We start from the raw sequence: 57,671 nt of genomic DNA on the forward strand, positions 1-57,671 counted from the left end.
ATCCTAAAGTTACTATTACTAAATTCAATCCTAGAACAGCCCAACCACCTATTTTAAAAATAAGTATTAATAAGGGAATCCCAATCAATCCACTTAATATCCGCTCAGTTAACATTTTATCACCTACTCTTCTTGAAGTCCACCGAAACGTCGCTCACGTCTTTGGTATTCTTGAATAGCTTTAACTAACTCTTCTTGATTAAACTCTGGCCAGTATACATCAGTAAAATATAATTCAGTATAAGCTAATTGCCAGATTAAAAAGTTACTAATTCGTTGCTCTCCTCCTGGTCGAATCAATAAATCAGGATCAGGTTGATTGGCTGTCTGTAGCCTACTTGCCAGTTGTTCTTCAGTTATTGCTTCTACTTCTAGGTTATCACGCTCGATATCATTTATTAGACTTGTAGTTGCAGCTACTATCTCCGCTCTACCACCATAATCTAGAGCTACATTGAGAATTAATCCATCATTATCAGCAGTCATCTCAACTAATTTTTCGGCAGTAGCAAGTACAGAATCAGGTAACCGATCCTTACGTCCAATAATATTCACTTTAATATTCTCTTCCTGAAAAGTAGCCAATTCTTGAGCAAATGTCTCTTCAAATAACTCCATTAGAAAATCAACCTCTTCTTGGGGCCGTTTCCAATTCTCAGTGGAGAAAGCATAAGTAGTAATATAGTTGATTCCTAAATCATAGGCTACCTCTACAATTTCCTTTAAATTATCAACCCCAGCTTTATGCCCCATACTACGAGGATAACCTTTATCTTGGGCCCAGCGGCCATTACCATCCATAATAATTGCTATATGCTCCGGGATTAAACCATCAGTCACTACAGAAGTATCCACTGTAGTCTGCTCTCTACTGCTCAATAAGTCCAGCAACCAGTTTATTAATTGCCCCATCATCTGCCCCCTTACAATAAATCATTTACAACTTATCCAGTAAATAAAACATAACCCCCTCACACAGAGGGGGGGACTATTAAACCAATCAGTTAGCAGCAACTAAATTATAATTAAACATTCCTAATTGATGATTTCTTATTATCTAATAAATCATCAATTTCAGCTATATACTCATCAGTTATTTCTTGGATAGTCTCCAAGCCCCGATGATAATTATCTTCCGAGATATCTCCTGCTTCTTCTAATTCCTCTAACTGATCATTAGCTTCTCTTCTAACCTCTCTAATAAGAATCCGACCCTCTTCTGCTTTTTCATCAGCTAACTTAGCCAATTCTTCTCTTCTTTCTTCTGTTAGCTGAGGAATATTAATTCTAATTATATCTCCATCAGTATTAGGAGTTAGACCTAAATCAGACTTTAAGATTGCCTTTTCAATTGCTTCTAAGACATTGCTATCATAAGGATTAATAACTAATTGGCGAGCTTCAGGAGCAGAAATCTGAGCCATCTGATTAAGTGGCGTCCACTGTCCATAATATTCTGCTTTGATATCCTCTACTAAAGATGGTCTTGCTCTACCAGTTCTTACTTTAACAAACTCCTGTTTAGTATCATCTAGTGCTTCTTCCATTTTAGTCCGCGCTTTATTAATCACACTCTTCATAATTTTATTAGCCCCCTTATTTTAATCTATTTAACAAAAGTCCCTACTTCTTGACCTAACACAGCCTTCTTAATATTATCAGATTTTGATAATCCAAAGACAACTAAAGGAATATTATTATCCATACATAAGGAAACTGCTGTAGAGTCCATAACTCCTAAACCACGATTTAAGACATCAATATAGTCTAGAGTATTGTACTTGACTGCATCTGGATTCTGTTCTGGGTCAGAATCATAAATACCATCTACATCCTTAGCCATTAAAATAGCATCAGCATCAATCTCAGCTGCTCGTAGGGAAGCAGTAGTATCTGTCGAGAAGAATGGATTCCCTGTGCCAGCAGCAAAAATAACGACTCGCCCCTTTTCTAAGTGACGAATAGCTCTACGTCTGATATAAGGCTCTGCAACCTCCCGCATAGCAATAGCTGTCTGGACTCTAGTAGCTAAATCCAATTTTTCTAAAGAGTCCTGTAAAGCTAAAGAATTCATTACTGTAGCTAACATCCCCATATAATCGGCTGTAGCCCGATCCATACCTTGAGCACTACCAGCTACACCCCTGAAAATATTGCCCCCACCAACTACAATAGCTATATCTACTCCTGTAGTTAATGCTTCTTTAATCTCTTGGGCAATAGATTCAATAAATTGAGGGTCAATACCATATTCTTGATCACCACTTAATGCAGATCCGCTGATCTTGATAATCACTCTTGAATATTCTGTTTCTGCCATCAACTCAACCCCCAGTTCTCTGTAGTAATTTAAAAAAAGAGAACACAGCTGTGTTCTCTTTTAGGCCCTATTTCTACTTGTTAACCTCACTCATTACTTCTTCAGCAAAGTCCTCTTCTTCTGCTTCAATTCCTTCTCCTACTTCATATCTAACAAATTCTTTAACTGTAGCACCAGCTTCTGCTAATAAGTCACCAACTGTCTGATCAGTATCTCTAATATACTCTTGTTCTACCAAACAGTTTTGCTCATAGAATTTGTCTAATCTTCCTTTAACTATTTGTTCTACAATATGTTCTGGTTTTCCTTCATTTTCTGCTTCTTCTTGTAGTAACTTCTTTTCCTTTTCTACATCAGCTGTAGGAACATCATCTCGAGATAAATAATCTGGATTAGCAGCAGCAATATGCATAGCTATATTATGGGCCAATTCTTCGTCTCCACCTTCAAGTAAAGCTAATACTCCAATATTGCCCCCCATATGAATATATGTGCTAAAGATAGCAGCATCATCTTTCTCTATAATCTCAAACCGACGTAAGGAAATATTCTCTCCAATCTGAGTAATAGCTTCAGTTAAATATTTCTCAACAGTCTTATCCGCACCTGCTAGCGTCTGCTCTAATGCTTGATCAACATCAGCAGGCTCCTCACTCAATAGATGATTAACAATCTCCTCTACAACTTCTTGAAACTTATCATTTTTAGCAGCAAAATCTGTTTCTGAATTAACTTCAGCAATTACTGCTTTATTTCCTTGTGCTTTAACAGAAGCTAACCCTTCAGTAGCAGCTCGGCCAGCTTTCTTTTCCGCAGAAGCAATTCCTTCTGTTCTTAAATAATCAACTGCTTCTTCTAAATCTCCATCCTTTTCCTGTAATGCTTCCTTACAATCCAACATTCCAGCACCTGTTCTTTCTCTTAGTTCTTTAATATCTGCTGTAGAAATTGCCATAATCAAACCTCCTTATGTAGTTAAAAGGACGCTTCATAAGGACGGGGCTCCCCTCCTTATTCCGCGCCCTTTAATTATTATTCTTCAGTTTCAGCTTCTTCCTCGGATTCTACTTGTTCTCTAGCACCTTGTTTTCCTTCTAGTACAGCGTCAGCCATCAAACCAGTTAATAACTTTACTGCTCGAATAGCATCATCATTACCAGGAATTACATAATCAATAATATCTGGATCACAATTAGTATCCACAATAGAGATGATTGGAATACCTAATTTATTAGCTTCTGAAACAGCAATCTCCTCACGACGAGGGTCAGCTATGAAAACAGCATCAGGTAAACCATCCATATGCCGGATTCCACCTAAGAATCGCTCTAATTTATCCTTTTCTCTTTCTAACTCAATTACTTCTTTGTTAGGTAATACGCCAAACAATCCATCTTCTTCCATCTGTTCAATCTCTTCTAAACGTTCAATTCGTTGACTAATAGTTTGATAATTAGTCAACATACCTCCTAACCAACGTTCACTAACATACGGCATACCGCATCTTGTAGCTTCTTCTTCAATAGTCTGCTTAGCTTGCTTTTTAGTTCCTATAAAGAGGATTTCTTGTCCTTCACTTGCTAAATCTCTAACATAATCATAAGCTTTACCAGTTAGTTCAACTGTCTGTTCTAGATCTACTATGTAGATCCCATTTCGCTCAGTAAAGATATAATCCTCCATCTTAGGATTCCAACGTCTAGTCCGATGTCCAAAATGAACTCCCGTCTCCAATAATTCCTTCATAGTAACTACTGACATATTAGTGCACCTCCTGATGGTTTTAAACCTCCATCCTCTTCAACCTTTGGTAAGACCCGTTGTAGGGCACCTTTACCACAGTCCAAGGATGTGCGTGCTAATTCGATTTTTACACACCGTTATGTAGTATACCACAGCGTAATAATAATATCAACAGTAATTACTATTTTTTTGGACAACCCTAGAGAACCTAATTAGCTGTCAAAGTTAATAGCACTTCAAACGGTGAAACTGAAGGGGAAAAATGATATTCTCCAGCCATTATCCTATCTTCTATATCAAATTTAGCAAGTAATTTAATAAATACTCTCTCCTCGGCTACTAATCCTTGCTCCACTAATAAACGAGCTACTTGATTGCCTCGCATCCCCTCAGCTATAGTAATGCTAATCTGTTCTTGACTAGTCTGGTCATTAACAGCTGGAGCCCTAAGATAATCTAAATCTACCTTCTGCTCTAGAGAAACCTCCGAACTATAATCTGTCCCAGGGAATGTCATCCCTAACTTTTTAGCTTCCTTAATTATAGTTTGGCTCTTATACTGTTGATTATTAGTAACTTGGTTACTAGAACTATTATCTACAACATCAACTCTTAACATAACTAGCGAAATAACCAATAAACTAATTCCAATTCCTAATAGTAGGTGCCGTAGCATCACTCTTCCCTCCGTGAATTAAGCTTCCAGATCAACTTCACTTCTCTATTGCCCATATCCAATTCATGAGCTGCTTCAGCTAAACTAAATCCTTGATCCACTACTTCTTTGATTTTTTGATACTCTTCGGATTCAGTTTCTCGCTCTTTTTTCAATTCACTGGATTGATTAGATGATAAGTTACTAAAACGACTTTCTAATCTATCCAATTTACTATCTAATTTAGTTACTTCTTGCTCTAAATCAGATAGTAAATCAACTATTTCAGTCAATTCCTGTGTTTTGGTTTCAGTTTGTAAAACTTGTTGGAAGTTTTGGTCCTCTACCTCTAGATTAGTTTCCAATTCTGTTTTTACTTCTCTGATTTCTGATAACAATTCTGATTCAATATAATATTGATCATCATCTTGGTCAACTCTATAAGTTAAATATAAGGAAATAAATATTAGTATAATTCCTGTCCCCATTAAAACATATTCCATAATACCAACTCCATTCTCTATAATAGAGATTACATTAGCCAGTGAAGATGATCTGCTAAAACTCTATTAAACTAAACTTTAACATCTATATATGCCCCCTGCGATTGATTAGTAGCAGACTGATCACTACTTGTCTCTATTTTAGATTGCTGCTGGTCGCTCTCTTCTTTTTCTTCATCAGTAATCTTATTTGCTTCTGTTTTAGAGGTCTGATTAACCTTTTGTTGTCTTTTAGCTCTCTTCTTTTTTAGTTCTTGGGCTGTCTGTTCAGCTTGTAGATCTGGTTGATCCTTGGCTAACTGCTGTTGTTTACTAACCTCTAGAGAACGCGGGACAAAAGTTTTAGGATTGATAGAATTGGTCATCACAAGTCCCCCTTTAGGCTTAAGAATAAGATGTAGACTTAATTTGTTCCTCTTCTACATAGTACTGCACGTGGGTATTGTCTTGATCCAACTTATGACTCACTTGACCAATAGTAATTCTGACCCCAGGGTTAATCGTCCCTTGGACTTTAATTCTAGCCTGGTCACTCTTTTCTAACCGAGTAGCTGCCTGCTCCTTATCAGCTTTCAAATCTTCTATCTCCTGCGAAAGAGAAAACCGCTGTCTAATCAATTGATCCAATAATTGTTCTTTTTTATCAGACAATCCATCATTTTTTTCTTTTTTCTTCTTTAATAAACTAATATTTTTTAATACTTTATCTAATTTGTCCTGCTTAGCTGTAAACTTTTCTTCTAATTGATTATATTCATCTCTTAATCGAGGCGTAACACCAACTGCTACTTCTGTAGGAGTAGCTAGATTAGAACCTATTCTTTTAGCACTGATTTCAATCCCCGCTCTTACTTCTCCTCCTACAATCAATCCTTTACCTGTCTCCACAATCACTTTTTCTCCTGCATCAATCTTACTATGCATAATTGCTTCTTTAACTTCTAAATCACTATCAGTGCTAACTTGACCATTTTCCACAAATTTAACTTTAATATCTCCTGTTGCCTGTAACGAACCTTCATTTCTAGCAATGAAGCCCTTCTTAACTATAATTTGGCCTCCTGCTTCTACTTGGGCATTATAGACACAACCATTAACTTGCACATTACCTTCAGCTTGTACTGACATGCCATCCTCAATATCACCATTAACTACTACACTACCATTAAAGTCAATATTACCTGTTGAGAGATCAACATTGCCATTTATTTCATGAATCTTAGCTACACTGATGGTCTGTTTATCATACACTACCTGGCCTTCCATATCTGCTCTTAAAAGAGAACCATCTTGACTAACTGTTACATTCTCCCCTACTGGCAGTTCAGCTTCCTCAACTGGTTCCGGCTGAATCTCTTCCCCAGTCACTGCAGTTCCGGGAGTGCCCTCTTTAGGTGGGATCTTCTCAGCTAAAGGATCACCAAATTCAACATTTATAATCCGGTTTAAATTATAAAAATCAGCTGTGCCATCCTCTTTCAAATTAACTTTTCTATCCTGGCGATTGGTATTAAATTCCAGATCAATCTTACCTTGCTCACCAGAGGTAGGTTCTTCTCCTTGAGCAATTAAAAAGGATTCTAACTCTTGGTCTACCACAAATTCTTCTTGTAATTTTTCCTCCTGTAAACCATAAACTACTCCTGCTTCTTTAACTTGCTCTATAATCTCAGAGACACTATATTTTTTACCACCTAACGGAGGAATATAGTCTAAATAAGCCTGTAATTGGTCATCACTAATCTCTATATTCACTTCTGCATCACGATCTAATTCAGGCTTTCTATCAGCAATCTTTACTTCTTCTCCATCAACACTAGTTAAAGCTTCAGTCAATTTCTCGTAATCTACATCTACTATCTCTTTAGCAGTTATTACCTCTTCTACCTCGCTTAACTTAACCTCTCGGCCGGCACCTTGGGGGTGAAAGACTTTAATATAAACCCCATCTGGTCTAAAAGAAAGATTAAAATCACCATCGACATCACTTGCTTCTCGTAATTTGATTGTAGCTTGATAAACTCTAATAACACCTAATAAGCCCCATAATTTCTTTTCCTCTGTTAATAATTCCAGAGAAATATCATCTGTTGCAAATTCTAAATCAGTACTTTCTTGTAGTTGCTGATAAGCCTTAGTTAAAGCCTCTTCTCTATTCTCCGCCTCTAATTCGATTTGTTGAGTAAACAATCTACCCCTCCTTACCCCACTAGTACTTCCTTTTGATGACTTAAATAACCTCTTAATCTAAAAATAGCCTTAGTGTGTAATTGGGAAATTCTAGCTGCAGTCAAATCCATTACTTCTCCAATCTCCTGGAGAGTCAAATCATCATGATAATAAAGACTAACTACTAATTTTTCTTTATCAGGTAATTTCTCAATTGCTTGCCCTAAAATTTTTTTCATCTGTCTATAGTCATATACATAATCCGGTTCCTGCTCACTAGATGATCTAATTAAATCCTTAATCTTAAGTTGATCCCCATCTTGTTGAGCAATGGTTTTCTCTAACGAAACATTTTCGGGGATATTGATCTGGGATAATAAATCATTATACTCTACTTGACTTAAATTCAATTCTTCTCTTAATTCTTGATCTGTAGGAGAGTAACCTAACTTATTCTCTAACTCCATTAATTTCCGAGAAAATTCTTTTGCCTTGCGCCGAATACTAGTAGGTACCCAATCTGATTCTCGTAATTGATCATAAATACTACCTTTGACTCGTGGTACAGCATAAGTAGAGAACTTGATACCTCGACCTGGATCAAAGCGTTGCATAGCATCAATCAATCCTAGCACTCCATAATTAACTAGATCCTCAAAACTAAATTTATCAGGAATAGCAATCATTATCCTGCTAACTATATGTTTAACTAAAGGGATATATCTCATAATCAACTCTTCTTTAGCAGCTTGAGAATTCTGTTCTTGATATTGGTTCCACAATTCTTCTTCCGCCAAATTCTCAACCATTATCTAAACTGCCCCCTTACTATTCTTGATCCTCTAAATTACTAACCAAATCTGCCATCTCTTCTGGATTATCTTCAGCAAAATTAACTATATTTTCTTCCTCTTGATCCACTTCAGCAAAATCAAGTTCTTCTATTTCTTCTGCTGTATCCTCTTGCGAAAGCTCCTTAGCTTCAGATTCATCTGCGCTTTCAATAGTAGGTTCTTGCTTAGCAGATTCACTTTTAATTTTGTCCAGCTGATAAGAAATCAGCTGACCAATTATGCCCCCTAAGAGACTAAATATAACTCCACTTAATAATGTACGCTTTAAAATAACAACTGCTCCTAATTTATTAGCTATACCAGTTAAAGAAATTATAACTATAGCAATCAAGAAAAATAAAAGGGCCAACCTCTTAGTTAACCATCTCACCAACAACACTCCTTTAATTTAGTTTACAGTTTATAATTGATAGTTGATAATTAAAATTATAAACTGTAAATTGAAACATTAAGTACTACAACACAATATTCTCTTCTTTAACTGTCTTAATAATTGCTTCTCCATTACTAGTATAAAACTCCATCGTTCTACCATAAGCCTGGCCTACATCAGAACCTAATAGAGAAATATTATATTTACTTAACTCCTGTTTAACTGCTTCTATATTTCTAGCTCCTCCAGCCATTTTAACTCTAAACTTGTCCAAAATCAACTTATCTACCAGTCAATAATGTCTCTGGACCATCAACAATATCTGGCACTTCAGCTACAGGTAAAACATCCACTTGGGGAAAATCATCTCTATTTTACTATCCAGCATAAAGGAAAGAGAAGTAGCTACATTACCTGCTCCAATGCTAGCCACTTCTTTAAGAGCATCTAATTGTAATGGCTTAAATTAGATAATCTATCATCAAATTCCATATCTAACACCTCTTATCTTCTAATTCTAGAAACTCTCCCCTAACTCCTTTGTCTTTAAATTAATCCTTTCTGTCTTAGTTCTCGTTGTTTAGCAAATAACCATTTAGTTAATTCATCCCGCTTTCTCCGCCGGCAATTAATGAATTTAACTCCTAGCTCATACCTACGTTCTACATCTTTATCACGTTCACTCTGGCGGACTACCTGGGCCAAAATCCGATCAAAAGAAGTATCAATAAATTCCATTTCTAGTTCGATAATTGATTCCTTAGCTACTTGTTCATCAGTTAATAACTTAGCCCCTCCTGCACTAATATCCTGTAGGAAAGCTTCATTACTAAAGTTAATTTCTTCCTGCTGACCAGTGGTCTCCCTAGTTGTAAGATCAGTCAGAAATTCTTCTATCTCTGGTTGATTGCTTACTATTATTCTGTAGTTAGTGGATTCATAAACCTCTAATCTAAAGAATTCTCTCTGTTGGACTTTAGTCACCTGATCGCGTAATTTAACTCTTAGCAGTTGAGTAGCATCAATCTCACGACCAATAACTCGCACAGGGATTATATAGATCCCTCCTGTTTCTCTTAACTTAATATTAACTCGATTATTAATAGCTACAGGAATCGGATCTCCTTGACTAAAAGGTGTATTAATCACAAAGGTCTGATTATCAATTATATCAGTTACTTGAGTCGGATACTCCCCATCGTAGCTCCCAGATAACATCTCAAATCCTACCTGTTGATTGATATCTAATCTAGCAGTCAACTTAAAATTACTTACTACTCTTCCTTCCCGCATAATTTCCCTCCTTCTCACTACTTAAAACCAAACATACTAGAAAAGAAATCTTTGATTCCAGTTGTTTTTTCTGGCTCTTTATGCAGCAACTTCCTAGCTATCTGCTTTATCCTGCGAGTAACTTGTGAATTAGGAAACTCCACTACAAAAGGAGATTTCTGCTTCACTGCCTTAACTACTGCTTTATCTGCTGGTAAATCACCTACAAACTCAATATCTAACTCCAAAAAATCCTGAGCAGTAGTTACCAATCTATTACCAATTCTGTCTCCTTCAGAGGTATTTTCCACCTGGTTAACTACCAATTTAATATTAGCTTCTGCATCGTGGCTATTAATCACCTTAATTACACCATAAGCATCAGTTACAGAAGTTGGTTCCGGAGTAGTAACCATAATCACTTGGTCAGCAGCTAAAACAAAATTAAGTACATTATTAGCCAACCCAGCTCCTGTATCAATTAATATAATATCATATCTGCCAGCTACCTCCTGCCAATAGTTAATTAAGTTATCAATTTGATACTTAGATAAGTTAGCTAAATCCTCAACTCCTGAACCACCAGGAATCAAAGGCAAACCTTGAGGACCGGAAACAATAATTTCTTCTAGACTCTTAGTACCAGAAATCACATGATTCAAATTATAGTGAGGAGTGACTCCTAAAATAACATCTAAATTAGCCAACCCTAAATCAGCATCAAAGACTAGTACCCGTTGATCTTCTGCCTGTAAAGCTAATGCTAAATTAGCTACAAAATTGGACTTACCTACACCACCTTTACCACTAGTAATAGCGTAGATCAAAGCTGAATCATCACCTGGTTCGCTAGTCTGCTCTTGACTTTCTTGATCTTTAACTAAATTTCTTAGTTTTTCTGCTTGGTCCATCATAGACTTAACTCCTCTAAAATATCAGCTGTTAATTTTTCAGTAGTAGGTAGAGTGATATCCTCTGGCACATCCTGACCTATAGTAATATAGGAAATAGGCTGTTGGAGACGTAAGGCAGCTTCATAGACAGTTCCTAAAGAATTAGTTTCATCAATTTTAGTCATGATTAACTTATTGACTCGTAATCTACTATAGACATCAATAATTTCTTCTAGATCATTATTTTTAGTAGTAACACTTAATACTAAACATACTTCATCAACTTGCTCTTGATTAATAAATCCCTTTAGTTCTGAGATATGAAGTTCATTATTCTGGCTTCGACCAGCAGTATCAACCAAAACTAGGTCATAACCTTGAAACTTTTCAATAGCAGTAGTTAATTCTTGGGGAGTAAATACTACTTCTAATGGTAGGTCAATAATCTCACTATATGTCTTTAGCTGGTCTACAGCAGCAATTCGATAAGTATCAGCAGTGATTAAACCTACTTGTTTATTCTCCAATAAAGAAAACTTGGCAGCTAATTTAGCTAACGTAGTAGTCTTACCTACTCCTGTAGGCCCTACTAAAGCTACTACTTTAGTTTCATCCGTAGTTAATTCAAGTGGTTCAATCTGACCAATAGTTTCTTCTAACTCCTGAGCCAAGATTTCTTTTATCTGCTCGGTATCATCAATATCCCCTTGCGAATCACGGACTACTTTAGTAGCCAACTTTTGGGCTTGACTGTAACCAAATCCTAGCTCCAATAAAGCTTCAACTACCTGTTGCACAACTTGATTACCTGCTATAGCAGAGATAGATTGTTGCTTATTCTTTTTTAATTCTCCAGCTAAATTATCCATCATATCTTTCATCTGGGCTATCTCGCCTTTTAATTCCTGGTCAGTTTCTTGGTTAGGTTCTACAGTAGCTACTACTTCGACCATTTTTTGCGCAAAAAAACCAAAAAAACCGCCTTTTTTAAACTTTCTACTATGGAGTATAATTGCATTATCTCCTAAATCAGTTTTAACCTTCATCATAACTGATTGCATATCTTCAGCCCGATACTTCTTTACTTTCATTATATTCTCACCGTCCCTATATTTTGCACATTAACATCTGGCTCTAACTCATTAAAGGATAATACAGTTAAATCAGGAGTAACTTCTACAGTCAATTCCTTAAAATGGAACCTGACAATAGGAGATGTTAAAACTACTGGATCATAGCCCTGACTAGAGACATGCTCTATTACTTCAGATAGATTATTATAGATCTCTTGAGCTGTATTAGGATCTAAAGCAATATAAGATCCTTGTTCAGTCTGCTCAATAGAATTAGAAATGGTCTCTTCTACCTGCGCATCCAGGGTTATAACCGCTAGATTACCTTCATCATCTTGATACTTTTCCGAAATCTGGCGGGATAAAGCATCCTGGCGCACATACTCAGTTAAAATGTCAGTATCCTGTGTATTAGATGCTTGATCAGCTAACACCTCTAAAATAGAGACTAAATCACGAATGGAAACTCGTTCCTGTAATAAATTTTGGAGTACCTTTTGAATCTGACCAATAGATAATAAATCAGGCACCAATTCATCAACTACTGCCGGGTGATCCTGTTCTACATTATCTAACAATTCTTTAACTTCTTGTCTACCTAATAATTCATAAGCATGGTCTTTAACTAATTCAGTCAGGTGAGTAGCCATCACTGATGGAGGATCAACTACTGTATAACCAGCCATTTCTGCTCTTTCTTTTTCCTCTTCGTTAATCCATAAAGCTGGTAGATCAAAAGCAGGTTCTCTTGCTTCTAGACCATCAATCTCCTGCGTGGCCATCCCAGAATCCATAGCCAAATATTTATCAGGATGGACTTCATAACTAGCAATCTCAATCCCGCGTAAGTTAACTTGATAATAATTAGGTTCTAGTTGCATATTATCCCTAATTCTAATTGGAGGAATAATCATTCCTAACTCTAAAGCACACTGGCGTCTAATCATTGATACCCGATCTAATAGATCGCCTCCCTGTTCAGGGACAACTAACGGAATTAAATTATAACCGACTTCTACTTCCATAGGATCAACCTGTAGTAATTCACTAAGATTTTCTTCTTCTTTGTACTCTTCTGCTTCTGCTTCCTCTTCTACTATTTCTTCTTCTGTCATCTCCGCTTCCTGTTGCGTATCATAAAGTGCATATCCTAGCCCTGCAAATAGTAACCCCAATCCTGCAAAAGGTACTACTGGCAAAGGAGTTAAAACCCCTAACAAAAATATAACTCCTGCTACTAACCACAAAGCTTTAGGTTGATTAAAAATCTGTTTGGTAAATTCAAAACCTAAACTTTCTTCTGAAGCAGCTCTAGTAACTATAATACCAGTTGCAGTAGAAATCAATAACGCAGGAATTTGACTGACAAGACCATCGCCTACTGTCAACAGAGTATAGGTCTGTACAGCTTCTGTAACTGGCATTCCTAGTTGAATAACTCCAATCACTAAACCGCCAATTACATTAATCAAAGTAATCACAATCCCAGCAATAGCATCACCTTTAACAAATTTACTGGCACCATCCATAGCACCATAAAAATCTGCTTCCTGTCTAATCTTTTCCCGCTTCTCTCTAGCTTCTGCCTCAGTAATTAAACCAGAATTTAAATCAGCATCAATACTCATTTGCTTACCAGGCATAGCATCCAGAGTAAATCGAGCCGAAACTTCTGCTACTCGTTCAGCACCTTTGGTAATTACAATAAACTGAATAGCCACTAAGATAACAAAAATAACAAAACCTACAATATAATTACCACCTACTACAAAATTACCAAATGCCTCAATAACCTGACCAGCATCAGCTTGTCCTAAAATCAATCTAGTAGTAGATACATTTAAACCTAATCTAAATAAAGTAGCTATCAAAAGCAAAGACGGAAAGACTGATAACTCTAATGGATCTTCTAAGTACATAGCTACTAATAAAATAGTTAATCCTAAGCTAATATTTAAAGTTAATAAAACATCCAATAAGATCGTAGGTAAGGGAATAATAAACATTACCACAATCATAATTACTGCTGAAGCGAAAATAAGATCATTATACTGACTTAAATTTTCAATTAATCCCTGTGATGAAGATGAAGCCACATAAATCCCTCCTTTCTCTTCAGTTTATAATTTACAGTGTACAGTTAAAATCGAATTCAAACCCTTTATAATTCTTTTACCTTGTTGAATAATTAAATTATTAAGCAATCTTATTTTTGATTGGTAAAATTTATGGATATATTGTGTCACTTTCGTGCCACAGCTATCAGCTATGTGCAAATGGTTTTTATTACGGAAGGTCTATTTTCTAGACCTGTAAGATAAGTCGTGAGCCAAATCAAATTCAAAACCATAGATCTGCTCAAATCCCTTAAAACATATTAATCTTAAGGGGTTAGATTTTGAATTTAAAGGTTTTGAATTGGCTGACAGCACACAGCACACGACTGACGACTGTGTCACCATAGGTGACACAATATATCAATCATCCTGATTTAACCGGTAAACATAAGCCAAAATTTCTGCTACTGCTTTATATAATTCCGCTGGGATTTCATCCCCTATATCAACCATGCTATATAAACTTCTAGCTAATGGTTTTTCTTCTACAATTTCTATCTCGTGTTCCTTAGCTACTTGTTTTATCTTATGGGCTAATTCATCTTGGCCCATAGCTACCACTACTGGTGCCTCCATTTCTTCTCTATCAAACTCAAGAGCTACAGCAATATGAGTCGGATTAGTAACTACTACATCAGCATCAGATACATCCTGCATCATCCGACTCTGAGCCATTTCCTGTTGTTTTTCGTCTCGTTTGGATTTTACCTCTGGATTACCTTCGGTTTGTTTCTTTTCCTCTTCCACTTCCTTTTTACTCATTTTTAACTGTTGTTCATGCTCCCAGCGTTGATAAAAGAGATCAGCAATCCCTAATACAATAAAAGCAGCACTGATCTTCATTGCTAAAGCAAAGATTATTCCAGCCAAGACTGTTAAAGCATCTTTAATTTTCCCATTCATCAGTGTTGCTAAGACAGGAACTGCATTTTTGATAGTTGTATAAACAAGGTAGCCAGTCAAGCCAATCTTAAATATAGACTTAATTAGCTCAACAAAAGTTTTTTTAGATATTATTTGTTTAGCCCCTTCAATCGGATTTAAATCACTAAAACTAGGTACTAAGATTTTAGTAGTAAATAAAAAGCCAATCTGTAAATAGTTAATCAAGACCCCCACTATTGCTATAGTAACCATTAAGGGAGCTACAATCTGTAAAACAATTAATATAACTTCCATAAGCAAGGTATGAAAGTTATTAATTGTTAATTTCATTGTAAAGTAATTGATAAATATTTTATCAAAAAAATTCAGTAACTGATTCATCATTTGAGCTATTAAAAAATAAAGTAACACAAAACTAAATAACAGAGTAAAAGCACTACTTATCTCAGTACTCTGGGCTACTTGGCCTTCCTCTCTGGCTTCTTCTCTCCGTTTGGGGGTTGGATCTTCTGTTTTTTCTTCATCAGGCATCTTATTAGCCCCCTCTAGCCCCTAACAATTGTAATAGATTATATAAATCCTGAAAACTATCAGCAAAAATCTCTGTTAAAAAATCAATATAATTAGGTAGTATAATAAATAACATAATCATTCCTATAAATAATTTAACTGGTAAACCAACAACAAAAATATTCATTTGGGGAACAGTTCTTGCTACTAATCCAAAAGCTATATCAACCACAAATAAAGTTCCTACAATCGGCAAAGAAACTTTAAATGCTAAGGGAAATAAATCTCCAATTATTCTTAACAAACGCTTAGTAAAAGCAACTGAAGAAGAAACCTCACCTAATTTTACCAACTCAAAACTCTTAGCCAACAATTTTAACAGGCGATGATGACCATTAATCTGCAAAAAAATAAGAGTAGCCAATATATTTTTAAATTGTCCAATCAAAGGTACCTGACTACCATGTTGAGGATCCATTACATTAGCTAAAGCAAAGCCCATCCGCCGATCAATAAATTCACCAGCCAACTGAACAACTGTAAAAGCTAGTAATAAAATAAAACCAATTATTAATCCCAGACTTAATTCTGTAACCAACTGAAAAACCATATTATATAAGTTAGGAATACTTCCTTCTTTATCTGCTATAGTCGACATCAAAACAACAGAAAAAATGACAATCAAACCAATTTTAAGCTGACGGGGGATTGCATTACTACCTAGAATAGGTGTTAAAACAAACACCCCTACAAGTCTGCTAACAATTAAACTAAAATAATAAATCTGGACTACCAACTGCTGTTCAATCATTTAATTAACTCCTGTCAACTAATGTAATTAGGGATATTAGTAAATAACTCCGTGATGAAACCAGTCAACACATTCAACATCCAGGGGCCAAAAATAAAAAGAGCTATAATGACTGCCAAGATTTTAGGAATAAAAGTTAAAGTCTGCTCTTGGATTTGAGTTGCTGCCTGAAAGATACTAATTGTCAATCCGGCTAACATCCCCAAACCTAACATAGGAGCAGTTACCTTAATCACAGTCAATAGGCTCTTACGACCTATTTCAAGTACCAATAATTTATTCACTACTCTTCACTCCTTACTAAAAGGTCTCCACTAACGATTTAATGACTAAATACCACCCATCAACTAATACAAATAATAATATCTTAAAGGGTAAAGAAATCATCACTGGTGGTAACATCATCATCCCCATTGACATTAAAGTACTAGCTACAATCATATCAATCACTATAAAGGGCAGATAAATCATAAACCCAATCTGAAAAGCCGTCTTTAATTCACTGATCACAAAGGCAGGAATTAAAATATGAATTGCTAAGTCTTGGTGATTATTAGGTTGTTCAACTGGGGATAAGTTAACAAATAAAGCTATGTCCTTCTCTCGAGTCTGTTCAAACATAAACTCACGCAGTGGTTGTACAGCCTGCTCTAGAGCAGTACTTTGCTCTATTTCCTCTGCTAAATAGGGCTGTAAAGCATTCTCGTTAATATCCTGACCTATCGGAGCCATAATAAAAATCGTTAAAAAGATAGCTAAACCAACCATTACTTGACTAGGAGGCATTTTTCTAGTTCCAATTGCTCTTTTAAGTATAGATAGCACAATAACTATCCTAGTAAAAGAAGTCAAGAGAATCAAAATAGCTGGAGCTACAGTTAAAACAGTTAATAAAAATAAAATCTGTAAAGATACAGCTAAATCCTGAGGTTGGGATCCTCCCGCACCAATTTCCAAATTAATATTAGGAATTTCCAATTGAGGAGCTGCTAAAGCGCTCCCTTGCGCTACCAACAAAATAACTATAATTAGTACTCCAATCAACTGATTGCTTCTAGTCATTCTTCTTCATCCTTACCTTTCTGGAACAAGTTCACAAGTTGGTTGTCCCCCTTATCCTGTAGCTCTGCCTGATCTATCTCCAATTGTTGAATAAATTCCAGATTATCCTGAGTTGATTTAACTAACCAGATTTTATCTACTATCTGCAGTAGATAAATTACGTGGTTAGCTGTTAAATGACACCTATCTAAAATTTGAATTTGTTGAGCTTGATTATTAAACCGATACTTCCTGACAAATTTCATTACCAGATAAAATAAACTTAAGACGCTTCCTAATACAGCAATTACTTTAATCAATTGTAGGGTATAATTCATAATATCCGCCTTACTAAATTTATAATTTCTTTAAGCGCTCTTGTGAACTAATAATATCTGTTACTCTAAAGCCAAAGTTCTCATCAATCACAACAACCTCTCCTTGCGCAATTAACTTTCCATTAACTAGTAAGTCAACTGGTTCACCAGCTAATCTATCTAGTTCAATTACTGAACCAGATCCTAAATCTAAAATTTCTTTAATAGGCATTTCTGCCTTACCTAATCTAACTGTTAAATCTAAATCAACATCATAGATCATACTAATATCATGCTGGTCATCAGTAACCTGCCCATTATTTAAATCATCAAACTCCACATTCTGAACTTCTACATTAGGCTGGGGTTGCTGATTTTGTTGCTGCAGACTTGGTTGCTGTCTTGGTTGACTCTGGGACTGTTGAGAAACAGACTGTTGCTGTTGAGATTGACTGAATTCTTCTGGCTGCTGCTGATCAATATCCTGCTCCTCTTCAGTTACTTGTTGATTAAGATTCATCAATCCCTGAGCTAATTGTTCAGCAAAATCAATACTCATCACCTGCACAATTTGACTATCGATTAAATCCCCAATATGCATATCAAATATAACTTGAACTACTCCATCCTCTGGTTCAATGCTCTCAAAATCAAAAGTTTCTTTCTTTACCTCTAACAATTCTACTTCTGGAGGAGAAATATTAATCTTATCTCCAGCAAAGAAATCAGACATCGAAGTAGAAGCCGAGCCCATCATCTGATTCATAGCTTCTCCCACAGCACTCATATGCATCTCTGATAATTCACTAGGCGGTTCTGTTCCATCCCCTCCCATCATTAAATCAGTAATAATAGCTGCATCTTCAGTTTCTAAGATCATCTGGTTGCTACCTTCTAGACCTTCTACATACTGGACGTCAACTACTACACAAGGTCGAGCGTAGCTATCAATTAAACTCTGTAAGGTACTAACTTCTACTTCTGGAGCAGTGATTTCTACCTTTTTATCTAGTAGGCCATATAAAGCTGTAGCAGCTGACCCCATTGATATATTTGCTACTTCGCCTAAAGCATCTCTAACTAAATCCGAGATTAACTCAGAATCCTCTTGTTCATTACTATCAGCTTTCTCTTCTTCATTTAATAAAGCATTAATTTCATCTTGCGATAAAACCTCATCATTCATTACTTTCTCCCTCCCACTCCTCTTCAGAAATAGCAGATATAATTTCTACTGCCAGTTTATTATCTAATTTTCCTGGCTCTCCTTTAAACTTAGCTCGCTGATCTATACTAATTGTTAAATCATCATCTGATTTAGTATCTAACCGTAAAACATCTCCTTCTTGCAATTTCAATAATTCACCAACTTTAATATTAGTTTTACCTAATTCAACTTCAATCGGCAACTTAGCTCGACCTAAACCTTGCTTTAACTTTTGCTTTCCTTCTTCATCGATCTCATCTCTAGTAGCTGAAAACCAATACTGGGCACTCAACTTAGATACAATAGGCTCTAACACAATATAAGGAATACAAATATTAATTAGTCCTCCTGTATCGCCAATATATGTATTAAAAGTAGCTAAAATCACCATATCATTACCAGGTACTATCTGAGTAAACTGAGGATTTGATTCTAGTTCCTTCAACCTAGGCCGTAAATCAGCTACATTCTCCCAAGCTTCAGCAAAGTTTTCCAAAAACATCTTAGTTATCTTTTTCAGTACTACTTCTTCAATATCAGTAAACTCTCTAACTTCATTCTCACTGGAGCTAACTCCGCCCCCAAAGGTACGCTCAACAATACTAAAGGCAACTTTAGGATTCATCTCAATAATAAACTCACCATGAAAAGGATTAAAATCACACGTAGCCATCACTGTAGGTTGTGGTAAGGAACGGATAAATTCATCATAGGACAACTGTTCAATAGAAGCAACCTCAATTTTACCCATTGTTCTTAACTTAGTTGAGATAGCAGTACTGACTAAGCGACCAAAACCTTCGTAAATCATACGTAGTGTTCTTAGTTGATCTTTAGATAATTTATTAGGATGTTTGAAATCATAGACTTCGACTTGTTGTTCTTCTTCCTCTTTTAGATCATCTGCTTCTACTTCCCCAGAAGACATGGCATCTAACAGAGAATCTATTTCATCTTGACTTAATACTCGATCTGAAGACATACCGCTCCCCCCTACCTATTTCCAAAGCACGAAATAATATATTAACCAACTATTGGACAATAAATTCTGTAAAGAAAACATTTGTAATCTTACCTTTCAATAAAATTTGGTTAACCTGCTCCATTACTTCTGTTCTTAGTTTTCTAGTTCCTTGATTAGAAGTGATCTGTTGATGATTTTTAGTTCTTAAGATAGAAATAATCCTATCTCTAACTTGTGGCTTTCGTTCTTCTATCTCGGTAACTGTCTCTTGATTACTGACTTCAAAAGAGATATTCATCTTAACATATTCTCTACCATCAGCTAAATTTACTAAAAACTGATCTAAATTAGTAGTTGGCCCTAATTTTTTATCTGCTGTAGCCTCTTCTGCTACTTGTTGGTTACTATTTAACCCACCAAACTGGAATAACATAAAATAAGATGCTCCACTAGCTAGTACTACTGAAAATAAAACTATTATTACTATTAGTATATAACTAATCCCCTGATTTTCGTCACTCATTAATTACATCCTCCTTCTTACCCTGGTCTTCCATCTTTAAAATAACAACATCCACTCGTCGATTCAAGGCCCGATTTTGCGGATTATTATTCGGATGAAGTGGTTTATACTTTGAGTAACCTGCTGCTGATAAGCGACTAGGATCAATATCATCCTTTTCTATAAAGTATCTAATTACATTAGTAGCTCTAGCTGTAGATAACTCCCAGTTAGTAGGGAATTTCGAATTATTAATTGGTAAATTATCAGTATGTCCCTCCACTGTTACCTGATTAGGAACTGTTTGGATGAAATTAGCTATCTGATTTAAAATCTCCGTAGCCTCTGGCTTAATATCTGCCTCGCCTAAACCAAATAACAATTTACCAGTAAATCTAATAGTTAAGCCTCTATTATCTACATCTAAATTAACTCTTTCTTGTAGGTTGTTATCTTCTATATACTTAGCTACTTTCCGATATAAATTATTAAGCCTTCTACTGACCTCTGAGCCATCCAATCCTTGATCAATCATCTTAGAGGAGGTAATAGTCTTACCTCCTTTTAAGACCCCTAAATTTCCTTGGAGTCCTTCCATCATAGTCTTAAATTTAGTCTTATCTACAGAAGAAAAAGAATATAATAAGACAAAAAAAGCAAGCAATAAAGTGATCATATCAGCATAGGTAGTTATCCAGTCTGCTCCACTATCATCATCTGCTTTCTGTTGCCTATCCCGTCGCATTAATATTCACCACTTCTTCCTCTTCTATTTGCGAGCGAGAATCAGGAGCTAAAAAGGCTTTTAGCTTTTCTTCTACAATCCGTGGGTTTTCTCCTGCTTGAATCGACAGGATTCCTTCAATCATTACTTCTTTAACTAAAATTTCTTCTTCACTTTTGACCTTTAGTTTTTCAGCCATAGGAACAAATACTAAATTACCTAGTAATGAACCATAAAAAGTAGTAATTAAAGCTGTAGCCATCCCACTTCCTAATTGGTCAGGATTATCTAGCTGACTTAACATCCCTATAAGACCAATTAAAGTCCCTATCATCCCAAAAGAAGGGGCCAACTCACCAGCTTTACTAAAAACTCCCCAAGTGATTGAATGACGCTCTCGCATAAAATCAAGCTCTGTTTCTAAAATACTCTTAATCAACTCTGGGTCAGTACCATCAACTACCAATTGGATCCCTTTCTGTAAAAATTCATCATCTAGTTGGTTACTTTCCTCTTCTAAAGCTAGTAATCCTTCTCGCCGAGCTTTTTCAGCAAAACTAACAAGTACCGAAATTACTTCACTTACTTCATCATTCCGACTAGAAAATACTATTTTTAATGAGAATAAAGCATCTTTTAGGTGATCAAAAGAATAAGCAAGGATTATTGCACCTAGAGTACCTCCAACTACAATCAAAGCCGAAGTAGCACTGGCATAAACTAAAATACTATTCTGTAACATCATCCCCATAACAACCAAGAATAGTCCTAAGATTAATCCTATAATTGATGCAAAATCAAGCTCCACAGTCTGACACCCCATTCCTATTCTGGCTTAACCTGAATCCTCCGTTTATAAGCAACTACTTTAGCAATCACCTCATCAACTGTTTCTTTAACAATCAGTTTCTGGTCAGTTGTTAACGTGATTACTGTATCTGGCGTAGCCTCTACAGTCTTAATCAATTCGGCATTGACCACCAACTCTGAATCATTTAATCTGCTTAGTTTGATAATCACTTATCAACTCCTATATAGACCGAATTCACAACGAGGAGAGAATTCTCTCCTCGTTATCACTCATTAACGTTTAAGATTAACTAATTGTTGGAGTATCTTATCTGAAGTTGAGATAGTCTTCGAGTTAGCCTGGAAACCACGTTGAGTAGTAATCATCTCCGAAAACTGGCGGGATAAGTCCACATTGGACATCTCTAAAGTCCCAGCACTTAAAGAACCAAAACCACCTGTATTAGGACTTCCTATCTGGGCCGGACCTGAGTTATTAGAAGTACTAAACATCGTATCGCTATCCTCATTTAATCCACCTGGGTTATTAAAATCAGCTACAGCAACCTGACCTACTGTCTGCCGTTTACCATTATCATAGAAACCAGTAATCTCACCTGATTGGCCTATCGAAAATTTTTCTAAAGATCCGGATTGATAACCATCAATGGTATCTACATCAGCTGTCATATCGCCAGCTTGTTGAGTCATTTGAGTGAAATCTAAAGTAACTTGTTGACCATCTCCTCCACCACCAGCAGGGTCAAATTCTAAAGTAGATGTTCCTCCAGCAGTCACATTACCATCACTATCAAATTCAAGTGTACCACTATCATCATCAACATTATCACTATCAGAAACATTAGTTACCTCATAACTCCATTCATTAGGATTACTATTCTTGGTAAAATCTAATTCTACAGTATGTTCACTACCTTGCGAATCATAAACATTCATAGTGGTAGTTCTTGTATCATCTTCTGCAGCATTACCATCCAAATTGCCAGCGTAAGTTACCTCAGTTGTAGCATTGGCATCCATATTCTGTTTTAAAGTAATATCTTCTAATTCACCATTAGTATCAACATTCCCACTAGCATCAGCCTGCCACCCTTGTAATCGATAACCATTAGTCGAATTAACCAAATAACCATCTTTATCAAAGCTCATAGAGCCAGATCGAGTATACTTATTAGCCCCGCCATCATTAAGCACAAAGAAACCATTTCCTTGAATAGCAAGATCAGTATTACGACCTGTCGACTTTAAGTTACCTTGGCCCATGTCTTTATCAATACTACCTAGAGTAGTTCCTAAGCCAATTTGTTTAGGGTTTGTTCCCCCTCGATCATCCTGGGGAGCTGAAGCACCTTGGATTGTTTGACTCAGCATTGTCTTAAATGTAGCTCGACTGCTTTTATAACCAGTTGTATTAACATTGGAGATATTATTACCTACAATATCCATTTTATCCATATGAGCCTGCATTCCGGAGACACCAGCGTACATTGACCGTAACATAATTTGACCTCCCTGATTAGTTTACAGTTTACAATTTACAGTTTACAGTTGATAATACTAATTAACCTACTTCTCTGCCATTACCTCTTGAATATTATTCATAGCATATTCCTGACCACCAATTACTACCTGCGGATCAGAATCATTCATCTTGACTTTAGAAACCTTACCAGTTAGTTCTTGGCCAGTTTCACTATTTAAGACTTTTACTTTTTTACCTACTAAGTTACCAGCTTGAGATAACTGTTGATGCTTCATAAACTGGGACATATTATTATTTAAACTCTGCATCTGTTGGAGAGAGTTAAACTGTGCCATTTGGCCCATGAATTCTTTATTCTTCATCGGCTCCATTGGGTTTTGGTTCTGTAATTGACTGACTAATAATTCTAGAAATTCCTCTTTTCCTAAGTCACTTTGTTGGAGACTTGTCTGCTGACTAGGAGTCGAACTACTTGTAGCCTGACTAGACTGAATAGAATCCATTCTACTACCTCCTTACACTACATAATCAACATCATCACTAGCTAATAATTCTTCTTGAGTTTCCTTAACTTCTCTTCCTAAAACTTCTGTTTCTAACTGATCACTTTCTTCTATTTCAGCTAGTGATAAATCAAATTCTTCGTTAGTTTCTTCCTCAAAGTCAAATTTATGCTGTCGGTTACTATCACTATCTTCAAACTGTTGTTCATTAAATTTTTCTTCTTCGTGACTAACTGATACTTCAAGTTGTTCTATCTGTAAATCCTTTTGATCTAGGGCTGCTTTCAGTTGCCCTAAATTACCATCTAGTAAGTCTTTAACATTACTATTTTCGGTCAGTATTTTAGCTGTCATAGTTCCATTATCCAAACCTAGCTTAATCTGTAACTTACCTAGTGATTTAGGCTCTAACTGCAGAGTAATCTTATCTCCTGCTTTCTTAGCTGATAGGTTACTTTTCTCAGTTATTTGTTGGAGAAAATCCTTAAACTTTACTTGCTGATTATTAACAACTACTTTACTCTTATTATTTACTGTCTGGGCAGTCTTTAAATTATTAACTATCAGATCTAAATTACTTTCTCCTTTAACCTTTTGCTGCAAATCACTAGTTCCTGCTTTTTCTTTACTAGTCAATTCGGATCGGAGACTGGTTTTTAGTTGCTCTAGTTGTTGGTTTAAATTTTTGGAAGACGATTTAAACTTAGCAGTTGACTTCTTAGGTGATTCCTTAGTTACTTGTTGTCGGGCCAACTTTCTATCTGAACGATCATTCTGCTGACTAGTTTTATTTAAATTTACTACTTGTCCATCTAATTTAGTTAATAGTTTATGTAACTTAGCAGCATCTTGTTGGGCTTGCGAGCCTAAAGTGAATTTCTGATCTACTTTTTTTAATCCCTGTAATAAGGATTTTAGCTGCGAATTGAATTGCTTACTGTCCCAGTTTGCTTGTTGCTTGTCTATCTGCAACTGCTGTCCTAAAAGCTTAGACTCTCCATCTGATTTAGCTAAATGTTTATTTAGCTGTTGTAACTGTTGTTTTAAATTTTGTAATAATTCCTGATTGATTTCTTGATTATTAGCTAATAACTTGTTCTTTAGTTGGGAATTTAAATTCTGGAGCAGACTGACTAACTCCTCTATAGCAGCTTGGTCTAACTCTTCGCCCTTTTCTTTCTTAGCCAATAACTTCTGTAGTTTGTTATCTTCAGCTTCAGTCTCAGTTGCCTGATCTATCTTCTGTTGTAAAGAAGACAGAAATCCATCGGCTGAATCACTAGTCTTTTCTGCAGACTGACTTCCTTTCGAAAAGCTAGACTGCTTGCTAGCTTGCGCAGTATCCATTTGGGCCAAATTAGTAACTTGTGCTCCTATCCCCACTTGCTATCTCACCTCCTCCTAACGAGATAATTCGGTAGAAATCTCGACTGCTACTTCAGTAGGCATTAACTCTAAAATCTCAGCTACATTCTCCTGGTCCATTTTTTCTAAAATATCTATTGTTAACTTAGCTTTCAGTCCAGATAGGATATTAGCAGCCTTTTCCTCTTCCATACTACTATAAATTTCAGTTAAATTTGCAACTTTCTGATTATAATCCTGTTGTTCACTCTCTTGTTGGCTTAACTCCTCCTGAAGACTATTAATTCTTTCCTCTCGTTGATCAATTGTTGTTTTAGTTTTTTCTAATTCCTCTAATAGCTGTTTATTCTTTCGTTTCATTTCCTCTAACTTACTATTGACTGTCTCCAATTCCTGTTTTAGCTTTTGGTTCTCCTCTTGGGAGACAAGGTACTTTTCAATTGCAGGTATCCTCTTTAGTTGTTGGAGGCTAGTAGTTTTTAATTCTGCCCAAGTAAATACTTCCACTAAATCTAATAGATAAAGAGTTGACCCTGCTAATAAGATAAGCACTAGAAACCCTGATAATATTTTTTTCATCATCCAATATCCTCCTAGCCTAACCCAGAAGAACTAGTCCCATGGTGGTTAAAATTATTAATGGCTATTTCATCATCTAGTTTTTGTCTTTGCTGCAGATATTCTTCTTGGTATGACTCATATTGTCTTTCCTTTAATTTAGATAATACCTTCCGCTGTTTAACTTTCTCTAATAGCCGTTGTTGACAATCAGCCACTTGTTCCTGCCAATATTCCAACTGTAAAGCTAATTCTTCTATTTCGCCTTCCAAATAAGTAATATAATTACGATATCTCTCTAATTGCTGAGCAGTAATCCCTTGCTGACTAGCTTCATTTAACTTCTGATGCCACTTTTGCTTGTCAGTTTGTACTTCAGCTAATTCCTCTTTAACTTCATTATAGCTGCTTTTTAACTCAAATAATTCCTTTTCTAAAGCCTGTTCTTCCTGCTCTCTTAAATCCAATAAAGACTGTAGGCGAAATTCAAATTCTTTCATTTAATCACTCTCCAGCAAAGATATTAACTAGCCAATTAACTGTTTCTTGATAACTACTACTTTCCGCAATCCCCTGCTGTAAGAAATCATTTACCTCATTTAATTTCTCTAGTGCATAATCCAACTCGGGGTCACTGCCTTCTTCGTAAACACCTAAATTAACTAGATCCTTTGATTCTTCGTAAGTAGCTAGTACTTTCCTTAGTTGATTAGCAGCCTGTTGGTGCTTATCAGCTACAATATCATCCATCACTCTACTAACACTTTCTAAAACATCAATAGCTGGATAGTGATTTTGGGCTGCTAGCTCGCGAGATAAGACAACATGTCCATCTAAAATACTCCGCACAGCATCAGCAATTGGTTCGCTCATATCATCGCCTTCTACTAATACTGTATATAAACCAGTAATCGTTCCGGATTCTCCTGCTCCAGCTCGTTCCATTAGTTTAGGTAAGATAGCAAAAACAGAAGGAGTATACCCTCTAGTTGCTGGAGGTTCTCCTACTGCTAGACCTACCTCTCGTTGAGCCATAGCAAACCGAGTTACTGAATCCATCATTAACATTACATCATTGCCTTGATCTCTAAAATATTCAGCAATACTAGTAGCTACCAAAGCTCCTTTTAATCTGACTAAAGCTGGTTGGTCTGACGTTGCTACCACCACTACAGATTTCTCTAGCCCAGCTGGACCTAAACTTTCTTCTATAAACTCCCGGACTTCTCTACCTCGCTCACCAATTAAAGCAATTACATTAATATCAGCATCAGTATTGCGGGCAATCATACCTAATAAAGTACTTTTACCTACACCACTACCAGCAAAAATTCCTATCCTCTGTCCTTTACCACAAGTTAATAAACCATCTAAACTTCTGACTCCTAAAGATAAAGGTTCAGTAATTCGCTGTCTAGCTAAAGGATTAGGTGGTTCATTCTCTACTGAATAATTAACACCAGATATATCAAGTTCAGACTCTGCTAAAGGATCTCCTAAACCATCTAGCACCTGACCTAATAAATCTTCACTAACTTCTACTTGCAGTGAATCTCCAGTAGCAAATACCTTACAACCAGGACTAATCCCCTTCATCTCTCCTAAAGGCATTAATAAAATATTATTTTCTTTAAAACCTACTACCTCAGCTTGAATAGGGTCTACATCAAATTTAGGTTGGATCAAACATAACTCACCTAAGTGGACAGTTGGCCCCTTTGATGCAATAGTTAAACCTACTACTCGTTTAACCTTTCCAAATCTTCTCTTAGTAGAGGTCTTTTCTATTGCAGCCAGTAACTTATCCTGGGCCAACATCTTACTCATTATCATTCACTGTCCTTAATTCTTCTTCAATCTGGGCCAGCTGAGAGGAGATAGTAGCATCAACCCCACCAAAGTCAGTTTCTATAATACAACCACCTAAGTCAATACTTTGGTCAGTAACCAATTCTATCTCTTCTAGATTGCTAGTTTTGATTAATTCTTCTTTAGCTGTAGATAATACTTCTAAGTCCTGGGGATTGATTCTAATCTTAACTTCTTTTTCTTCTTCAATCGCCAGCAAGGCATCTTTAACTAGATCCAAAATTAAACTATCATCCAGACTAAGTTCTCGGTTAATTACTTGTCTACTAATAGCAGTCACTAATTCAAGCACCTCGCTGCTAACTTGGGCCAATTCTTCTTCTACTAACTGAGAAATAGTAGCAGACTTCTCCTCTAACTGAGCCATAAATTCTTTAAACTCAGCCACTGCTTCCTCCTGGGCTTCTTGTTGGCCCTCCGCAAAGCCTGCTTGGTAACCCTCTTTGTGAGCCTGCTCCTTAGCTGCTTCTATTTCCTGTTGCGCTTGCTGAGTAGCTTCCTGTTTAATCTCTTGCGCTTCTTCTTTGGCTTGAGCAATTATCTCGGCTGCTTTTTGTTCTGCCTGAACTATAATCTTCTCGCTTTCTTCTTGTTGGTCACTAGCAGTTACATCTTCCTGCGAAGCTTCTTCTTGTTGTGAGGAATGAGAAAAATCAAACTTAGTTCCTGTTTTAATTTGGTTAGACTTAATTACATTACTCAATTACCTCATCTCCTCCCCCACGATCAATCACAATCTCTCCTTCTTCTTCTAATCGTCTAATTTCATTAACAATCTTTTGTTGCGCTTCATCCACATCGCTAATTCTAACTGGACCTAGATATTCAATATTCTCTTTTAACATTTCAGCTGCTCGTTTAGACTGGTTACTATAAATTTTCTCTCCTACTTCATCATTAGAGCCTTTGAGTGCTAAGGCTAGATCATCAGTATCAACCTGACGTAATATCATCTGAATATCCCGGTCAGTCAATAGAGTAATATCCTCAAAGACAAACATCTTTTGTTTAATTTCTTCTGCTAATTCAGGCTTATCATTATCCAGATCTTCTAAGATTTGTTTTTCTGTACCGCGATCGGATAAATTTAAAATCTCTACAATAGAATCAAGACCTCCAGCTTGGGAATATTCATTCGTCATTAAAGAAGATAACTTCTGTTCTAAGACCCGTTCTACTTCCCTAATCACATCAGGCGAAGTCCGCTCCATAAGAGCAATCCTTTTCGCCACTTTAGTCTGTTTTTCTTCCGACAATCCAGACATAATACTAGCTGATTGTTCAGAATCCAGATAAGCCAAAATCAAAGCAATTGTCTGCGGATGTTCATTTTGAATAAAGTTTAATATCTGATCTGGGTCAGTCTTTCTTAATTCATCAAAAGGCCTAACTTGTAAAGAAGCAGTTAAGCGATTAATAATATTATTAGCCTCTGATTCACCTAAAGCTTTCTCTAGTACTTCCTTAGCATAATCCATACCACCATGACTAATATAATCATAAGCTACACACATCTGATGGAACTCACCTAAAACCTCTTCCTTAACCTCAGCTGGAACTTTATCTAAGTTAGCAATTTCTAGTGTTAACTCTTCAATCTCTTCATCATCTAAATGTTTGAAAATCTCTGCTGAAGTATCAGGACCTAAAGATACCATCAAGATAGCAGCCTTTTGCTTACCAGATAAATCTTGTGGTTGCACATTATAGCCTCCTTTATTCTTCTAGCCAACTCTTGATCAGTTCTGCTATCTCTTCTGGCTGGTCATAAGCCAGATTACGCAATTGGCGCTGTAGTTTTTGGGCTTCCTCTTCTTCATCAGTTAATTCTTCAGTAGCAGCATATTCTTCCGTTGCCTCATCTGCTACATAATCGACTTCTTGCCCAGGTTCAACTTCCTCTTCGTCACTACCTCTTCTTCTATATAATACAAAAGTAATAATTAAGATCAAAGCTCCTATTACAGCTGCTAGAAGCAATAAAAAATCTTGACTTAGACTTGTCTCAGCAGTCTTAGACTGATTGATTCTCTCTTCTAGACTATTATCAAACTCCATCCCTACAACTCTAATAGTATCACCACGTTCTTCATTATAGCCAACAGCTGCTGAGACTGCTTCGCTGATTGACTCTTGTCTTTGTTGGTCTAAATCTTGATTAACCATCACAGAAACAGATAATTGTTCTAAATTACCAGGGGCTTGTACATATTTGGTGATCTTTTCATTAATTTCATAATTAACAACTGATTCAGAACTCTCTCGACTCTGTTGTTCAGTGTTATCCATCTGATACTGTGGTACATTAGAAGTAGTTCCGGGTGCTCCTTCTGGTTGACTAGAACTTCCTTCCTCGCTTTCCTCTTTAACTTGCTCACTACGAACTATGCCCTCATCATCAACTACTGGTTTATACTCTTTACTTTCTACATTTCGTTGATCAAAATTAAGATCAGCATTAACTTTAACCACAAAATTATTGATCCCTAAAACTTTAGTTAACATCTCATTTAAATCTTTTTCTATCTCAGATTCAAATTTATTTTGGACTTCTAATTGTTGATAACTAGACTTACCATCTTGATTTTTTTCTTCTAGTTGAGCGGATAATAAATTCCCTTCTGTATCAACAATTGTTACTTGAGCAGGTTCTAAGCTATTAACACTACTAGCTACCAAATTAGCTATAGATTGGACTTGATTTTTAGCTAATTCTTGGTAACCATCTAGCTCTAAAAAAACAGATGCTTTAGCTGGCTGTTCTCTATCCTTATAAATACTATTCTCAGCAGGAGTAATCTGTACTCTAGCATAACTAATATTATCAAATTCTTTAATAGTTCGTGATAATTTACCAGATAAAGCGCGATTATAATTGACTTTCTGTTGGAAATCAGTAGTTCCAATCTGGTTTTGATCAAATAACTCAAAACCAGTTGTGCCTCCTGCCGGCAAGCCATCATTAGCTAGCTCCAATCGTAATTGATGAACGTTTTGTTGGGGAACTAAAATAGCTGAACCCTGATTTTCTAATTTATAATCAACTTGTTGTTCCTTTAACTTTTCTACTATAGCACCAGCATCTTTATTAGATAAATTATTAAATAAGACCTCATAAGCGGGCTGGCTAGCCCAACTAACTAAAATAGCTATAGCAATAATAGTAGTTACAACAGAAATACCAATAATAATCTTAGTTTTTTTATCCAGTCCTGTCCATAACTGTTGAATCTGTTCTTTAAATTCTGCCCAACTATCAACCATATTTACACCTCAATCCTAGTCCCAGTTCTATCACACTCGCATCCTCATAATCTCCTTATAAGCATCGACTGCTTTATTTCTGACTGCTGTTGTTAGATCTAAAGAAGTCTTAGCTTTTTGAGAAGCTATCATTACCTGGTGAATATTTTCTGTTTTGCCTAAAGCTAAATCTTGACTAGCCTGATTAGACTGCTGTTGGAGGTGATTAACCTGTTGTAAAGAATCCTGTAGTATCTTCTTAAAAGAAGCATTATTTTTCTTAGTATCATCTGTCAATTGTTTATTAAGTTCAGTTAAGTTAGAATTAGCTAGTTTATCAACCTGCATTTATTCTTCCTCCTTTTTATCCTAGTTTTAAAGCACTGCGAGCCATCTTTTTAGCTGAATTCAAAGCAGTTACATTAGCTTCATAAGATCTAGTAGCAGAAATCATATCTGTCATCTCAGAAGTGGTATCTATATTAGGCATCTCTACATATCCTGCTTCATTAGCATCAGGATGATTAGGTTTATGTACTAATTTAGTAGGTTGATCACTTTCTTTTATTCCAGTAACTTCTACCCCGCCTAGTCGTTGCTTATCTTGATTTAATTGATCATTTAATTGTGCTTTAAAAACAGGTATCTTCCGGCGATATGGACCTCCATCTTCAGTCCGAGTTGTATTAGCATTAGCTAAATTGCTAGAAATAGTATTCATCCGCAATCTTTGGGCTGTTAATCCGGAAGCACTAATATTAACTCCGGTAAAAATCCCCACTATTATTTACCTCCTTTTTTAATTACATTCTGTAAACGATTGAATTGATTACCTAACTGCTTACTAACTGTCTGATACTTGATAGTATTCTTAGCTAAATTAGCCATTTCAGCATCTATATTAACATTATTACCATCTTTTCTTACTTTAGTATCTTCTTCAGTAGCCATTTTAGGTTCTACAGAGCTAAGATTACTCTTATGTAAAGCTATATGACTTTTATTAGTTACTGCTAACTGATTCTTATCTTCTATAGCAGATTCCAATTGTTGTTTAAAATTAACTTGTTTTCTTTTATAATTTGGCGTATCAGCATTAGCAATATTATTACTAATTGACTGATGTTTCTTCTGTAAGCCATCTAATGCTTTTCCTAATACGCCAATGTTTGTTCCAAATAACTTCATCTCAGACCCCCTATTCATTGCTGTTATGTCTAGAACTTCATATTTATAAATTCAATATCAAATTTAAAATACCCTGCAAAATATTTGATTTTATTTAACAATATGGTGAATAAAACATTAAATTGTCGAAAATGAACATAAACCTTATCCTTAAATAAGTAAATAAACATAACAAAAGGTGTGGCAAGCCACACCTAAAAAAACTATATCAATCTAAATTTTCTAATTCTTCTAACAAATAATCATTCAAAATTTTAATGTGAGTTCCCTTCATCCCTAGGGACTTAGTTTCAATCACTCCAGCACTTTCAAATTTACGTAAAGCATTAACAATTACTGACCGTGTAATTCCTACTCTATCAGCAATTTTACTAGCTACCAGTAAACCCTCTGTACCATCTAGCACAGCAAATATATGTTCTACTGCCTCTAATTCAGAGTAAGATAAAGTATCTAACGCAATCTGAACAGCTGCTTTCTTTCTAGCTTCTTTCTCTCGTTCTTTACTCTTTAATCTCAACATCTCCATCCCTACTACAGTAGCACCATATTCAGCTAATAATAAATCTGAAGAATCAAATTCTTTATCAAATCTAGCCAAAATTAAAGTCCCTAATCTCTCTCCTCCACCATTGATAGGTACAATAGTTGTCAATTTATGCTTGAATAAACAATCTTCTTCCTCTGTAAAAACACAAGCTCCATGCTTTTGTTCATAATTCGATTGGGTATGGTAGATTCCTAACAACCAATCATTATATTCAGCCGGAAAAACATCCTGACTAATTACTTCCTGTAACATTATATCACATTCAAACTCATCAACTAAACTATAACCTAAAATTTCTCCCTCTTGATCAACTAAATAGACATTGGCAGCAATAGATTCTCTCAATACCTGAGCCATCTCTGCAAAATCAACTGCTTGACCACCAGCTGATCGTTGGATTAATCTATTTATTTTGCGGGTCTTAGTAAGTAATTTTTCCATCCTATGTCCTCCTTAATATCCACTCTAAATCACACACAACTATTAATTTACCATAAATGATACTAACTCCCATATAAAGATTATACCTGAGTTTTATTTTAATTTCAAATCAGACCACTCTTCTGGCTTGAATTTAAAGGATATACTTACTTAAATCTTTATCTGCTACTACATCATCTAATTTGTCCTTCACATACTCCCGAGTTATCTCTACTTTCTTTTGCTCTAATTCTGGTGCTTCAAAAGAAAGATCTTCTAGTAGCTTCTCTATGATAGTATGTAGTCTTCTTGCTCCAATATTTTCTGTCTGTTCATTGACTTGATAAGCAATATCTGCTAATTCATCAATTGCTTCAATAGTAAATTTGATCTCCACATCTTCAGTTGCTAATAAGGCTTTATACTGCTTAGTTAAAGCATTTTCTGGCTCAGTTAAGATTTCTTTAAAGTTTTCTTGAGATAGATTATTTAGCTCCACTCTAATTGGAAATCTACCTTGTAACTCAGGAATTAAATCAGTTGGATTTGAGACATGAAAAGCACCCGCAGCAACAAATAAAATATGGTCTGTCTGGACAGTACCATGCTTAGTATTAACTGTTGAACCTTCGACAATTGGCAAAATATCTCTTTGGACGCCTTCTCTAGATACATCCGGATTAGAACCTGCTTCTTGACCAGCTATTTTATCAATTTCATCTAAGAAGATAATCCCTGATTCTTCCACTCGCTGAATAGCTTCCCGACTAACTTTATCCATATCTATTAACTTCTGAGCTTCTTTCTCTTTAAGAATTTCTCGGGCCTCTTCTACTGATACTTTTTTAGTTTCTTTTTGGTTAGGGAACATCCCGCCAAAAATATCCTGAAAATTAACTCCTAATTCCTCCATTCCTGAGCCAGAAAAGATCTCAACCATTTGGGAATTAGTCTGCTCTACTTCTATTTCAATCATTCTATCTTCCAGTTCACCGGCCTGTAACTTACGACGTAACTTTTCTCGACTGCGTTTAAGTTGTTCATCTTGTTCACTACTAGTACTAGAAGTTGTATCGTCCTCTTGATTTCCAAATAATCCCTGAAAAGGATTATTAGACTGATCTTTAGGCAGCGGTAATAGTATATCCAAAATTCGTTCTTCAGCCAACTCAGCTGCTTTATCTGCTACTTGTTCCATTTTTTCCTGTTGGATCATTCTAATCGAATTCCGCACCAAATCTCTAATCATTGATTCCACATCTCGGCCCATATAACCTACTTCTGTAAACTTACTTACTTCTACTTTAATGAAAGGAGCCTGGGCCAACTTAGCTAGTCTACGAGCTATTTCTGTCTTTCCTACCCCAGTAGGGCCAATCATTAAAATATTCTTAGGAATCACTTCTTCTCGTAAATCAGTAGCCAACTTCTTCCGCCGGTAGCGATTTCTAAGAGCAATAGCTACTGACTTTTTCGCTTCGTCCTGCCCAACAATATACTTATCTAACTGATCAACTATCTCCTGTGGAGTCAAATCCTTCATTAACAGTCCCCCTTCTAAATTTCTTTTACCGTAATATGGTCATTAGTATAAATACAAATGTCAGAAGCAATCTGTAATGACTTATTAGCTATTTCTGTAGCAGGTAAATCAGAAGAATCAATTAAAGCTCGCGCTGCAGCTAAAGCATAAGAACCTCCAGAACCAATTGCTGTCACTCCATCATCAGGTTCAATGACATCTCCAGTACCAGAAACAACCAATAATGAATCTTCATTAGCCACAATCAATAAGGCCTCTAACTTTCTTAACATCTTATCTGTCCGCCATTCTTTAGCCAATTCAACTGCTGCTCGCCTTAGATTACCATGAAACTCCTCTAACTTACCTTCAAACTTCTCAAATAAAGTAAAAGCATCAGCTGCTGTACCAGCAAAACCAGCCAGCACCTCGCCATCATGTAACCGTCTAATCTTACTTGCACTATGCTTCATAACAGTATGTTGCATTGTCACTTGACCATCACCAGCTAAAGCAACTTGATCATCTTCTTTAACTGCAATTACTGTTGTTGCCTCCATCATTTCAATCTCCTCCTTACAATCACTCCGTAATTTCGTAATCACAATCCTCAGCAATACAAAACCGCTTAATTTCTTGCTTAGTCTTCTTTTCTACTAGGAAATTACCACACTCAGGGCATTCCTCATCTACTGGCTGGTACCAAGTCATAAACTCACACTCAGGATAATTACTACAGCCATAAAAGACACTACCTTGTTTACTCTTTCTTTTGACTACATCACCATCTGCACACTCAGGACACTTAACTCCCATTTTTTCTAATAAGGGTTTAGTATTCTTACAATCAGGAAAACCTGGACAAGCTAAAAACTTACCATACCGCCCGTGTTTAATTATCATATTCCGCCCACACTCTTCACAAATAACATCTGTTTCTGGTTCTGGAAACTCCACTGGTTCCATATTTTCTCTAGCTGCTTCTAATCGCTGCTGAAAGGGAGTATAAAACTCATCCAATACCTGAACCCAATTACTATCTCCAGCTTCAATCTTATCTAGCTCTGCTTCTAGTTGAGCAGTAAACTCTATATTAGTTACATTAGGAAAGTGCTCGATTAATAATTCGTTAACTATTTCTCCTAACTCAGTTGGTTTAAACCGTTTATTTTCTTTAGTAACATAACCTCGTTGTTCAATAGTACTGACTATAGAAGCATAAGTGCTAGGCCGACCAATTCCTTGCTGCTCTAAAGTCTTAACTAATTTAGCTTCACTATATTTAGCTGGCGGTTGAGTAAAGTGTTGTTCCGGAATTACCTCGGCTAGCTCCACAGCTGCCCCTTCTTCTAACTCAGGCAAATCTGTATCTTCCTTACTTTGTTTGCTACTATCTACCTCTAAAAAGCCAGCAAATAGTTGCCGAGAGCCATTAGCTCTTAGCCAGTACTTAGTTCCTTTAACATTTATTCGTAGAGTTTTATAAACTGCCGGAGTCATCTGACTAGCTACAAAGCGTTCCCAGATCAATTTATACAATTTATACTGCTCGTGATTTAAATAATCCTTAACTTCCTGAGGCGTCCTAGTAACAGAAGTTGGTCTAATTGCTTCATGAGCATCTTGGGCTCCTGACTTACTTTTGTAATCAGGAGGATTATCAGGTACATAATCACTACCTAAATTAGCAATTATATAATCTCTAGTATCCTCTTGCTCTTCTTGCGAAACTCTAGTTGAGTCAGTTCGCATATAAGTAATCAAACCTACTGTTCCTGCTGCTCCTAAATCAATTCCTTCGTATAATTCCTGAGCTAGATACATTGTTTTTTTAGTGCTAAAGTGTAAGTAGGTAGAGGCTTGTTGTTGTAAGCTACTAGTAGTAAAAGGTGGGGCCGGATTTCTTCTTCTAGTTCCTTCTTTTATCTTAGTAACCTGCAGCTTCTCTTGCTCAAGTTCAGCTATTACTTCCTCAGTTTCTTCCTGGCTATTTAATTCATACTTTTCCTCTGCAACCCGGTATAACTTAGCAGGAAAAGTCTCTTGCTGATCTACTGTTAGTTCTGTTTCTAATGTCCAGTACTCTTGCGGTTCAAATTCTTCAATTTCAGCTTCGCGCTGACAAATAATTTTGACAGCTACTGACTGCACTCGACCAGCACTTAACCCTTTTCTTACTTTCTTCCACAGTAAAGGACTTAACTTATATCCTACTAATCTATCCAAAATTCTTCTTGCTTGTTGAGCATCTACTTTATCCTGGTCAACAGGTCGTGGTTCATTTAAAGCAGCTTGAATTGCTGTTTTAGTAATCTCATTGAATTCTATGCGACAATTACTAGTTCCATCTATCTCTAAAGCCCGGGCCAAGTGCCAAGAAATCGCTTCCCCTTCTCTGTCAGGGTCAGTTGCTAATAATACTTTATCGCTTTTTTTAGCTACCCGCTTTAGTTTTTGCAAAATCTCGCCTTTGCCCCGGATGGTAATGTATTTAGGGTTAAAATCATGCTCCACATCAACTCCTAATTGACTTTTAGGCAGGTCTATTAAATGACCCATAGATGCTTCTACATTATAGTCAGTCCCTAAAAATTTACTAATAGTTTTAGCTTTAGCTGGTGATTCTACAATTACTAAGTTCTGGTTATTAGCCACTATTACCCCTCCATTAAACAACACTTAAGCATTCTATTTAATGAGCGTATTCATCTGTCTGAGTATTTATAACCTTAAACTCGGGAATTTCTTCTGCTATAACTGCTAATTTATACTGATCATCAACTACATCTTCTATAATTTCCCAGAAATCCATAGCATCAAGTTCAGGCTTACGATGAGCAATAGAGCTAGCTAACACTATTTCTAATTCTTCACTAGTTATTACTTCTAGAGTATCAAGTTTAATAATAATCCCTTGCACATGGAGATTAAATTTGAACTTCTCCCTGATATCAAGAATCCGTCGTTTATTAATTTCACTAGAAGTAATAGATTCATTTTTACTGCTTACTTGATCTACATCTATTATATCCGAAGAAGAAAAAATAAATTCAAAAGCCTGGTTTATATCATCTAACTTATATCCTTCTTCTTGTAAAGAATTAATCAAACTCGCTTCATCTGGCACCTCATGGTTGCCTTTCAACAACTTCTTTACTAGTTGACTAATTATTTTAAACACCCTAGGATTCATTACAAAGCCCCTTTCTATAAAATTATACTTTATCAGTTGCTAACTTAAAATTTCTCCCAGGCAACTGTTGGACCACATCCTTAACCTCTAACTCCAGTAAAGTTGAATTTAATTCAGCAGAACTAAGATCCAAGTTAGCTACAATAGCTTCAAATTGCTGCGGGGTAAGAGATAACTCCTGACAAACCTTTTTTTCTCTAGCTGATAAAGAAGTAGGTAAGTCACAAGTAGTAGCTGAATCACCATTAACAAATTTTGGCTGTTCAGTGTAATCCTCCAAAGAAGAACTAGTAGTATCTAAAGTTAACTCTTCTATAATATCATCAATATCCTGGACTAGTTTAGCACCTGTTTTAATTAAATCATTAGTACCTACACTCTGGTCTCTAGTTATATCTCCCGGAATAGCAAACACCTCTCTACCTTGCTCTAAAGCAAGGTTAGCAGTGATTAAGGAACCACTTTTTTGGGCTGCTTCAACTACAATAGTACCTATTGCTAAGCCACTGATAATTCGATTACGAACAGGAAAATTATGTGCTTCAGGTGCTACACCTAAAGGAAAAGAAGACACCAAACTTCCTTGAGTGATTATCCGCTGAGCTAGTTCTTTATTCTCAGCTGGATAAATAGTATCCAAACCAGAACCTAAAACCGCTGCAGTAGTACCTGTTTGTAAAGCTCCCTTATGTCCGGCAGTATCTATTCCATAAGCTAATCCACTAACAATAGTAATCCCCATCTGGGCTAAACGATGTCCTAATCTGTTTGCTACTTGTCGCCCATAACTTGTACAATCCCGAGAACCCACAATAGCAATACAAGGCTTTAATAAACTAGATATATCTCCTTTATAATACAATACAGGAGGGGGATCATAAATCTCCTTTAGTAATTTAGGATAACATGTATCATTAAGCGTTACAACCTTAACCTGGAATTTTTCTAATTGCTGAAGCTCTTGTTGACTATTAAATTGTTCCTTAGCAGTCATAATCTTAGAACTAACCTGCGGGCCAATTCCCGAGATATTATATAACCCTTCTTTATCAGCCTGCCAAATTCCTTTAGCATCCCCGAAATAATTCAGTAACCTCTTGATTTTAATAGGTCCTAAACCAGGCACTTTAGTTAACCAAATCCAGTATAACTGATCCTGCATAATCAATCTCCTTTCTTTTATATCAGCTGTGTGCTATGAGCTATGAGTCGTGAGCCAATTCACTACGAAAAGTTTTTGTTGAAACTTGTAGCGATCTTCACGGAGAGTCCAAAGGACTCATAGGAATTCAAAATCATAAATACAGTTCAAACATCTTGGAATATAGGGGGATAAAAATTTAGTCTTTGAGTTTTAAGATTTTGATTTAGCTCATAGCACACGACTCATGACTCACAACTAAGGGCACGTAAGTGCCACTATAAACTATTATACTTACTAACCACTTCAATCACATATATCACAACATAATCATCAATCAACTCTGTCCTAATAATAATCGGTTGCTGTTGATTATTACTAAATTTAAAATCTTTTCTCCCCGGCACTACAGTAGCATCCTGACCAGCAGGTACATAATTAACTTGCTTGCTGTGGTGATGGCGCTCTACTATCTTTAAGCCTGCCTTCGCCACTGCCTGATAGAGAGTAGAAGAAGTCTGACAAATACCTCCGCCTGGCTTAGAAACATATTCCCCCTGACTAATAATCGGCGCTGGTTGGTAGCCTTTGTCCACAGTAGGTGCCCCGATAAGTTGATTAAAAGAAAATACCTCACCTGGCGGTAGATAAAAATGATTAATCTTCTCTAAAGATAATTCAATATTTTTTCTGCGATTAGGTTTATCAGCAGCTAAAGCAGTAGTATAATGGCCAATCAACTGACCTTTAACCAGTTGTGCTTTTTCTTCCACATAAAGCCTAAAAGTCTTTTTTTCCTCTAAGATATCCTTAGTAATAGTTGGTTTAATAGAAGTATAAACTAGCTCGACCTCTTGTTGAGCATTAGCTGTCACCAACTGTTGTATAGTAGCTATAATATTTAATTCCCTTCCGGATTGAGCGGGAATAATTTCATTAGAATAAATAAAAGCAGGTTGTGGTGACCTATCTTTCCTCGGAGCTAATTTAGTTAACAGTTCACTAATCTGTTGTTGACTTAAATCACCAACTTGTTTCCCGGCAATAGTTACTCCCTTATTTATTTTTAACTCTTCTTTAGTAGGCTCACTAAACCAATAACCTTGTTCTACTGAATAACCTACTAACACAATAACTAGTAAACAACTAACCAGTAATAGTTGCGTAGTTACTTGTTTATTCATTTTCTCTCCTTCATTTAACAGTGATATGTATTTAGTATTAGTTGGAAAAAAAGTAAATATGTATTTTAATTATAGTTAAAAAAAATAAATATACTTTACATATAGGAGGGATAATCATGCCTGCTAATTATAAGTTACACCAAACTAATATTCAGTTAGCTGAGTTAATTAAAGATTTATCAATTACATATATAAGTAATTACCGCAACTATAATATAGAACAAATTACTAATCACTCCCAAAAAGTAAAGCAGCAAGCCTTATTTTTAGCTATTACAGGATTTAAGACTGATGGCCACCAGTATATCAGGGAAGCTATCAATCAAGGTGCTGTAGCTATTATAGGAGAAAAACGGCACCAAGTTCCCCCTACAATTCCTTATATTCAAGTCACAGACAGTCGGCGAGCACTAGCTAAGTTAGCAGCAAAATTTTATAACTATCCTAGTCAGCAATTAAGATTAATCGGAGTTACTGGAACAGCAGGTAAGACAACTACAACTGCTATGATCGATTCTATTGCCAACCAAGTAGTTTCCTCAACTGGAATGATAGGTACTCTAGATACCAAAATTGGGACTAAATATTATTCTCATCCTCACAAGTGTACTACTCCTAATGCCTTAGTCCTCCATAAAAGATTGGCCCAAATGAAACAACAAGGCATTGATTATGCTACTCTAGAAGTCTCATCTCATGCTTTAAAACTAAATCGCGTCCAGGAAATAGACTTTGATCTTGGAATCTTTACTAATTTATCAGCTGATCATCTTAAATTTCACCAGACATTTACAGATTATTATAATAGTAAAGCTCAGTTATTTAAAAATCTTAACCAAGACGGGATCGCTATTTTAAATCTAGATGACCAATCTACTCCCGATTTAATAAATGAAATAAATGCTAATCATTTCACTTATGGCATCAACAAGTTGGCCCATCTTACAGCCCATAACATCATAGCAACTAAACAAGGACTTGACTTTAAAATTACACTCACCCAACCACTTACAACTTTATATGGTAAAACTATCAACCCAACTACTATCAAGCTTCAGTTATCTATCCTAGGCTATCATAATATCTATAATACTTTAGCTGCTGTAGCTGCTGGATTAGTTTTAGGATTTGATATAACTACTATTAAAGAAGGACTAAAAAAATTTACAGGAGTAAAACGACGGATGGAAATTATATATGACAAGGATTTTACAATCATTGATGATTTTGCTCATAATCCAGCTAGTCTAACTGCTAACTTCAAAACAATTGAACAATTAAATTATAATCGATTAATTATTGTTCACTTCTTAAAAGGAAATAGAGGAGTTCAAGCTAATCAAACTAATGCTCAAGTGATAACAGAATGGAGCAATAACTTGAATTTAAAAGAAATCATTACAACTAAATCTCAAACAAAAGTAAAAGCTAAAAACAAAGTACTATCCGCAGAAGAAGCAGCTTTTACTAAGATCATTAAGAAAGAAAATATCAAAATTACTAATCAAAAACAGCTAAAGCCAGCTATTAAATTAGGACTCCAAAAAATAAATCAAAATGACATTTTATTGTTACTTGGTGGACCAGGTTTAGATCAAGGAAAAAAATTAATCAAACAATACCTTTCTTAATTGTAAATACTACCTGTGTAAAACAAGAACTTAATTCATAAATTAAATAGTGAACCCCAAATCAGAAGGGAGGAAAAAAATGCAAAGACCAGAAGTCAATATTAATCCTACACCTATCTATAATGGAGATACTATAACAGTTGACTACAATGGCTTATTAGCTAAAAGTGGAGCTGAACAAGTTTACCTCCATGCCGGAACAACTAATGGTAATGATAATCAGTGGAATAATGTACAAGATATTGAAATGAATCCGAAACAGGATGGCTCTTGGAGAATACAACTCCAAGTAGAAAACGGAGATGCCTTCAGTTTTTGTTTTAAGGACTGTGCTAATAATTGGGATAATAATAGTGGCCATAACTGGACCCAAGAAATTTATTAATTCTAATCAATTGAGCCTTCGATAATATTATCGAAGGCTCACTAAATTAATCAATATTTATTATTCTATACCATACAATCTTCTTTCTTTTTCTTGCTGATACTCTTCTACTACCTTTTGATCTAAGTAATCAGCTAAAGTTTTATCGATCTTCTTAGTTAATTTATCCAGTTCAATTCCTAATTCAACTATTTTATCATCAGCAAATAAGCCAGCAATTCCCTGTTTCTTAACTAATTCTTCCAGTTTAAACTGTCGTAAATTGATTTCCTCTTCTACTAGCTTTTTCAGTATAGGATACCAAATTTCTCTTAAAATATTTCTTCTTTCTGCTAACCTTTCTAGACTAAAAGCATCTACCTTTCTCTTCTCTACTTCTTTTTTAAATAAAGTTTCTTTATCCTCGTTTGTCAAATTCAAATCATAATATTCACTAGTAAATAAAAAAGGAGTAGAGTCTGCATCAGAAAATAAAAAACTTCCTTCTTCATTATCTATTACATCGATAATATCTTTAACACTCGATTCCTCTTGTAGTTGATGCCTAATTAACTTCTCCCGATCATTAAAGTAAATACATTCTTGAGCATACTTTTTTATCTTTTCCTGATCAGCAACCACAAGAGTACCTTCATAATCCTCCCTTATATTAAATCCTTCCTCTTGTAAAAGGAAATAAATATAACCATTAGCTTCATATAAAACTACAGAATTTTTCATTAATCCTGTTCTTGATTTATATTTATTGATTCTATATAATCTATCTAGTAAATCAGCCCCCTGAATAATTTTAACTTCATCTACATACTCTTTAACCTGCTTTAACTTATCAGAGGTAAACTCTATTCTCCATTGCTTTTGATTATAAGATACTCCAGCTAAATTTAATAATTGATTAAATAATTGTTTATCTAAATATTCTTTAATAGCATACACATCACTAGTTAATTTCCAAATCTTCATTATTATCACCTTAAAAATTATTTTCCTTTAGTTTATCATATTATTGCTTTAGCTGAAAATTTAATTAACTAAAAAAGTACGTGAGTCTTTCAACACACGCACTATTAATCAAATTTAATTTACATACTTCCGATCCAAGCTGCGATATTGAATCGCCTCTGCTATATGATTAGAATCTATATCTTTTGTCCCATCTAAATCTGCTATTGTCCTAGCTAGCTTTAAGATTCGATCATAGGCTCTAGCACTTAAATCCAATCGTTCAATCGCCTGCTTTAATAAAGTCATAGCTGAATCACTTACTGCACAATATTCTTCTAATAGCGAACTACCCATCTGTGAGTTACAAGTAATTTCTTCTCCCTTAAACCGGTCTAATTGAACTTCTCTAGCAGCAACTACTCTTTGCTTTATCTCAGCTGAACTTTCTCCAGGCTCATAATCAGTCAACTCATCTACTTCTAACCTAGGAACCTCTAAATGAATATCTATTCGATCCATTAAGGGGCCAGATACTTTATTAAAATATCTTCTTACTTGATGAGAAGTACAAGTGCACTCCTGTTGAGAATCACCATAGTAGCCACAACTACAAGGATTCATCGAGGCTACTAACATAAACTGAGCTGGATACTTTAAAGTAGCTAATGATCTAGAAATAGTAACTGCCCCTTCTTCTAAAGGCTGTCTTAATACCTCTAAGACTCTCTTTTTGAATTCTGGCAACTCGTCTAAAAATAATACTCCGTGGTGGGCCAAACTAACCTCACCAGGTTGAGGAATCCTGCCTCCTCCAATCAATCCTGTATCAGAAGTAGTATGATGAGGGCTTCTAAAGGGACGTTTAGTAATTAGTGGTTGGGATAACTGACCAACAATGCTAAATATCTTAGTAACTTCAAGAGCCTCTTCTCTACTTAAAGGAGGGAGAATAGTTGGTAACCTCTTAGCTAACATAGTCTTACCTGAACCAGGCGGGCCAACCATCAATAGATTATGTCCTCCCGCTGCTGCTACTTCTAAAGCTCGTTTAGCATGTTCTTGCCCTTTAACATCACTAAAGTCAATTCGATAGTCAGTCTGGTGCTTACTACTAGCAACAGTTGCTTCTGTAAGCTGTAACTGGTCATTTAAATACTCTACAACTTGTTGTAAATTACTAACCGGAACCACCTTAATTCCTTCTACTACTGCTGCCTCAGCCGCATTTTCCTGGGCAACTAAAGCTCCTTTTTTTCCAGCTTTTTTAGCTGCTAGAATCATAGGTAACATACCTTCTGTCTCTTTGATCCTACCATCTAAAGATAACTCCCCAATTAAAACATACTCAGCTAACTTTTCTTTAGCTACTACATCAGTAGCCGCTAAAATACCTACTGCAATTGGTAAGTCAAAAGCTGGCCCTTGTTTTTTGATATCAGCTGGAGCTAAATTAACTGTAATCTTTTTGACAGGAAATTTAAAACCTGAGTTCTTAATCGCTGCCTTAACTCTTTCTCTTGCTTCCCGAACTGCTGTATCAGGCAGCCCCACAATATTAAAAGCCGGTAGTCCTTTAGCCAAATCTATCTCTACTTCCACTAAGTAACCATCTATCCCTAGAACAGCATTACTAGCTGTTTTGGCTAACACCTTATCCCCTCCCTAACTTATTAATTGAGAATTGATAATTGACAATTTACAATTAAAACCATAAAATCAGAACCTTTTAAACTTAGAATATATATTCTAAGTTTAGTCCTACTTTAAATTTTTCTGCTGATCAAATATTTTTTCTCAATTATTAGTTCACTAAAAAAGCATTTTTAATTAATCTAATCTTATTTCCTTGGCCCAGCTGGGAAATAGCTACTACATCAAAGCGACAATTAGACTCTATATTATGTAACATTAAGTAATAATTAGCTACCTTAGTTAAATGACGTTGCTTTTGATAACTAATTTGTTCTTCTGGCCTCACTTCGGGATTTTCTGTAGTCCATTTAACCTCTACAAAAACTAAATAATTATCTTCTTGGGCAATAAGGTCTATCTCCCCATAGCGCGACCAGAAATTTTGTTCTTTAATCTGATAGCCCTGCTGTTGGAGAAAATCCTTAGCTAACTTCTCACCTCGAGTTCCCTTTTGTCGATTATCCATTCTCTCCCCCTAAACTCTTAAACATAAATTAACCATTAAAGTAATAAATATACATCATGGTTTCTTTTGCTCCACTTAATATGATATAATTAGATTTTAGTGGCACTTTCGTGCCACAGCTATCAGCTATCTGTAAATGTTTTTTATTACGGAAGGTCTATTCTCTAGACCTGTAGGGTGAGTCGTGAGCAAATTCATTACGAAAAGTTTCTGTTGAAACTTGTAGGGATCTTCACGGAGAGTCCAAAGAACTCGTAGGAAGTCAAATTCTTCAATTCAAAACCATAGATATAATTCAATACTTTAGAATATAGGAATTATAAGGGTTTAGATTTAGAATTTAAAGATTTTGAATTGGCTAATAGCTCATAGCACATAGTTCACGACTGTGTCACCTTCGGTGACACAATCTATCTAAAATTAAGGAGGGAGAGAACATGAAACATAAACTATACAGTTTGTTAGCTATTCTAATAGTCCTGACGGGGGTTACAATTAGCGCCCAAGAGTTTTTATCACTTAGAGAGGATACAAACTTAAGAATAGAACCACAAGGAGAAGTAATAACTAAACTTGAGGACGATAAAAAAATGGAAGTTGTTCAGGAAACTAAAGAGTGGGTTAAAGTCAAAGGAGAGGTAGTAGTTACAGGCTGGATACCTAAAGAAAAGACTAGTTTAGATGAAGAAACTACAACTGATCCCGAGGAAAATACTGACCAAGATTTTATCTACGACCATATCGAATTTCAAGACCGCAATGGAGCAATTAAAGTAGTTGGCGAGATAACAAATCAAACCCAACAAGACTATCATATTGCGACCTTTACTATTACTCTCTATAATGAAACAAATCATCAAGTAGGAAGTGGCTATATTAATATTGGAAATCTTTCTGTTGGAGAAACAAAAAGTTTTACAGCAGTTATCAGTGGTGAGATAACTAAAATTGATGATTATCAAATCCACTTCCAGAATAGATAATAAATTTTTCCATTAAATCCTGGATTTCTAATGCTTATTTTTTTTCTACTTACATATAATAATAGAAAGTAGTCTTCTGACTACTTTTTAATATAGATCTTTTATAGATCGCCCCTCCATTGCCCTGGAGGGGTTTTAATTAGATTCTAATATCAATAGACTCACTGGTTAAATCATCTTTACGCTGGAGCACTTTAAGCACTAATTGTCCATTGTAAAACCCTTTTACTTTAACCCGAACCTTTTCCCCTGTTTCTAAATCAACTAACACTTTAGCCTCTATAGCCCGCTGACCAAACTTAATAACTGCCGTTTCTTCTTTGACCTCTAAAACTATCCCTTCTAATACGTCACCAGCTACAACCACAGGTTTCAACTCCTAAGTAGATTTGCCAACCACCTCAAAAGAAGTCCGATGAATTGGACTTGGCCCTTGTTCTCTTAAAGCTGTAATATGTTCAGCTGTACCATAGCCTTTATTGCTAGCAAAATTATAATGAGGATATTCTTCGTCATAGTCAACTAACATTCTATCTCTAGTTACTTTAGCAATTATTGAAGCTGCTGCAATAGAAATACTACGACTATCACCTTTAGTCAGTCCAGTTTGAGGAATATCAGAATCAGGAATTTCTTCAGCATCAATTAAAAGATAATCTGGTCTGTGCTGACAATCATTAACTGCTTGCTCCATTGCTTCGTAAGTAGCATTTAGGATATTAACTTCATCAATTCTTTCACTATCAACAATTCCTACCCCTATATCTATAGCCTTCTGCTGAATAATAGTAAATAATTCTTCACGGCGTTGCTCACTTAACTTTTTAGAATCATCAAGTCCTAAAATCACTTCTTCAGCTGGCAAAATTACTGCTGCTGCTACAACTGGACCAGCTAACGGGCCTCGACCAGCTTCATCAATTCCAGCAATTAATTGATAACCATCTGCCTCTAAGTCATCTTCATACTGGCGCATTTCTTGAAATTTTTCTTTAGCCTTACGCTCTTTTTCTTGTTGTCTCCTTAACTGGTGCGCAATCTTTTGCACCCCAGTCCGATTATCATTTTCTAAAGCAACAATCAATTCCTCTGAAATCTGGTCTAAGTCTGTAACTTTCTTTTTTAGTTCTTTAATTGTTAATTCTGCAACTTCCATCATTTTACCTCCTCAGACGTCTCTAAAGTTATTCGACCTAACTTTCCTGCTTTAAACTCTCGTAAAATAATATTAGACGTTCTTTCTCTATCAATCCGTCCTCCTGATTGTAAACAACCTCTTTTCCGACCAATATCAGCCACTAATTGATAAGTATCTGAAGTTAAATCTGCTAGGTCAAACCGGCTTCGTAACTTTTTCGGGGCCAACTCCTGCAGAATTTGGACTAACTTATAAGCCAATAGTTCACTATCAAACTTACCAGCTTGAATTGCCCCGCAAATACCTAACTTAACCCCTACTTCTTCGTCAAATTTAGGCCACAGAATACCGGGAGTATCCAATAATTCAAATCCTTTCTGTAACTTAATCCATTGTTGAGCTCTAGTAACTCCTGGTTGATTACCTGTTCTAGCTCCACTTTGATTACTCAATTGATTAATCAATTGCGACTTTCCTACATTAGGAACTCCTACAATCATCATCCGAATAGTTCTCGTTTGCCGTCCTTGAACTGCTAAACTTTCTTTTTCCTGGGCCATCAATTCCTCAGCTGTAGTATAGATTTTTTTAACTCCCTTACCACTTAAAGAATTAATCGCCACTACTGGAATTTCCTGCTGAGAAAAATAATTCAACCATTCCTGCGTCAGATTAGGGTCAGCTAAATCCTTTTTATTCAAAGCTACAATTCTCTTTTGATTCTCTAATATTTGATCTAATTGCGGATTACGACTACTAATAGGAATCCTAGCATCTAATAATTCAATTACTATATCAATTAACTCTAACTTATCTTTAACTTGCTCCTTGGCTTTTGCCATATGTCCTGGATACCACTGGATAGACATCATTAACTCCTCCTAGCAACTTAATTCTAGTTAAGGGCCAAAATAACAGACTAGCTTTGCCCACAATATTTTCACGAGGTACAAACCCCCAAAATCTACTGTCTTCACTATTATTACGATTATCTCCTAAAACAAAGTAATTATTAGCTGGTACTTTAACCTCTTGGTAATCAGCATAACTTTTCTCTAAAGTATATTCTTCAGTTAATTGCTCGCCATTAACATATACTTGACCACCAACAATCTTGATTTTATCTCCGGGAAGACCAATTACTCGTTTAATAAACTTCCGCTGGGGATTGACGGGATACTTAAAAACGATTATCTCTTGTCGCTGAGGATCACGAAATCTATAAATTAATTTATTAGCAAAAATCCTATCTCCTGGTTGCAAAGTAGGTTTCATAGACCCCGAAGGAATATAAAAAGCCTGCACTACAAAAACTATTAAGAAGGTAGAAATTATTATTGCCCAGACTATAGATTCTAGATACTCTTTGATCATTCCTAAACCTCCTAAGGTAACAACTTCTAATTAATGTATTACTATTAATAAACGTTCAGCTTAATTTTATACATTATATAAAAAGGGACAGGCCTTAAAGACCAGTCCCTAAATTAAGTAACTTCTATTGTTCTTTTCTCTTTTCTTTAACTCGAGCCGCCTTACCACTTAGATCTCTTAGGTAATATAGCTTAGCTCTATTAACATCTCCGTGTTTAACAACTTCAATCTTATCAACTTTAGGAGAATGTAAAGGGAAGATACGCTCTACACCAACCCCAAAGGATATTTTACGAACAGTAAATGTTTCTCTAACTCCTCCACCTTGACGCTTAATTACAACACCTTCAAAAATCTGAATTCTTTCTTTGCCACCTTCTTGTACCTTATAGTGGACTTTAACAGTATCTCCAGGGTTGAAATCTGCAGTCTGATCCTTCATTTCTTCTTGTTCAACAACATCAACTAAATTCATTTTTATTTCCTCCTTTTGCGAAACGTTCTTATCCAGTGATTTTTTACTGAACAGAGGACCGTCCGTTATTTACACGAAAATAATTATAACATAGCACTCTCACTTTGGCAAGGGAATAAACTAATTAATAGCTTACAATTAAACTCCTAAAATTGAACCTCTGTAAATCTAGTTTTGATTTTAACTATAAACTGTACACTATACACTGTCAACTATTGATATAAAGCAATTGCTTTATATCAATTATCCTTCCCACCACGCTGATCCTAATAACCTATCTAACATAATTGCTGCAGCACTTCTCACTGAGAGATGATTGTAATCTCCTGCTCCTGCAATTGGCTCTAAAATATAATCGGCCTCTGTCATCACTTCTTCTGTTAAGCCCCAGCCAGTACCTAATAATAAAAGATAAGGTTGGTTATCCATCTCCATCTTAGATCTTAAGTCCTTAAAGGTGATGGTATTAGGATAAGTGCGCGCATCTGTACTGATTATTACTGGCTTCTGCCCTTCTTGCTCCTTAATATCAGCAACTACATCTGGTAATTCATCTGCAATCTGAAGCAGACTAAATGCTTCTTGGCGGTCCGGATTATAGTCTCCGCCAAAGTCACTAGACCAATACTGATTCATCCGTTCTACCATCTCTTGTTGGGAAGCCAGGGGATTTACTATATAATACTGGTTTAAATTATAGGTTCTACTAGCTCGAGCTATATCATGTAAATCAAGGTTAGTAACAGTAGTAGTTATTACTTCTTGATTCTTATTATAGACTGGATAATGTAATAAAGCTAAATATAAATCAGGTTGACTCATCTTATCCTTCCTTCCCGGTCTCTTCTTTAATTTCAGCTAATAATTCTTGCTCTTTAGCAGATAACTCTCGTTGTTCTAATAAATCAGGCCGTTGAACTAGAGTCTGTTGTAGAGATTTTTTCTTTCGCCAACGATCTATGCGGGCATGATCTCCACTTAATAAGACTTCTGGCACCCCTTGGCCCTTATATTCTTGTGGTCTGGTATACTGGGGATAATCCAGTAAACCTTGGTAGAAAGAATCTTGGACTACTGATTCTGAGCTACCTACCACCCCAGGTACTAATCGTGAGATAGCATCTGCTACTACCATAGCTGGCAATTCTCCTCCAGTTAAAACATAATCGCCAATAGATATCTCCTGGGTTACTAACTCATCTCTTATTCGGTGGTCAATACCCTCATAATGACCACATAATAAGACTAATCGATCTCTACTAGCTAAATCCTTAGCTAGTGATTGATTAAACCTATCCCCTTGGGGAGTCAAGAAAATAACAGGTGTCTCAGAATCTAATTCTAAATCATCAATTGCTCTAAAGATAGGTTCCGGTTTTAAAACCATTCCTGCTCCTCCACCATAGGGATAATCATCTGCCTGGTTATGTTTATCCCAACAGTAATCTCTAATATCTTGTAGATTAAAATCAATCAAGTCTTCTTCCTGAGCTCTCTGTAAAATACTAGTATTTAGAACACTACTAAACATCTCAGGAAATAAAGTTAATATATCAAACTGCATACTATCCCCTACCTTAAACCAGTTAGTAATTCAACTTGCATCCTATTATCCTCTAGATTAACCTCGTGGACTACTTCTTTTATAGCAGGTATTAATAATTCCTCTGCTCCTTGCTTAACAACATAAACATCATTAGCTCCTGTCTCTAAGATATCAGTAATCTCTCCTAAGTATTCACCAGCAGTAGTATAAACCTCTAGTCCTTGGATCTGATAGAGATAATATTCATCTGTTCCTAATTCTTTAGTCTGCTCGAGAGGAATCTTAATCTGATATCCTTTATACTCAATTGCAGTACCAATATCATCACAATCAACAAATTTAACAATCACAAACCCCTTATGATGTCTAATTTCCTCTATTTCAGCCTTAAATTTATTTCTACCCTTGATTAAAAAAACTTCCTCTAATTCTTCAAACCGGTTAGTAAAATCAGTTAGAGCTTTAACTCTAACTTCTCCTTTATTTCCTTGGTGTCTAGTTATTTCTCCAATAGTAATTAATTCTTTTGTCATTTAAATCACCTCTACTAACCTATGTAATTAACAAAAGACTAGAGCTGCTAACTCTAGTCTTCCTTATCCTCTGCCTGTATAATCTCTACGATAACCCTTTTGTTCCCTTTAGTTGCTGCAGCTTTAACCACAGTCCGGATTGATTTAGCAATCTTTCCGTTCTTGCCAATTACTTGGCCCATATCTTCATCAGCAACTTCCAGTTCTAAAATCAAAGATTTAGAACCTTCTACTTTAGTCACTTCCACTTCAGCAGGGTTATCAACGATATTTTTAGCAATCATTTCTAATAGCTCTTGCAAACAGAGCACCTCCAGGCTGTTACTTCAGTTCATCAAACTTCTGCATAATCCCTTCCTTACTGAATAGATTACGAATAGTATCAGAAGGTTTAGCACCATTTTGTAACCATTCTAGAGCCTTATCTTCTTTAATTTTTACAGTTTCAGGCTCAGTAGTAGGATTATAAGAGCCTAGCTCTTCAATAAATCCTCCATCACGAGGATTACGAGAATCAGTAACTACTAATCTATAAGCTGCATTTCTATTTGATCCAATTCTCTTTAATCTAATCTTAACTGCCATACTTGTCACCTCCTTATTTTGATCATAAATCATAACTTACTTTATCTAAAAGAAAGGAAGGTTACCTTTAAGATTACCTCCCATTCCTTTTTGAGCATCACCAAGTTGGTCCATCATATTCTTCGTCTGGCGGAATTGTTTTAGCAAGCGATTAACCTCCTGAACAGTAGTTCCGCTTCCTTCCGCAATTCTACGCCGGCGACTACCATTAATTAGCTCTGGATTACGCCGCTCTTCTAGAGTCATAGAATTAATGATAGCTTCAATGTAATCCAACTGTTTTTCATCCATATCAAGATCCTTTAGTTTCTGGCCAGCCCCAGGAATCATACCTAATAGCTCATCAATAGGCCCCATATTCCGGACCTGTTCTAGCTGGTCTAAGAAATCTTCTAGAGTGAATTCTTTATTACGTAATTTTTCCTCTAGCTCCTGGGCTTTCTGTTCATCCATCTCTTCTTCAGCTTTTTCAATTAAACTTAAAACATCTCCCATACCTAAGATTCGAGAAGACATTCGATCAGGATGGAAAGGTTCTAAATCATCTAATTTTTCACCTACACCAACATATTTAATCGGTTTACCAGTTACTGAGCTAATAGATAAAGCAGCACCACCACGTGCATCACCATCTAGCTTAGTTAATATAACCCCATCGACACCTAAAGTATCATCAAATTCATCAGCTACATTAACAGCATCCTGACCTGTCATAGCATCAACTACTAATAAGATTTCATGAGGCACTACTTCCTGTTTAATATCCTGTAACTCAGTCATTAATTCCTGGTCGATATGCAACCGACCAGCTGTATCTATAATTACTACATCATGACCATTGGATTCAGCATTGCTAATAGCTGCCTTAGCAATATCAACTGGATCCTGCTTATCTCCCATACTAAATACTGGTTGATCTAATCTATCACCTAATACTTGTAACTGTTTAATAGCTGCCGGTCTATAAACATCTCCAGCCACTAATAAAGGATTTTTACCTTCATCTTTAAATTTTTTAGCTAACTTACCTACAGTAGTTGTCTTACCAGCACCTTGTAATCCAGCTGTCATAATTACTGTCGGTGGATTAGAGGCAACAGAAACCTTACTCTGACTGCCTCCTAATAAGTCTGTCAATTCATCATCAACTATCTTAATCACCTGTTGAGCTGGAGTTAAACTATCTAAAACCTCTTGTCCAACAGCTCTTTCTTCTATGCGACTGATAAGATCCTTAACCACTTTATAATTTACATCAGCTTCTAGTAAAGCCATTTTTACTTCTTTAAGAGCAGTCTTGACATCATCTTCATTTAATTTACCTTTGCCTTTTAACTTATCAAAGGCTGTCTGTAATTTGTCTGATAATCCTTCAAAAATCACTCTAATTCCCCCTCTTGATAAGTCTCTAATCGAAGCATTATTCCTTCTAGTTGTTCAATCTCCTCTTGATCCAATTTGGGGCGAATCTGATCTATTATTTGGTCTAATTTATCTATTTCAGTCTGAATAGCATCATAATAAGTAGTTAATTGCAACTTTTCATCGTACTTTTGTAACGATCTTTCAGCTCGCTTTAAATTATCATAAACTGCTTGGCGACTAATCTCTTGTTGATTAGCAATCTCACCTAGTGATAAGTCATGATAATAATACAACTCTACTAACTCTTGTTGTTTATCTGTCAACAATGAATTATATAAACTAAACAACCGACCTACTTCTACTACTTTCTCTAAATCTAACACATAATCACCTACAATCATCTCAAGTAGGCGTTAAGTGTTATAACTTAACACCGAAGTATAATATAACACACCTAACTAACTTTGTCAAGCCGTTAACTCTTGTTCATCAAATAAAGCTGCAATAAAGGAATCAGGTTCAAAGTCCTGTAAATCGGCTACATCTTCTCCTACTCCAATCAACTTAATAGGGATCTCTAATTCTTCTTTAACAGAAATAACCACTCCGCCTTTAGCAGTTCCATCTAATTTAGTCAAAGCAATCCCATCTACATCTACAGCTCGATCAAACTTTTTCGCCTGGGAAACTGCATTCTGGCCTGTAGTAGCATCTAAAACTAATAACACTTCTACCTCCATTTCTGTTCCAGCTTGTTTAGTGATTACCTTTTTAACTTTTCTTAATTCATCCATTAAGTTATCTTGGGTATGTAACCGACCTGCTGTATCCACAATTAACATATCTGCTTCTCTTGATTTAGCAGCTTCTACTGCATCATAAGCTACAGCCGCTGAATCAGCCCCCTCTTGGTGAGAAATAAGATCAGCTCCTACCTGAGTTGCCCACGATTGTAGTTGTTCAATTGCTGCTGCTCGGAAAGTATCTCCAGCTGCTAATAATACTTTCTTATCTGCCTCTTTAGCTCTTTGAGCAATCTTACCAATGGTAGTTGTCTTACCTACTCCATTAACCCCCACAACTATTAAAACTGTAGGCTTATCCTGATCTTCCTCTGCTACTTCTCCTCCTAATAATTCCTCTAATTCATTCTTTAGTAACTTCATTAGTTTAGAAGGTTCTTTAATCTTTTCTTCCTCTGCTTTCTCTTTTAGATTTTCGACTAGTTTCATTGTAGTATGGACTCCTACATCAGCTTGGATCAAAATTTCTTCTAACTCTTCAAATAATTCATCATTAATACTAGCATAACCTTTAAATAACCCTTGTAGCTGGGAAACAAACCCTTGTCTAGTCTTACTTAAACCTTTCTTTAATCTACCAAATAACCCTGCTTCTTCTGTTGGTTCCTCTTCTTTTTCTTCCTCTACTTGCTCGGCAGTAACTTGACTAGTAGACTCTTCTGGTTCTTCTTGAGTTTCATCATCTTGACCTAACCCAAAAATCTTCTTCAGCATATTATTCCTCCTTGTTTATAATTTACAATTGATAATGTAGAATTGATAATTAAATAACACTTAAACAATTATTTCTTATAGAATAATTGAATTTTAATTGTTCATTGTCAATTTTCAATTCTCAATTGCTTTTTATCTCAATTGATTTACAAAGATCTGTGTACTCCTGAGCAATACCAAACCGTCGTTTTCTGATTTGAGCTTCTTCTTCTGGAGTCTCTGTATCATAAAATTGTTGGCCTATTTTCTCGTATTCCTGGGCTAAATCAGCTATTTGAGGAACTAATTCCAAAGTCGTAGCCCCTTTAATAGATCCTTCTTTATCATGACCAATAGCAACTATAGGTCGGCCCCAAGTACCTGGGCCAGCCATAGCATCTCCCATATGCATGACACCAGTTGCGCCAGGATGGGTATGAACAATTACTACATCATTAGGAATCTGCTGCTGATAAGCCTCTCGTAGCGAAATCCCAGTTATATCAGTATAACTTGTAGCTAACATCCGGGAAGGGACATAGCCCATACCACCTACAACTAATTCACCACTTTGGACAATATGTCCATCTTTAACCTTACCTAAAGCAGCTACTTCTCGACCTTGCTCTACAGCCAAGGATTTAGTTATTAACTGCTCAGCAAAATCCTTAGCTACAGAATTAACTTCAATATGTGGTAGCTCCCATTCTTCTTGCTTAGGAAGCTCTAAATCAATCTCTCTTTCTGATTTAGCAACTTGCTCTAATTCATCACAAATTTCTAAGTATTGCAAACGCTGCTGAGCAATTTCCTGGAGTATATCTCTTTCTTGCTCCATTGTATCGGCAGTTAATCGTTTGATTTTAATTTCTTCAGACTGCGTAGCTAACTTAAAATAATCTTCTTTAGGCTGGATCATTCCAATGCCAGCTGGTTGACCTCTCTTAATTCCGATTTTTACTATTGGACAACCAAAAATATTAATCCCCCCAACATTTGTAATAATCCCTGTCTTACCTGGATTAGTCAATAACAATACTACATTATCAGGTAATTGATTTAAACCTTCTAAGAGAGAATTACCAGCCATACTAACTACTTTATCCAACATTAAGCGTTGCGGCAACCCAGAAATACCACCATCAACTAACTCACTAACTGCATCTATATAACCAGCTGAATTAACAAATCCTAAAGCACCAACTGCTCTACCTTGACTTAAGTAGTTACTTCTCTCCACCATACGTTCCACAATAAAATCAGCTATTCCTTTAATTTGCATTATTTTATCCACCTTCTCTTACTTACTATTTTTTCTAATTAGATAATCTATATACTTCCCAACGACAAACTACTATCTCTTTTTATCCTGCTAACTCACTCAATTGTAAAGAAACAAGCTGCGAGACGCCTGATTCTTCCATAGTTACACCATATAAAGCATCAGCTGCTTGCATTGTTCCTTTTCGATGAGTAATGACAACAAATTGCGTCTTAGTTGCTAATTTTTCTAAATAATCAGCAAAGCGATTAACATTAGCATCATCTAAAGCAGCATCTAACTCATCTAGGATATAAAAGGGACTAGGATTAACTTGTAATAAAGCAAAAATTAAAGCTGTAGCAGTTAAAGCCTTCTCTCCTCCTGACATCAAAGATAATTTCTGTAATTGTTTCCCGGGGGGTTGAGCATTAATCTCAATCTCTGTTGTCAAAATATTATCTTTATCAGTCAGTGCCAATTCTGCTACTCCACCTTCAAATAAATCAGTGAATATAGTCTCAAATTCCTGCTTAACTTCTTGAAAAGTAGTCCCCAATTTATCTCTCATTTCTTGGTTGATCTCATTAATCACTTTTTGGAGCGACTCCTTAGCTTCTAGTAAATCTTGGTGCTGTTCTTGTAAAAAGTCATACCGTTCACTTAAACTATCATATTCCTCTATTGCTCCTAAATTAACTGGCTCTAGAGCTTTCAGCTTACTTTTTAATTTTTTAATTTTCTTTTCAGTTGCTTTATAATCTGAAATTTCTGTTCTATCATCTAATTTATCAGAAACTTCTAATTGATATTCCTGCTCTAATCTATCTGCAATATTATCTAATTTAACTTCTAATTGCCCTACCTTAACCTCTACTTGATTATATTCTTCTTGTAACTCAGCCAATTCTTCTTTAACTTCCTGGGATTCATCTTGCAGTCTTGTCAATTGTTGTTTAGTCTGTCGTTTATCAGTTTGTAACTGTTTAATCTGGTTATTTATTTTAGTTACCTCGGCTTGTTTTTCCTGTTTTGTTGTTAGTAACTCTTCTCTTTTTTTGGCTAACTGTTCCGCCTTTTTTTCTAGACGAACAATTGCAGCTTCTTTCTGATTGATTTCCTCTCTAAACTGACTAATGGAGTCTGTTTGCTGCTTAACTGCCTCAGTAGCCTGCTGTTGTTGTTGTTCTAAAGAAGCAATTTTGACTTTTAAATCAGTAATTTGTTCCTTAGTTGCTTCTCTTTCTTCCTCTAATTGCTTAATTTCTGCTTCTAGACTAGATAACTCCTCTTCTAAATCATCTGCTTGCGACAATTGATCTAAACTGGCAGTTAATTGTTGCTGTTTTGTTTTTAATTCCGAAATTTCAGCTGTTAGATCACTAAGCTGTTGCTGGTGATTTGTTACCTCTTCTTGTAATCTGTCAACTTTAGTCTCCACCTGCTGATAATCCTTTTCTACTGTTGTCTTATTTATCTGCAATTGATGGAGTTGCTCCTCTAATTCCTCTAAATCATCTTTAATCTCCTGTAGTTCCTGTTGTTTCTTAACTCCTAAATCACCTATTTCTTGTAGTTGAGCGCTCTGTTGTTTAATATCCTGTTTTAACTGTTTGATTTCTCGCGAACGACCTAATAAATTATTATTTTGGTTATAACTGCCCCCAGTCATTGCTCCTCCAGGACGCACTATCTCGCCTTCTAGGCTAACTACTTTAACTCTTTGCTTAGCTGCCTTAGAAACTTCTACTGCTTGGCTGATATTAGAAGCTATAATCACTCGACCTAATAAATTCTCAATAGCTGGAGCATACTTCTCATCATAATCAATCAG

Annotated in this window: 69 protein-coding genes (2 of these 69 only partly in view); 3 read left to right on the plus strand and 66 right to left on the minus strand. The window is 35.8% G+C overall.

Going from position 1 to position 57,671, the window contains the following annotated elements:
* From ACYQ3D_RS04140 to ACYQ3D_RS04375, 48 genes are all read right to left on the minus strand, one after another.
* A protein-coding gene (locus tag ACYQ3D_RS04140; protein ID WP_459836547.1) for a phosphatidate cytidylyltransferase crosses the window boundary here: on the minus strand, positions 1–115 show its beginning. 677 nt of this gene lie to the left of the window's left edge; the window shows 115 of its 792 coding nt (coding positions 1–115); the start codon lies at positions 113–115; its stop codon lies off the left edge, out of view.
* Between the two features lie 8 nt (positions 116–123).
* A complete protein-coding gene (uppS, locus tag ACYQ3D_RS04145) occupies positions 124–912 on the minus strand; it encodes an undecaprenyl pyrophosphate synthase (protein ID WP_459836549.1) in 789 nt (262 codons plus the stop codon).
* 113 nt (positions 913–1,025) lie between these two features.
* On the minus strand, positions 1,026–1,583 hold the full coding sequence (gene frr, locus ACYQ3D_RS04150; protein ID WP_459836696.1) for a ribosome recycling factor: 558 nt from the start codon (positions 1,581–1,583) through the stop codon (positions 1,026–1,028).
* A gap of 23 nt (positions 1,584–1,606) precedes the next feature.
* On the minus strand, positions 1,607–2,320 hold the full coding sequence (pyrH, locus tag ACYQ3D_RS04155) for a UMP kinase (protein ID WP_459836552.1): 714 nt from the start codon (positions 2,318–2,320) through the stop codon (positions 1,607–1,609).
* 73 nt (positions 2,321–2,393) lie between these two features.
* The gene (tsf, locus tag ACYQ3D_RS04160) at positions 2,394–3,275 is read right to left on the minus strand and encodes a translation elongation factor Ts (protein ID WP_459836554.1); all 882 of its coding nucleotides are present in this window, start codon (positions 3,273–3,275) and stop codon (positions 2,394–2,396) included.
* A gap of 77 nt (positions 3,276–3,352) precedes the next feature.
* Positions 3,353–4,081 carry a 30S ribosomal protein S2 gene (gene rpsB / locus ACYQ3D_RS04165; protein ID WP_459836556.1) on the minus strand — a complete coding sequence of 243 codons (729 nt, stop codon included), beginning with the start codon at positions 4,079–4,081 and terminating at the stop codon, positions 3,353–3,355.
* A 190-nt stretch (positions 4,082–4,271) separates the two neighbouring features.
* Entirely contained in the window at positions 4,272–4,739 is a 468-nt protein-coding gene (locus tag ACYQ3D_RS04170; RefSeq protein ID WP_459836559.1) for a hypothetical protein, read from the minus strand.
* Positions 4,739–5,221 carry a hypothetical protein gene (locus ACYQ3D_RS04175; RefSeq protein ID WP_459836561.1) on the minus strand — a complete coding sequence of 161 codons (483 nt, stop codon included), beginning with the start codon at positions 5,219–5,221 and terminating at the stop codon, positions 4,739–4,741. The genes ACYQ3D_RS04170 and ACYQ3D_RS04175 overlap by 1 nt, the downstream gene beginning before the upstream one ends.
* Before the next feature lie 71 nt (positions 5,222–5,292).
* The gene (locus tag ACYQ3D_RS04180; protein ID WP_459836563.1) at positions 5,293–5,586 is read right to left on the minus strand and encodes a hypothetical protein; all 294 of its coding nucleotides are present in this window, start codon (positions 5,584–5,586) and stop codon (positions 5,293–5,295) included.
* 19 nt (positions 5,587–5,605) lie between these two features.
* Positions 5,606–7,411: a flagellar assembly protein A gene (locus ACYQ3D_RS04185; RefSeq protein ID WP_459836566.1), complete on the minus strand. Its 1,806-nt coding sequence runs from the start codon at positions 7,409–7,411 to the stop codon at positions 5,606–5,608.
* An 11-nt stretch (positions 7,412–7,422) separates the two neighbouring features.
* Positions 7,423–8,199 (minus strand): FliA/WhiG family RNA polymerase sigma factor, encoded by a 777-nt coding sequence (locus ACYQ3D_RS04190; protein WP_459836568.1) that lies wholly within the window; start codon positions 8,197–8,199, stop codon positions 7,423–7,425.
* Between the two features lie 19 nt (positions 8,200–8,218).
* Entirely contained in the window at positions 8,219–8,614 is a 396-nt protein-coding gene (locus tag ACYQ3D_RS04195; RefSeq protein ID WP_459836570.1) for a hypothetical protein, read from the minus strand.
* Between the two features lie 85 nt (positions 8,615–8,699).
* Positions 8,700–8,891, minus strand: a complete 192-nt coding sequence (locus ACYQ3D_RS04200; protein WP_459836572.1) for a hypothetical protein — start codon at positions 8,889–8,891, stop codon at positions 8,700–8,702.
* Positions 8,892–8,951: 60 nt separating this feature from the next.
* Entirely contained in the window at positions 8,952–9,050 is a 99-nt protein-coding gene (locus ACYQ3D_RS04205) for a hypothetical protein (RefSeq protein ID WP_459836574.1), read from the minus strand.
* A 113-nt stretch (positions 9,051–9,163) separates the two neighbouring features.
* Positions 9,164–9,910: a flagellar brake protein gene (locus ACYQ3D_RS04210; RefSeq protein ID WP_459836577.1), complete on the minus strand. Its 747-nt coding sequence runs from the start codon at positions 9,908–9,910 to the stop codon at positions 9,164–9,166.
* A gap of 17 nt (positions 9,911–9,927) precedes the next feature.
* Positions 9,928–10,800 (minus strand): MinD/ParA family protein, encoded by an 873-nt coding sequence (locus ACYQ3D_RS04215; RefSeq protein ID WP_459836579.1) that lies wholly within the window; start codon positions 10,798–10,800, stop codon positions 9,928–9,930.
* Positions 10,800–11,873 carry a flagellar biosynthesis protein FlhF gene (locus tag ACYQ3D_RS04220; protein WP_459836580.1) on the minus strand — a complete coding sequence of 358 codons (1,074 nt, stop codon included), beginning with the start codon at positions 11,871–11,873 and terminating at the stop codon, positions 10,800–10,802. The genes ACYQ3D_RS04215 and ACYQ3D_RS04220 overlap by 1 nt, the downstream gene beginning before the upstream one ends.
* Positions 11,873–13,873 (minus strand): flagellar biosynthesis protein FlhA, encoded by a 2,001-nt coding sequence (flhA, locus tag ACYQ3D_RS04225; RefSeq protein WP_459836698.1) that lies wholly within the window; start codon positions 13,871–13,873, stop codon positions 11,873–11,875. Before flhA ends, ACYQ3D_RS04220 begins: the two co-directional genes overlap by 1 nt.
* Before the next feature lie 459 nt (positions 13,874–14,332).
* Positions 14,333–15,388, minus strand: coding sequence for a flagellar biosynthesis protein FlhB (flhB, locus tag ACYQ3D_RS04230; protein WP_459836581.1), 1,056 nt, complete (start codon positions 15,386–15,388; stop codon positions 14,333–14,335).
* A gap of 4 nt (positions 15,389–15,392) precedes the next feature.
* Complete coding sequence (gene fliR / locus ACYQ3D_RS04235; RefSeq protein WP_459836582.1) at positions 15,393–16,178, minus strand: flagellar biosynthetic protein FliR; 786 nt, start codon at positions 16,176–16,178, stop codon at positions 15,393–15,395.
* A gap of 14 nt (positions 16,179–16,192) precedes the next feature.
* Entirely contained in the window at positions 16,193–16,462 is a 270-nt protein-coding gene (fliQ, locus tag ACYQ3D_RS04240; RefSeq protein ID WP_459836583.1) for a flagellar biosynthesis protein FliQ, read from the minus strand.
* A 16-nt stretch (positions 16,463–16,478) separates the two neighbouring features.
* The gene (gene fliP / locus ACYQ3D_RS04245; protein ID WP_459836584.1) at positions 16,479–17,240 is read right to left on the minus strand and encodes a flagellar type III secretion system pore protein FliP; all 762 of its coding nucleotides are present in this window, start codon (positions 17,238–17,240) and stop codon (positions 16,479–16,481) included.
* The gene (locus ACYQ3D_RS04250) at positions 17,237–17,557 is read right to left on the minus strand and encodes a flagellar biosynthetic protein FliO (RefSeq protein ID WP_459836585.1); all 321 of its coding nucleotides are present in this window, start codon (positions 17,555–17,557) and stop codon (positions 17,237–17,239) included. Before ACYQ3D_RS04250 ends, fliP begins: the two co-directional genes overlap by 4 nt.
* Before the next feature lie 19 nt (positions 17,558–17,576).
* Positions 17,577–18,722, minus strand: a complete 1,146-nt coding sequence (fliY, locus tag ACYQ3D_RS04255) for a flagellar motor switch phosphatase FliY (protein ID WP_459836586.1) — start codon at positions 18,720–18,722, stop codon at positions 17,577–17,579.
* Positions 18,715–19,725, minus strand: a complete 1,011-nt coding sequence (gene fliM / locus ACYQ3D_RS04260) for a flagellar motor switch protein FliM (protein WP_459836587.1) — start codon at positions 19,723–19,725, stop codon at positions 18,715–18,717. The genes fliY and fliM overlap by 8 nt, the downstream gene beginning before the upstream one ends.
* A 49-nt stretch (positions 19,726–19,774) precedes the next feature.
* Positions 19,775–20,230: a flagellar basal body-associated FliL family protein gene (locus ACYQ3D_RS04265; RefSeq protein ID WP_459836588.1), complete on the minus strand. Its 456-nt coding sequence runs from the start codon at positions 20,228–20,230 to the stop codon at positions 19,775–19,777.
* Complete coding sequence (locus ACYQ3D_RS04270; RefSeq protein WP_459836589.1) at positions 20,223–20,954, minus strand: flagellar motor protein MotB; 732 nt, start codon at positions 20,952–20,954, stop codon at positions 20,223–20,225. The genes ACYQ3D_RS04265 and ACYQ3D_RS04270 overlap by 8 nt, the downstream gene beginning before the upstream one ends.
* Positions 20,941–21,741: a motility protein A gene (locus ACYQ3D_RS04275; RefSeq protein WP_459836592.1), complete on the minus strand. Its 801-nt coding sequence runs from the start codon at positions 21,739–21,741 to the stop codon at positions 20,941–20,943. Before ACYQ3D_RS04275 ends, ACYQ3D_RS04270 begins: the two co-directional genes overlap by 14 nt.
* 17 nt (positions 21,742–21,758) lie before the next feature.
* Positions 21,759–21,950, minus strand: coding sequence for a flagellar FlbD family protein (locus tag ACYQ3D_RS04280; RefSeq protein WP_459836700.1), 192 nt, complete (start codon positions 21,948–21,950; stop codon positions 21,759–21,761).
* A 66-nt stretch (positions 21,951–22,016) separates the two neighbouring features.
* Positions 22,017–23,243: a flagellar hook protein FlgE gene (locus ACYQ3D_RS04285; RefSeq protein ID WP_459836594.1), complete on the minus strand. Its 1,227-nt coding sequence runs from the start codon at positions 23,241–23,243 to the stop codon at positions 22,017–22,019.
* 66 nt (positions 23,244–23,309) lie between these two features.
* On the minus strand, positions 23,310–23,729 hold the full coding sequence (locus ACYQ3D_RS04290) for a flagellar hook capping FlgD N-terminal domain-containing protein (RefSeq protein ID WP_459836596.1): 420 nt from the start codon (positions 23,727–23,729) through the stop codon (positions 23,310–23,312).
* A 12-nt stretch (positions 23,730–23,741) separates the two neighbouring features.
* The gene (locus ACYQ3D_RS04295; protein WP_459836597.1) at positions 23,742–25,112 is read right to left on the minus strand and encodes a flagellar hook-length control protein FliK; all 1,371 of its coding nucleotides are present in this window, start codon (positions 25,110–25,112) and stop codon (positions 23,742–23,744) included.
* Between the two features lie 18 nt (positions 25,113–25,130).
* Positions 25,131–25,676: a MotE family protein gene (locus ACYQ3D_RS04300; protein ID WP_459836599.1), complete on the minus strand. Its 546-nt coding sequence runs from the start codon at positions 25,674–25,676 to the stop codon at positions 25,131–25,133.
* Positions 25,677–25,687: 11 nt separating this feature from the next.
* The gene (gene fliJ / locus ACYQ3D_RS04305; protein ID WP_459836600.1) at positions 25,688–26,152 is read right to left on the minus strand and encodes a flagellar export protein FliJ; all 465 of its coding nucleotides are present in this window, start codon (positions 26,150–26,152) and stop codon (positions 25,688–25,690) included.
* Between the two features lie 4 nt (positions 26,153–26,156).
* Positions 26,157–27,485 (minus strand): flagellar protein export ATPase FliI, encoded by a 1,329-nt coding sequence (fliI, locus tag ACYQ3D_RS04310; RefSeq protein WP_459836602.1) that lies wholly within the window; start codon positions 27,483–27,485, stop codon positions 26,157–26,159.
* On the minus strand, positions 27,472–28,224 hold the full coding sequence (locus ACYQ3D_RS04315; RefSeq protein WP_459836603.1) for a FliH/SctL family protein: 753 nt from the start codon (positions 28,222–28,224) through the stop codon (positions 27,472–27,474). The genes fliI and ACYQ3D_RS04315 overlap by 14 nt, the downstream gene beginning before the upstream one ends.
* Entirely contained in the window at positions 28,217–29,224 is a 1,008-nt protein-coding gene (gene fliG, locus ACYQ3D_RS04320) for a flagellar motor switch protein FliG (protein ID WP_459836605.1), read from the minus strand. Before fliG ends, ACYQ3D_RS04315 begins: the two co-directional genes overlap by 8 nt.
* 13 nt (positions 29,225–29,237) lie before the next feature.
* Complete coding sequence (fliF, locus tag ACYQ3D_RS04325; protein ID WP_459836607.1) at positions 29,238–30,785, minus strand: flagellar basal-body MS-ring/collar protein FliF; 1,548 nt, start codon at positions 30,783–30,785, stop codon at positions 29,238–29,240.
* 30 nt (positions 30,786–30,815) lie between these two features.
* On the minus strand, positions 30,816–31,112 hold the full coding sequence (gene fliE / locus ACYQ3D_RS04330; RefSeq protein WP_459836609.1) for a flagellar hook-basal body complex protein FliE: 297 nt from the start codon (positions 31,110–31,112) through the stop codon (positions 30,816–30,818).
* Between the two features lie 16 nt (positions 31,113–31,128).
* The gene (gene flgC / locus ACYQ3D_RS04335; RefSeq protein ID WP_459836611.1) at positions 31,129–31,545 is read right to left on the minus strand and encodes a flagellar basal body rod protein FlgC; all 417 of its coding nucleotides are present in this window, start codon (positions 31,543–31,545) and stop codon (positions 31,129–31,131) included.
* Between the two features lie 2 nt (positions 31,546–31,547).
* Positions 31,548–31,952: a flagellar basal body rod protein FlgB gene (gene flgB, locus ACYQ3D_RS04340; RefSeq protein ID WP_459836612.1), complete on the minus strand. Its 405-nt coding sequence runs from the start codon at positions 31,950–31,952 to the stop codon at positions 31,548–31,550.
* A gap of 208 nt (positions 31,953–32,160) precedes the next feature.
* Positions 32,161–32,943 (minus strand): GTP-sensing pleiotropic transcriptional regulator CodY, encoded by a 783-nt coding sequence (gene codY / locus ACYQ3D_RS04345; RefSeq protein WP_459836613.1) that lies wholly within the window; start codon positions 32,941–32,943, stop codon positions 32,161–32,163.
* Between the two features lie 133 nt (positions 32,944–33,076).
* Positions 33,077–34,465, minus strand: coding sequence for an ATP-dependent protease ATPase subunit HslU (gene hslU / locus ACYQ3D_RS04350; protein ID WP_459836614.1), 1,389 nt, complete (start codon positions 34,463–34,465; stop codon positions 33,077–33,079).
* A 14-nt stretch (positions 34,466–34,479) separates the two neighbouring features.
* The gene (hslV, locus tag ACYQ3D_RS04355; protein WP_459836615.1) at positions 34,480–35,007 is read right to left on the minus strand and encodes an ATP-dependent protease subunit HslV; all 528 of its coding nucleotides are present in this window, start codon (positions 35,005–35,007) and stop codon (positions 34,480–34,482) included.
* 19 nt (positions 35,008–35,026) lie between these two features.
* Complete coding sequence (topA, locus tag ACYQ3D_RS04360; protein ID WP_459836617.1) at positions 35,027–37,099, minus strand: type I DNA topoisomerase; 2,073 nt, start codon at positions 37,097–37,099, stop codon at positions 35,027–35,029.
* A 37-nt stretch (positions 37,100–37,136) separates the two neighbouring features.
* A complete protein-coding gene (locus ACYQ3D_RS04365; protein ID WP_459836618.1) occupies positions 37,137–37,637 on the minus strand; it encodes a DUF494 family protein in 501 nt (166 codons plus the stop codon).
* A 22-nt stretch (positions 37,638–37,659) separates the two neighbouring features.
* Positions 37,660–38,799, minus strand: coding sequence for a DNA-processing protein DprA (dprA, locus tag ACYQ3D_RS04370; RefSeq protein ID WP_459836619.1), 1,140 nt, complete (start codon positions 38,797–38,799; stop codon positions 37,660–37,662).
* A gap of 257 nt (positions 38,800–39,056) precedes the next feature.
* Entirely contained in the window at positions 39,057–39,962 is a 906-nt protein-coding gene (locus ACYQ3D_RS04375; protein WP_459836621.1) for a VanW family protein, read from the minus strand.
* A gap of 116 nt (positions 39,963–40,078) precedes the next feature.
* Between ACYQ3D_RS04375 and ACYQ3D_RS04380 the strand changes: the two genes are divergently transcribed.
* A complete protein-coding gene (locus tag ACYQ3D_RS04380; protein ID WP_459836622.1) occupies positions 40,079–41,593 on the plus strand; it encodes a UDP-N-acetylmuramoyl-L-alanyl-D-glutamate--2,6-diaminopimelate ligase in 1,515 nt (504 codons plus the stop codon).
* A gap of 79 nt (positions 41,594–41,672) precedes the next feature.
* A complete protein-coding gene (locus tag ACYQ3D_RS04385; RefSeq protein ID WP_459836624.1) occupies positions 41,673–41,978 on the plus strand; it encodes a carbohydrate-binding protein in 306 nt (101 codons plus the stop codon).
* A 60-nt stretch (positions 41,979–42,038) separates the two neighbouring features.
* Here the strand turns inward: ACYQ3D_RS04385 and ACYQ3D_RS04390 are convergent, their stop codons facing one another.
* The 3 genes from ACYQ3D_RS04390 to ACYQ3D_RS04400 all read right to left on the minus strand — a co-directional run bounded on the left by ACYQ3D_RS04390 (position 42,039) and on the right by ACYQ3D_RS04400 (position 45,081).
* Positions 42,039–42,941, minus strand: coding sequence for a hypothetical protein (locus ACYQ3D_RS04390; protein ID WP_459836625.1), 903 nt, complete (start codon positions 42,939–42,941; stop codon positions 42,039–42,041).
* A gap of 114 nt (positions 42,942–43,055) precedes the next feature.
* Positions 43,056–44,573 carry a YifB family Mg chelatase-like AAA ATPase gene (locus ACYQ3D_RS04395; RefSeq protein ID WP_459836626.1) on the minus strand — a complete coding sequence of 506 codons (1,518 nt, stop codon included), beginning with the start codon at positions 44,571–44,573 and terminating at the stop codon, positions 43,056–43,058.
* Positions 44,574–44,724: 151 nt separating this feature from the next.
* Entirely contained in the window at positions 44,725–45,081 is a 357-nt protein-coding gene (locus ACYQ3D_RS04400; RefSeq protein ID WP_459836627.1) for a YraN family protein, read from the minus strand.
* Positions 45,082–45,518: 437 nt separating this feature from the next.
* Here ACYQ3D_RS04400 and ACYQ3D_RS04405 point away from each other — a divergent pair, with 437 nt between their 5' ends.
* A complete protein-coding gene (locus ACYQ3D_RS04405; RefSeq protein ID WP_459836629.1) occupies positions 45,519–46,064 on the plus strand; it encodes an FxLYD domain-containing protein in 546 nt (181 codons plus the stop codon).
* Positions 46,065–46,203: 139 nt separating this feature from the next.
* Here the strand turns inward: ACYQ3D_RS04405 and ACYQ3D_RS04410 are convergent, their stop codons facing one another.
* The 15 genes from ACYQ3D_RS04410 to smc form a co-directional block, all read right to left on the minus strand.
* Positions 46,204–46,431, minus strand: a complete 228-nt coding sequence (locus tag ACYQ3D_RS04410) for a hypothetical protein (RefSeq protein ID WP_459836631.1) — start codon at positions 46,429–46,431, stop codon at positions 46,204–46,206.
* A gap of 12 nt (positions 46,432–46,443) precedes the next feature.
* Positions 46,444–47,220, minus strand: coding sequence for a ribonuclease HII (locus ACYQ3D_RS04415; RefSeq protein WP_459836633.1), 777 nt, complete (start codon positions 47,218–47,220; stop codon positions 46,444–46,446).
* Positions 47,220–48,071 (minus strand): ribosome biogenesis GTPase YlqF, encoded by an 852-nt coding sequence (ylqF, locus tag ACYQ3D_RS04420; protein ID WP_459836635.1) that lies wholly within the window; start codon positions 48,069–48,071, stop codon positions 47,220–47,222. Before ylqF ends, ACYQ3D_RS04415 begins: the two co-directional genes overlap by 1 nt.
* Positions 48,019–48,576: a signal peptidase I gene (gene lepB / locus ACYQ3D_RS04425; RefSeq protein ID WP_459836637.1), complete on the minus strand. Its 558-nt coding sequence runs from the start codon at positions 48,574–48,576 to the stop codon at positions 48,019–48,021. Before lepB ends, ylqF begins: the two co-directional genes overlap by 53 nt.
* 124 nt (positions 48,577–48,700) lie before the next feature.
* Entirely contained in the window at positions 48,701–49,051 is a 351-nt protein-coding gene (gene rplS, locus ACYQ3D_RS04430) for a 50S ribosomal protein L19 (protein WP_459836639.1), read from the minus strand.
* 243 nt (positions 49,052–49,294) lie between these two features.
* The gene (locus ACYQ3D_RS04435; RefSeq protein ID WP_459836641.1) at positions 49,295–49,873 is read right to left on the minus strand and encodes an RNA methyltransferase; all 579 of its coding nucleotides are present in this window, start codon (positions 49,871–49,873) and stop codon (positions 49,295–49,297) included.
* Position 49,874: 1 nt separating this feature from the next.
* On the minus strand, positions 49,875–50,615 hold the full coding sequence (gene trmD, locus ACYQ3D_RS04440) for a tRNA (guanosine(37)-N1)-methyltransferase TrmD (RefSeq protein WP_459836644.1): 741 nt from the start codon (positions 50,613–50,615) through the stop codon (positions 49,875–49,877).
* Between the two features lie 8 nt (positions 50,616–50,623).
* Positions 50,624–51,130 (minus strand): ribosome maturation factor RimM, encoded by a 507-nt coding sequence (rimM, locus tag ACYQ3D_RS04445; RefSeq protein WP_459836647.1) that lies wholly within the window; start codon positions 51,128–51,130, stop codon positions 50,624–50,626.
* A 53-nt stretch (positions 51,131–51,183) separates the two neighbouring features.
* Positions 51,184–51,432: a KH domain-containing protein gene (locus tag ACYQ3D_RS04450; protein WP_459836650.1), complete on the minus strand. Its 249-nt coding sequence runs from the start codon at positions 51,430–51,432 to the stop codon at positions 51,184–51,186.
* A gap of 19 nt (positions 51,433–51,451) precedes the next feature.
* Positions 51,452–51,715: a 30S ribosomal protein S16 gene (gene rpsP / locus ACYQ3D_RS04455; protein WP_459836653.1), complete on the minus strand. Its 264-nt coding sequence runs from the start codon at positions 51,713–51,715 to the stop codon at positions 51,452–51,454.
* 45 nt (positions 51,716–51,760) lie between these two features.
* Entirely contained in the window at positions 51,761–53,098 is a 1,338-nt protein-coding gene (ffh, locus tag ACYQ3D_RS04460; RefSeq protein WP_459836656.1) for a signal recognition particle protein, read from the minus strand.
* Positions 53,095–53,463: a YlxM family DNA-binding protein gene (gene ylxM, locus ACYQ3D_RS04465; RefSeq protein ID WP_459836658.1), complete on the minus strand. Its 369-nt coding sequence runs from the start codon at positions 53,461–53,463 to the stop codon at positions 53,095–53,097. Before ylxM ends, ffh begins: the two co-directional genes overlap by 4 nt.
* A gap of 84 nt (positions 53,464–53,547) precedes the next feature.
* The gene (ftsY, locus tag ACYQ3D_RS04470; RefSeq protein WP_459836661.1) at positions 53,548–54,597 is read right to left on the minus strand and encodes a signal recognition particle-docking protein FtsY; all 1,050 of its coding nucleotides are present in this window, start codon (positions 54,595–54,597) and stop codon (positions 53,548–53,550) included.
* Positions 54,598–54,718: 121 nt separating this feature from the next.
* On the minus strand, positions 54,719–55,858 hold the full coding sequence (locus ACYQ3D_RS04475) for a peptidase S7 (RefSeq protein ID WP_459836663.1): 1,140 nt from the start codon (positions 55,856–55,858) through the stop codon (positions 54,719–54,721).
* Between the two features lie 82 nt (positions 55,859–55,940).
* Positions 55,941–57,671: the final stretch of a chromosome segregation protein SMC gene (smc, locus tag ACYQ3D_RS04480; protein ID WP_459836665.1), read on the minus strand. The gene runs 1,827 nt beyond the window's last position; 1,731 of the gene's 3,558 nt are visible here — the last part of the coding sequence; its start codon lies off the right edge, out of view — the gene reads right to left on this strand; its stop codon occupies positions 55,941–55,943.

This window comes from Halanaerobaculum tunisiense, from assembly GCF_054657635.1.

Coding starts and splice junctions, on each gene's coding strand:
- uppS (WP_459836549.1), bottom strand. CDS start 912: ATGGGGCAATTAATAAACTGGTTGCTGGACTTATTGAGCAGTAGAGAG.
- pyrH (WP_459836552.1), bottom strand. CDS start 2,320: ATGGCAGAAACAGAATATTCAAGAGTGATTATCAAGATCAGCGGATCT.
- tsf (WP_459836554.1), bottom strand. CDS start 3,275: ATGGCAATTTCTACAGCAGATATTAAAGAACTAAGAGAAAGAACAGGT.
- rpsB (WP_459836556.1), bottom strand. CDS start 4,081: ATGTCAGTAGTTACTATGAAGGAATTATTGGAGACGGGAGTTCATTTT.
- ACYQ3D_RS04170 (WP_459836559.1), bottom strand. CDS start 4,739: ATGCTACGGCACCTACTATTAGGAATTGGAATTAGTTTATTGGTTATT.
- ACYQ3D_RS04175 (WP_459836561.1), bottom strand. CDS start 5,221: ATGGAATATGTTTTAATGGGGACAGGAATTATACTAATATTTATTTCC.
- ACYQ3D_RS04180 (WP_459836563.1), bottom strand. CDS start 5,586: ATGACCAATTCTATCAATCCTAAAACTTTTGTCCCGCGTTCTCTAGAG.
- ACYQ3D_RS04190 (WP_459836568.1), bottom strand. CDS start 8,199: ATGGTTGAGAATTTGGCGGAAGAAGAATTGTGGAACCAATATCAAGAA.
- ACYQ3D_RS04210 (WP_459836577.1), bottom strand. CDS start 9,910: ATGCGGGAAGGAAGAGTAGTAAGTAATTTTAAGTTGACTGCTAGATTA.
- ACYQ3D_RS04215 (WP_459836579.1), bottom strand. CDS start 10,800: ATGGACCAAGCAGAAAAACTAAGAAATTTAGTTAAAGATCAAGAAAGT.
- ACYQ3D_RS04220 (WP_459836580.1), bottom strand. CDS start 11,873: ATGAAAGTAAAGAAGTATCGGGCTGAAGATATGCAATCAGTTATGATG.
- flhA (WP_459836698.1), bottom strand. CDS start 13,873: ATGATTGTGGTAATGTTTATTATTCCCTTACCTACGATCTTATTGGAT.
- flhB (WP_459836581.1), bottom strand. CDS start 15,388: ATGCCTGATGAAGAAAAAACAGAAGATCCAACCCCCAAACGGAGAGAA.
- fliR (WP_459836582.1), bottom strand. CDS start 16,178: ATGATTGAACAGCAGTTGGTAGTCCAGATTTATTATTTTAGTTTAATT.
- fliP (WP_459836584.1), bottom strand. CDS start 17,240: ATGACTAGAAGCAATCAGTTGATTGGAGTACTAATTATAGTTATTTTG.
- ACYQ3D_RS04250 (WP_459836585.1), bottom strand. CDS start 17,557: ATGAATTATACCCTACAATTGATTAAAGTAATTGCTGTATTAGGAAGC.
- fliY (WP_459836586.1), bottom strand. CDS start 18,722: ATGAATGATGAGGTTTTATCGCAAGATGAAATTAATGCTTTATTAAAT.
- fliM (WP_459836587.1), bottom strand. CDS start 19,725: ATGTCTTCAGATCGAGTATTAAGTCAAGATGAAATAGATTCTCTGTTA.
- ACYQ3D_RS04265 (WP_459836588.1), bottom strand. CDS start 20,230: ATGAGTGACGAAAATCAGGGGATTAGTTATATACTAATAGTAATAATA.
- ACYQ3D_RS04270 (WP_459836589.1), bottom strand. CDS start 20,954: ATGCGACGGGATAGGCAACAGAAAGCAGATGATGATAGTGGAGCAGAC.
- ACYQ3D_RS04285 (WP_459836594.1), bottom strand. CDS start 23,243: ATGTTACGGTCAATGTACGCTGGTGTCTCCGGAATGCAGGCTCATATG.
- ACYQ3D_RS04290 (WP_459836596.1), bottom strand. CDS start 23,729: ATGGATTCTATTCAGTCTAGTCAGGCTACAAGTAGTTCGACTCCTAGT.
- ACYQ3D_RS04300 (WP_459836599.1), bottom strand. CDS start 25,676: ATGATGAAAAAAATATTATCAGGGTTTCTAGTGCTTATCTTATTAGCA.
- fliJ (WP_459836600.1), bottom strand. CDS start 26,152: ATGAAAGAATTTGAATTTCGCCTACAGTCTTTATTGGATTTAAGAGAG.
- fliI (WP_459836602.1), bottom strand. CDS start 27,485: ATGATAATGAGTAAGATGTTGGCCCAGGATAAGTTACTGGCTGCAATA.
- fliF (WP_459836607.1), bottom strand. CDS start 30,785: ATGGTTGATAGTTGGGCAGAATTTAAAGAACAGATTCAACAGTTATGG.
- fliE (WP_459836609.1), bottom strand. CDS start 31,112: ATGCAGGTTGATAAACTAGCTAATTCTAACTTAACTGAACTTAATAAA.
- flgB (WP_459836612.1), bottom strand. CDS start 31,952: ATGAAGTTATTTGGAACAAACATTGGCGTATTAGGAAAAGCATTAGAT.
- codY (WP_459836613.1), bottom strand. CDS start 32,943: ATGGAAAAATTACTTACTAAGACCCGCAAAATAAATAGATTAATCCAA.
- hslU (WP_459836614.1), bottom strand. CDS start 34,465: ATGAAGGATTTGACTCCACAGGAGATAGTTGATCAGTTAGATAAGTAT.
- hslV (WP_459836615.1), bottom strand. CDS start 35,007: ATGATGGAGGCAACAACAGTAATTGCAGTTAAAGAAGATGATCAAGTT.
- ACYQ3D_RS04365 (WP_459836618.1), bottom strand. CDS start 37,637: ATGAATCCTAGGGTGTTTAAAATAATTAGTCAACTAGTAAAGAAGTTG.
- dprA (WP_459836619.1), bottom strand. CDS start 38,799: ATGCAGGATCAGTTATACTGGATTTGGTTAACTAAAGTGCCTGGTTTA.
- ACYQ3D_RS04375 (WP_459836621.1), bottom strand. CDS start 39,962: ATGAATAAACAAGTAACTACGCAACTATTACTGGTTAGTTGTTTACTA.
- ACYQ3D_RS04380 (WP_459836622.1), top strand. CDS start 40,079: ATGCCTGCTAATTATAAGTTACACCAAACTAATATTCAGTTAGCTGAG.
- ACYQ3D_RS04385 (WP_459836624.1), top strand. CDS start 41,673: ATGCAAAGACCAGAAGTCAATATTAATCCTACACCTATCTATAATGGA.
- ACYQ3D_RS04390 (WP_459836625.1), bottom strand. CDS start 42,941: ATGAAGATTTGGAAATTAACTAGTGATGTGTATGCTATTAAAGAATAT.
- ACYQ3D_RS04400 (WP_459836627.1), bottom strand. CDS start 45,081: ATGGATAATCGACAAAAGGGAACTCGAGGTGAGAAGTTAGCTAAGGAT.
- ACYQ3D_RS04405 (WP_459836629.1), top strand. CDS start 45,519: ATGAAACATAAACTATACAGTTTGTTAGCTATTCTAATAGTCCTGACG.
- ACYQ3D_RS04415 (WP_459836633.1), bottom strand. CDS start 47,220: ATGGAAGTTGCAGAATTAACAATTAAAGAACTAAAAAAGAAAGTTACA.
- ylqF (WP_459836635.1), bottom strand. CDS start 48,071: ATGTCTATCCAGTGGTATCCAGGACATATGGCAAAAGCCAAGGAGCAA.
- lepB (WP_459836637.1), bottom strand. CDS start 48,576: ATGATCAAAGAGTATCTAGAATCTATAGTCTGGGCAATAATAATTTCT.
- rplS (WP_459836639.1), bottom strand. CDS start 49,051: ATGAATTTAGTTGATGTTGTTGAACAAGAAGAAATGAAGGATCAGACT.
- ACYQ3D_RS04435 (WP_459836641.1), bottom strand. CDS start 49,873: ATGAGTCAACCTGATTTATATTTAGCTTTATTACATTATCCAGTCTAT.
- trmD (WP_459836644.1), bottom strand. CDS start 50,615: ATGCAGTTTGATATATTAACTTTATTTCCTGAGATGTTTAGTAGTGTT.
- rimM (WP_459836647.1), bottom strand. CDS start 51,130: ATGACAAAAGAATTAATTACTATTGGAGAAATAACTAGACACCAAGGA.
- rpsP (WP_459836653.1), bottom strand. CDS start 51,715: ATGGCAGTTAAGATTAGATTAAAGAGAATTGGATCAAATAGAAATGCA.
- ftsY (WP_459836661.1), bottom strand. CDS start 54,597: ATGCTGAAGAAGATTTTTGGGTTAGGTCAAGATGATGAAACTCAAGAA.
- ACYQ3D_RS04475 (WP_459836663.1), bottom strand. CDS start 55,858: ATGCAAATTAAAGGAATAGCTGATTTTATTGTGGAACGTATGGTGGAG.